General features: G+C 53.1%; 36 protein-coding genes (2 of these 36 cut by a window edge). 30 read left to right on the top strand and 6 right to left on the bottom strand.

Annotated features, from left to right (window positions below):
* Together M8Q36_RS02315 and M8Q36_RS02310 are read right to left on the bottom strand one after the other, a co-directional pair.
* Positions 1–1,109: the 5' portion of a TonB-dependent siderophore receptor gene (locus M8Q36_RS02315; protein ID WP_249879910.1), read on the bottom strand. The gene continues 1,081 nt to the left of window position 1, outside the view; 1,109 of the gene's 2,190 nt are visible here — the first part of the coding sequence; it begins with the start codon at positions 1,107–1,109; its stop codon lies beyond the left edge, outside the window.
* A gap of 312 nt (positions 1,110–1,421) precedes the next feature.
* Positions 1,422–1,649, bottom strand: coding sequence for a hypothetical protein (locus tag M8Q36_RS02310; RefSeq protein ID WP_020455240.1), 228 nt, complete (start codon positions 1,647–1,649; stop codon positions 1,422–1,424).
* 341 nt (positions 1,650–1,990) lie between these two features.
* On the opposite strand from M8Q36_RS02310, the gene M8Q36_RS02305 reads away from it, so the two are divergent.
* The 5 genes from M8Q36_RS02305 (at position 1,991) to M8Q36_RS02285 (ending at position 8,561) form a co-directional block, all read left to right on the top strand.
* On the top strand, positions 1,991–3,007 hold the full coding sequence (locus M8Q36_RS02305) for an iron ABC transporter substrate-binding protein (RefSeq protein WP_249879909.1): 1,017 nt from the start codon (positions 1,991–1,993) through the stop codon (positions 3,005–3,007).
* 21 nt (positions 3,008–3,028) lie between these two features.
* Complete coding sequence (locus M8Q36_RS02300; protein ID WP_249879908.1) at positions 3,029–4,603, top strand: ABC transporter permease; 1,575 nt, start codon at positions 3,029–3,031, stop codon at positions 4,601–4,603.
* A 1-nt stretch (position 4,604) separates the two neighbouring features.
* Complete coding sequence (locus M8Q36_RS02295; RefSeq protein ID WP_249879907.1) at positions 4,605–5,639, top strand: ABC transporter ATP-binding protein; 1,035 nt, start codon at positions 4,605–4,607, stop codon at positions 5,637–5,639.
* Positions 5,640–5,878: 239 nt separating this feature from the next.
* Positions 5,879–7,462, top strand: a complete 1,584-nt coding sequence (locus M8Q36_RS02290) for a GDSL-type esterase/lipase family protein (protein ID WP_249879906.1) — start codon at positions 5,879–5,881, stop codon at positions 7,460–7,462.
* Between the two features lie 10 nt (positions 7,463–7,472).
* Complete coding sequence (locus M8Q36_RS02285; protein WP_249879905.1) at positions 7,473–8,561, top strand: pectinesterase family protein; 1,089 nt, start codon at positions 7,473–7,475, stop codon at positions 8,559–8,561.
* Positions 8,562–8,599: 38 nt separating this feature from the next.
* Here M8Q36_RS02285 and M8Q36_RS02280 read toward each other — a convergent pair whose 3' ends face one another.
* A complete protein-coding gene (locus tag M8Q36_RS02280) occupies positions 8,600–9,187 on the bottom strand; it encodes a flavin reductase family protein (RefSeq protein ID WP_249879904.1) in 588 nt (195 codons plus the stop codon).
* 210 nt (positions 9,188–9,397) lie between these two features.
* Between M8Q36_RS02280 and M8Q36_RS02275 the strand changes: the two genes are divergently transcribed.
* From M8Q36_RS02275 to M8Q36_RS02265, 3 genes are read left to right on the top strand one after another with little or no spacing between them, the layout of a single operon-like run.
* Positions 9,398–9,730 (top strand): TehB family protein, encoded by a 333-nt coding sequence (locus M8Q36_RS02275; protein WP_249879903.1) that lies wholly within the window; start codon positions 9,398–9,400, stop codon positions 9,728–9,730.
* 10 nt (positions 9,731–9,740) lie between these two features.
* Positions 9,741–10,079 (top strand): DUF1869 domain-containing protein, encoded by a 339-nt coding sequence (locus M8Q36_RS02270; RefSeq protein WP_249879902.1) that lies wholly within the window; start codon positions 9,741–9,743, stop codon positions 10,077–10,079.
* Positions 10,080–10,102: 23 nt separating this feature from the next.
* A complete protein-coding gene (locus M8Q36_RS02265) occupies positions 10,103–10,459 on the top strand; it encodes a TehB family protein (RefSeq protein ID WP_020455230.1) in 357 nt (118 codons plus the stop codon).
* A gap of 31 nt (positions 10,460–10,490) precedes the next feature.
* Here the strand turns inward: M8Q36_RS02265 and M8Q36_RS02260 are convergent, their stop codons facing one another.
* Positions 10,491–11,363 (bottom strand): LysR family transcriptional regulator, encoded by an 873-nt coding sequence (locus M8Q36_RS02260; protein WP_249879901.1) that lies wholly within the window; start codon positions 11,361–11,363, stop codon positions 10,491–10,493.
* Between the two features lie 107 nt (positions 11,364–11,470).
* On the opposite strand from M8Q36_RS02260, the gene budA reads away from it, so the two are divergent.
* The 4 genes from budA (at position 11,471) to M8Q36_RS02240 (ending at position 15,637) form a co-directional block, all read left to right on the top strand.
* Positions 11,471–12,250, top strand: a complete 780-nt coding sequence (budA, locus tag M8Q36_RS02255; RefSeq protein WP_249879900.1) for an acetolactate decarboxylase — start codon at positions 11,471–11,473, stop codon at positions 12,248–12,250.
* A 22-nt stretch (positions 12,251–12,272) separates the two neighbouring features.
* Positions 12,273–13,952, top strand: coding sequence for an acetolactate synthase AlsS (gene alsS, locus M8Q36_RS02250; protein WP_249882712.1), 1,680 nt, complete (start codon positions 12,273–12,275; stop codon positions 13,950–13,952).
* Between the two features lie 16 nt (positions 13,953–13,968).
* Complete coding sequence (locus tag M8Q36_RS02245; protein WP_200552231.1) at positions 13,969–14,739, top strand: (S)-acetoin forming diacetyl reductase; 771 nt, start codon at positions 13,969–13,971, stop codon at positions 14,737–14,739.
* Between the two features lie 130 nt (positions 14,740–14,869).
* Entirely contained in the window at positions 14,870–15,637 is a 768-nt protein-coding gene (locus tag M8Q36_RS02240; RefSeq protein ID WP_249879899.1) for a class I SAM-dependent methyltransferase, read from the top strand.
* 4 nt (positions 15,638–15,641) lie between these two features.
* Here M8Q36_RS02240 and M8Q36_RS02235 read toward each other — a convergent pair whose 3' ends face one another.
* Entirely contained in the window at positions 15,642–16,334 is a 693-nt protein-coding gene (locus tag M8Q36_RS02235) for a class I SAM-dependent methyltransferase (protein ID WP_249879898.1), read from the bottom strand.
* Positions 16,335–16,499: 165 nt separating this feature from the next.
* Between M8Q36_RS02235 and M8Q36_RS02230 the strand changes: the two genes are divergently transcribed.
* The 4 genes from M8Q36_RS02230 to M8Q36_RS02215 all read left to right on the top strand — a co-directional run bounded on the left by M8Q36_RS02230 (position 16,500) and on the right by M8Q36_RS02215 (position 24,581).
* Complete coding sequence (locus M8Q36_RS02230) at positions 16,500–16,667, top strand: hypothetical protein (protein WP_017457522.1); 168 nt, start codon at positions 16,500–16,502, stop codon at positions 16,665–16,667.
* A 424-nt stretch (positions 16,668–17,091) separates the two neighbouring features.
* Positions 17,092–18,648 carry an MFS transporter gene (locus M8Q36_RS02225; protein ID WP_249879897.1) on the top strand — a complete coding sequence of 519 codons (1,557 nt, stop codon included), beginning with the start codon at positions 17,092–17,094 and terminating at the stop codon, positions 18,646–18,648.
* A gap of 450 nt (positions 18,649–19,098) precedes the next feature.
* Positions 19,099–20,130: a phosphate ABC transporter substrate-binding protein PstS gene (pstS, locus tag M8Q36_RS02220; protein ID WP_370568886.1), complete on the top strand. Its 1,032-nt coding sequence runs from the start codon at positions 19,099–19,101 to the stop codon at positions 20,128–20,130.
* A gap of 686 nt (positions 20,131–20,816) precedes the next feature.
* The gene (locus tag M8Q36_RS02215; RefSeq protein WP_249879896.1) at positions 20,817–24,581 is read left to right on the top strand and encodes a two-partner secretion domain-containing protein; all 3,765 of its coding nucleotides are present in this window, start codon (positions 20,817–20,819) and stop codon (positions 24,579–24,581) included.
* Between the two features lie 62 nt (positions 24,582–24,643).
* Here the strand turns inward: M8Q36_RS02215 and M8Q36_RS02210 are convergent, their stop codons facing one another.
* Positions 24,644–25,357, bottom strand: a complete 714-nt coding sequence (locus M8Q36_RS02210; RefSeq protein ID WP_249879895.1) for a 4'-phosphopantetheinyl transferase family protein — start codon at positions 25,355–25,357, stop codon at positions 24,644–24,646.
* Positions 25,358–26,164: 807 nt separating this feature from the next.
* Between M8Q36_RS02210 and M8Q36_RS02205 the strand changes: the two genes are divergently transcribed.
* From M8Q36_RS02205 to M8Q36_RS02140, 14 genes are all read left to right on the top strand, one after another.
* Positions 26,165–32,713 carry a non-ribosomal peptide synthetase gene (locus tag M8Q36_RS02205; protein ID WP_249879894.1) on the top strand — a complete coding sequence of 2,183 codons (6,549 nt, stop codon included), beginning with the start codon at positions 26,165–26,167 and terminating at the stop codon, positions 32,711–32,713.
* A complete protein-coding gene (locus M8Q36_RS02200; protein ID WP_249879893.1) occupies positions 32,710–40,824 on the top strand; it encodes a non-ribosomal peptide synthetase in 8,115 nt (2,704 codons plus the stop codon). The genes M8Q36_RS02205 and M8Q36_RS02200 overlap by 4 nt, the downstream gene beginning before the upstream one ends.
* Positions 40,825–40,985: 161 nt before the next feature.
* Complete coding sequence (locus M8Q36_RS02195; RefSeq protein ID WP_249879892.1) at positions 40,986–41,618, top strand: ECs1377 family protein; 633 nt, start codon at positions 40,986–40,988, stop codon at positions 41,616–41,618.
* A gap of 275 nt (positions 41,619–41,893) precedes the next feature.
* Positions 41,894–42,391, top strand: coding sequence for a type VI secretion system contractile sheath small subunit (gene tssB / locus M8Q36_RS02190; RefSeq protein ID WP_249879891.1), 498 nt, complete (start codon positions 41,894–41,896; stop codon positions 42,389–42,391).
* A gap of 32 nt (positions 42,392–42,423) precedes the next feature.
* Positions 42,424–43,971, top strand: a complete 1,548-nt coding sequence (gene tssC, locus M8Q36_RS02185) for a type VI secretion system contractile sheath large subunit (protein ID WP_249879890.1) — start codon at positions 42,424–42,426, stop codon at positions 43,969–43,971.
* A 14-nt stretch (positions 43,972–43,985) separates the two neighbouring features.
* Positions 43,986–45,329: a type VI secretion system baseplate subunit TssK gene (gene tssK, locus M8Q36_RS02180; protein ID WP_249882711.1), complete on the top strand. Its 1,344-nt coding sequence runs from the start codon at positions 43,986–43,988 to the stop codon at positions 45,327–45,329.
* Positions 45,326–46,015 carry a type VI secretion system protein TssL, short form gene (tssL, locus tag M8Q36_RS02175; RefSeq protein WP_249879889.1) on the top strand — a complete coding sequence of 230 codons (690 nt, stop codon included), beginning with the start codon at positions 45,326–45,328 and terminating at the stop codon, positions 46,013–46,015. The genes tssK and tssL overlap by 4 nt, the downstream gene beginning before the upstream one ends.
* Positions 46,012–47,724: an OmpA family protein gene (locus M8Q36_RS02170; RefSeq protein ID WP_249879888.1), complete on the top strand. Its 1,713-nt coding sequence runs from the start codon at positions 46,012–46,014 to the stop codon at positions 47,722–47,724. The genes tssL and M8Q36_RS02170 overlap by 4 nt, the downstream gene beginning before the upstream one ends.
* Positions 47,725–47,728: 4 nt before the next feature.
* Positions 47,729–48,220: a type VI secretion system effector Hcp gene (gene hcp, locus M8Q36_RS02165; protein WP_017457535.1), complete on the top strand. Its 492-nt coding sequence runs from the start codon at positions 47,729–47,731 to the stop codon at positions 48,218–48,220.
* Between the two features lie 176 nt (positions 48,221–48,396).
* A complete protein-coding gene (gene tssH / locus M8Q36_RS02160) occupies positions 48,397–51,051 on the top strand; it encodes a type VI secretion system ATPase TssH (RefSeq protein ID WP_249879886.1) in 2,655 nt (884 codons plus the stop codon).
* Positions 51,048–53,399: a type VI secretion system Vgr family protein gene (locus M8Q36_RS02155; RefSeq protein ID WP_249879884.1), complete on the top strand. Its 2,352-nt coding sequence runs from the start codon at positions 51,048–51,050 to the stop codon at positions 53,397–53,399. Before tssH ends, M8Q36_RS02155 begins: the two co-directional genes overlap by 4 nt.
* A 12-nt stretch (positions 53,400–53,411) precedes the next feature.
* Positions 53,412–55,487 (top strand): M23 family metallopeptidase, encoded by a 2,076-nt coding sequence (locus M8Q36_RS02150; RefSeq protein ID WP_249879883.1) that lies wholly within the window; start codon positions 53,412–53,414, stop codon positions 55,485–55,487.
* 3 nt (positions 55,488–55,490) lie between these two features.
* Positions 55,491–55,964, top strand: coding sequence for a hypothetical protein (locus M8Q36_RS02145; protein WP_249879882.1), 474 nt, complete (start codon positions 55,491–55,493; stop codon positions 55,962–55,964).
* Positions 55,965–56,591: 627 nt separating this feature from the next.
* A protein-coding gene (locus M8Q36_RS02140) for a KPHS_23130 family T6SS system protein (RefSeq protein WP_249879881.1) crosses the window boundary here: on the top strand, positions 56,592–57,671 show its 5' portion. Its footprint extends 129 nt past the window's final position; 1,080 of the gene's 1,209 nt are visible here — the first part of the coding sequence; the start codon lies at positions 56,592–56,594; the stop codon falls past the right edge of the window.

Here is a 57,671-nt window from a genome sequence, read left to right as displayed (position 1 = left end):
TCATGTTCGGCGTCCACACCCCAGGTCAATGTCAGATCTTCCAGCGGTTTGCTGTTAAGGGTGAGTTTGCCGCCGTAGAAATCGGTTTTTTGCTGCGATGCGCCAATGCTGGTCACCGAGCCGCCGGAAAGCGTCGGGAAGGGATAATAGGTCAGGCTTTCGTCACGGTAGTAAATCTGCGCCAGTAAATCCTGGCCCCAGAAATCGCTGTTGGCGTATTGCAGGTTAATTAAGTGGCGTTCGGTGCCGGGGATGCGGTCGGAATCAAGATTACTTTTGTTGTAAGCGTCGCCGGAACCGCGCACCGCCGAGAAGTTTTCGCCAAGGAAAAGGCCGTGCTTACCGTCAGACTGGCTTTTGTAATACTGCGTTGTGAGCTGCAACTGCTGATGATCGTCGATATTCAGCGTGCCGGTACCCATTACATCCAGGCGGTCTGAGTATTGCAAACCGGTTTGCGTGTTATCAATGATCACTTCATTGCCTTTGCCGTCGTACCAGCCGCCATAGCGCTGGTACGCCACCGAGAGGCGACCTGAAGCGTTATCGTTACCGCCGCTGACCGCAGCCGCGATGTTCTCGTCGTGATCGTTATGGCTGTTAAAACCGCTTTTCGTGCCGGTCTGGAACTCAACCTCGGTTTCCGGCTGGCCTTTTTTGGTGACAATATTGATTAAACCGCCGGTACTGCCGCCGCCGTACAGCGATGTCGCGCCGGAGATAACTTCGATGCGCGCAATGTTAAACGGATCAATAGCATCGAGCTGGCGGCTATCGCTGCGGGACGAGTTCAGACGTACACCATCTACCATCACCATCATTGAACGGCCGCGCAAATTCATGCCGTAATTGGTGCGTCCCTGGCTGCTGACGTCCATGCCGGGAATTAACTGCGCCAGTACCTCTTTTAACTCTTTTCCACCCTGAACCTGCTGCTCAATTTCAGCCTGTTCAATGACCCAGGTGGTTTGCGCCATATCCGTAACGCTGTGGTTTGCGCGGCTGGCGGCAACCACCAGCGTCTCTTCTTTTTGACCTTCCGCCGAGGCGTGAGCGGAAAACATCATCAATAAACAAGGATTTAATGCCCAAAGATAACGAGATTTCATTGTTATGGTGATCCTGATTTAACAGAAGTACGGCGGCGCTGATCCTCCCGGGCCGCAAGCAATATAGCTATTTGTTGATAGCGATTATCAAGATGATATGAATTATCGTTACCATGTAAACGCTTTATGTAAAAAAATATTGGATTAACCCGGTGATTTCCATGATATTTTTAGGGTTTTTGACCGGGGATCTGAACAGGGAAAGGGCGAGGAGGGCACCGGGTTCGATAATAATACCGCCCGGTATAATAAGCTTGCGGCTATTTATTGGTTGAAGCGTTAACGGTAAATGAAAAGGTATTTTAGCGTGGTTTAGCGCTTCGTTTTGTTATGTTTTTCTTTAAAATCCGCAATCGCCTGATTGATGTTATCTGTTTCGATAGCGTCCACTTTTTCGCCTTCGAAAAAGATTTCATAGTGGCCAGAAACATATTTAAAGGTAAATATCTTACCCTGATAACGCACGCGCTTTTCTTTTACAGACAATCCCCTGCTGCGCATAGCCACTTTTGCCATTGTATCTATCTTTTTATTTTTCATAATAATTTGTCTTACCTGTGCAGGTTGTTTTGCGATGTTTGGTATTAAACCCACTCAATCTGATGTTAATTTGTTATTCACGGAAAAGATAGCCACGGTTGTCTGATTCGCTGGATTGATAATATATGAAACATTTAACCTGATGTTAAGGTTGCCTTAATCTTTGGAGTATCTCGCCATTGTGGGCTGGTGGATTAATTCATTTTTTAATTTTTGATGATATTTAATTTCAAACTCATTCTTCTGATAATAGTTTTGATTCTCATTTCATTTCCACTGCGATTAAAATCCAGCCCGGCTCGTATGTGCTGACTGTTACACATAATTTAAAAGGAATGATGATGAAGAACCGCTTTTTGCCGCTCTGTTCACTTGCACTGGTCATCTCTTCAGTTTTTGCTGCTCCTGCGGCGCTCGCCGCCGATAACGATGACGGTATCGTGGTCTATAACGCGCAGCACGAAAACCTGACAAAATCCTGGGTCGACGAATTCACCAAAGAAACCGGCATCAAAGTCACGTTGCGTAACGGCGGCGACACGGAGCTGGGTAATCAACTGGTGCAGGAAGGCAACGTTTCGCCAGCGGATGTGTTTCTGACGGAAAACTCCCCGGCGATGACGCTGGTCGACAACGCCGGGCTTTTTGCGCCGCTCAATGCGGATACGCTGAAACAAGTTCCGGCTCAGTTCCGCCCGGCGCATGGCCGCTGGATTGGTATTGCCGCGCGCAGCACCGTTTTTGTCTATAACCCGACGAAACTTTCTGCTTCGCAGTTACCTGCATCGATCATGGATTTAGCCAAACCGGAATGGAAAGGCCGCTGGGCGGCGTCGCCTTCAGGCGCTGATTTCCAGGCCATTGTCAGCGCGATGCTGACACTGAAAGGCGAAAAAGCCACGCTGGACTGGCTGAAAGCGATGAAAACTAACTTTGTGCCTTACAAAGGCAACAGCACGGTGATGAAAGCGGTCAATGCCGGACAAATCGACGGCGGCGTGATTTATCACTACTACTACTTTGTCGATCAGGCGAAAACCGGCGAGAACAGCAAAAACACTCAGCTTCACTACTTTAAACATCAGGATCCGGGCGCGTTCGTCAGCGTCTCTGGCGGCGGCGTTTTAGCGTCCAGCAAACACCAGAAACAGGCGCAGGCGTTTATCAAATGGATAACCGGCAAGCAGGGCCAGGAGATGTTGCGTACCAATACGGCGTTTGAATACGCAGTAGGAGAAGGCGCGGCTTCCAATGAAAAACTGGTTCCGCTGGCGCAATTAGACGCACCGAAAGTGGAACCCTCTGCGCTTAACAGCAAAAAAGTCAGCGAGTTAATGACCGAAGCCGGTCTGTTGTAATCACGCAGGAAAGAGTGCCTGATGTCCAGTTTAAGTCTCCCGGCGGCTAGCAATGCGGTCAGTCATGCCGCCCGGCACCGCCCTTCGCGGGTGCTGGTGGTATTTGCCCTTTTTGTCGCGGCACTGGCCTTACTGCCCGTTGGTTTTGTCATCGGTGTCGGTATTGATACCGGCTGGGCGACGGTGCGGGCGCTCATTTTTCGCCCGCGTGTGGGTGAGTTGCTCGTCAACACCTTCTGGCTTATTGCACTTGCGGTACCCGCCAGCGTCGCGCTTGGCACGTCGCTGGCGTGGCTCACCGAACGGACGTCGCTGCCTGGCCGGCGCATATGGGCCGTGCTGGCGGTTGCGCCACTGGCGATCCCGGCGTTTGTACAAAGCTATGCCTGGGTGAGCGTTTTGCCTGGGTTTAATGGATTACCTGCGGCGGTGTTTATCGCCGTGCTGGCCTATTTTCCGTTTATTTATATGCCGGTCGCGGCGGTATTGCGCCGCCTCGATCCCAGCCTTGAGGATGTTGCGGCATCGCTTGGCACTCCGCCGTGGCGGATCTTTTTTCGCGTGATCTTACCCCAGCTCCGGCTGGCGCTTTGTGGCGGTGCGCTGCTGGTGGCGCTGCACTTACTGGCGGAATATGGCCTGTTTGTAATGATCCGCTTCGATACCTTCACCACCGCGATTTACGATCAGTTCCAGTCAACGTTCAGCGGCCCGGCCGCCAATATGCTCGCCGGTGTGCTGGCGCTCTGCTGCCTGGCGTTGCTGCTGTTGGAGACGGCGGCGCGTGGCAAAGCGCGCTATGCGCGAGTGGGCTCAGGTTCAGCGCGTAAGCAGCAGCGCCGCGCGCTTGGGCGCTGGAGCTGCGGGTTGGGGTTATTGCTGGCGGCATGTACGGTGGCGCTGTCATTCGGTACGCCGATTGCGGTGCTTGGCCGCTGGTTGTGGCTCGGTGGGTTCGATAACTGGCACCGCGCGGATCTCTGGCTTTCACTGCGCCAGACTCTTTTTCTGGCCGTTTGCGGGGCGCTGATCACCACCGCGTTCGCCATTCCGACGGCGTGGCTCTCGGTCCGCCATCCGCGCCGCGTATTCCGCTTGCTTGAAGGCTGTAATTACATCACCAGCGCATTGCCGGGTATTGTGGTGGCGCTGGCGTTGGTTACCGTGACCATTCATTACGCGCGCCCGATTTATCAGACTGAAGTGACGCTGTTTCTCGCCTGGCTGTTGATGTTTATGCCCAGAGCGTTAATCAACTTACGCGCCGGGATTGCGCAAGCGCCGGTCGAGCTTGAGCAGGTGGCGCAAAGCCTTGGCACCTCGCCTGGCAGAGCGCTGGTGAGCGTCACGCTGCGGCTGGCTGCACCGGGCGCCTCTACCGCTGCGGCATTAGTCTTTCTGGGCGTGAGCACCGAACTGACCGCCACGCTGCTGCTTTCCCCGCTCGGCACGCGCACGCTGGCGACAGGGTTCTGGGCGCTGACCAGCGAGATCGACTACGTGGCGGCTGCGCCTTATGCGTTGCTGATGATTTTGATCTCCTTGCCGTTGACCGGCCTGCTGTATAAGCAATCACAAAAACTTTCGGGTCTTTAAGATGTTAGAACTGGCAACAATTTCGAAAAGCTTTGCCGCCGCGCGCGTGTTGGATGATGTCAATCTGGTGATCCCTGCGGGTAGTCGCACGGCGATTGTCGGCCCGTCCGGGTCGGGAAAAACCACGTTACTGCGTTTGATCGCCGGGTTTGAAATGCCGGACAGCGGGCGTATTGAGTTGCAAGGAAAAACCTTGTTTGGCGATGGTCAGTTTGTCCCGGCCCACCAACGCAACATTGGCTTTGTACCGCAAGAAGGCGCGCTGTTTCCGCACCTTCGCGTCGGCGAAAATATTGCCTGGGGGCTTAAAGGTTCGCGCCATGAGAAGCAACGCCGTGTTGACGAGTTAATGGCGATGGTGTCGCTGGACAGCAAGCTGGCGGCACGCTGGCCGCATGAGATCTCTGGTGGGCAGCAGCAACGTGTGGCGCTGGCCAGAGCGCTGGCGCAGAAACCGGCGCTGATGTTGCTCGACGAACCGTTTTCGGCGCTGGACACTGGCCTGCGCGCCGCCACGCGTAAAGCCATGGCGGATTTGCTGACTGAAGCCGGCGTTGCATCCATTCTGGTTACTCACGATCAGAAAGAAGCACTCTCCTTCGCCAGCCAGATTGTGGTGATCCGCCACGGTCGCTTTGCGCAGGTGGGATCGCCGTTCGCGGTCTATTCGCAACCGGTTGATGAGGAGACGGCGCTGTTTTTGGGCGATGCACTGATTTTATCTGCCGATGTGGCGCAAGGGCGTGCGCACTGCCTGCTTGGTGATGTGGTGGTGGATAACCCCGCGCTTTCTGGCGTTCATCGCATCATGTTGCGCCCGGAGCAGGTGAGTGTGGTGCCGTGCGATGAGCATCAAACCTACCCGCAGGCACAAATTATCGATATGGATTTTGCCGGATACCTTTCGTCATTGACGCTGCTGTTTTCGCAAACCGGCGAACGCCTGACATTACAAGCCATCACCCGCCCGGATTGGCGACCCGGCATGAAAGTGAATCTGCAGGTTAACGGTAGCGCCCGCGTATTCCCCCGCTGAATGTGATGCCCGGTTAACGCCGGGTTTGTTTATCAATTGTCATATTCTTGAGACCGATCTCAAAACGATGTTTTCACATGTGTAAAACTTCGTTTCGTTTTGTATCGACATAAAAATAAAAGCCTTTGTTGACCCGTAATGCCTGATGGCGTTCACTCTTGGCCACATTTTCCAGAAACAGAAACGCGCGATTACACCGGTGCAGCCTGCCGGGAGAACCTGTTTCAGGAGAATGATCCATGCAATACCCTCTGGGACTTAGTGTGCTGTTTTGTTGCCTGCCTGCGATGGCGAATGCGGCAACGATACTTGAAGGCGCGGTTTTCGCCGACGCGCCGCTGGCGGGTGCATCGGTGACGGTGACCGACAGTTCAGGCAAGCGCCTTACCACCAAAACGCGCAGCGATGGACGCTATTCGCTGGCGGTTGATGCCCTCACACCACCGTTAACCCTTTCCACCACTCAGAGCACGGGCGGCGCTGAGTCGTGTTTGCGAAGCGATGAGCCGCGTGCGCGCTGTATGGCCTCGCTGCTGATTACGCTGCAAAAAGAGCGCCGCAATACCGCTAATATCACCCCCTTTACCGACAGGCTGGTCTCCGAAGTGGCCGGTCAGTTGGGCTATATCGGCCCGCAGCAATGGGTTGAGCGCGGTGATAACAGCAAGCTGAATGCTGGTTTGCTGACCGAACCACTGGCTAACTTTCGTCAAGGTATGGCCGACGCGTTGCGTTTATCTGGCCTGAATGCGCAAACTGCCGATCCGGTGCAGACGCCGATTCGCACCGGCAACGGTATGGCGCGGATTTTGTCGGTGATTAACCACAATCGTAACTATGACAACAACAGCGGCGAGGCGGGCGCGGCAGTGCTGACCGACAGCGCCTTTCGTCCGATTGTCGGTTTACAGAACAGCGGGCCGTGGGAACCGTTAGATTTGCCGCGTGCGCTGCGCGATCGGCAGGCTATCAGCAGCGCGAAAACGCGGATTTTGCTGGTCAGCGACTCCACCGCCGCCACCTATGAAGTCGCCCGTTTACCGCGCATGGGCTGGGGGCAAGTTTTCCAGCACGCTTTTCGCGCTGATAGCGGTGTCGTGGTGCTTAATGGCGCGCGTTCCGGGCGCTCCAGCCGCGATTTCTACAATGAAGGCTGGTACCAGCAAATGGCGCGCGATTTGCGCCCCGGCGACTATGTCTTTATCGCCCACGGTCATAACGATCAAAACTGCGATAGCGATAAAGCGGTGCGCGGTGCGGCTGATGTGAAAAACCTCTGCACCTATCCCAATGATGCCAGCGGCAATCCGCAGTTTCCGCCGGGGGAACCATTGTTGTCGTTCCAGCACTCGCTGGAGCGCTATATCACGCTGGCGCGTGCAGCGGGCGCGACGCCGGTGCTGTTGACCCCGACCACGCGGGTAAAAAACCGCGCCGGGAAAACAGCCTTTCAGCAGGGCGTCGACGATGTGGTGGTCAGCAGCCATTACACGGTGAAAAAGCCGGGTTACCGCTTTGCCGGAAACTACATCGACACCATCAAACAGACCGCCCAACGCAACCACGTGCCGCTTATTGATCTGGAAAAAGCGACCATCGATTTCGCCAATGCGCACGCCAGTGACTGGATGGATTACTGGCTGGCTGTGGATGTGAACGACCCGCGCTACCCCTGGTATAAAACGCAAACTTCCGGGATTCGCAGCAATCCTGATACCACCCATTTCCAGCAACAAGGTGCAGAAGCTATCGCATCGATGGTAGCTGATCTAATCCGAACGACCCCTGAATTGAGCTCGCTTGCCGACACATTAAAACCCTAAGGAGAGACCGATGAAAACACTGCACTGTTCACTGCACTATTCCGCGCTGTTGCTGACTTGTATCAGCGTTTCCGCTCAGGCGAGCGAGTGGAACGCCATTGTCTCCACCGCGCCGCAAGCCGGTGAGTTCGCCACCATCAGCCAGGCGCTGGCCGCCGCGCCTGACAGCGGCACGCCGTGGCGGATCCTGGTCAAAGAGGGGCGCTGGAACGAACGGCTGGTGATTGAAAAACCGGTCACGCTGGTGGGGCAATCCAAAGAGCAAACGCAGATTGAGGCAAATACGCCCGCCGGTGCATTAGGCAGTGACGGGCAGAAGCTCGGCACCGGGCGTACCAGCACGGTGGAAGTGCGCGCATCGGGCGTGACTATTGAGAACCTGACCATTCGCAATAGCTTTGACTTCCCGGCCAATGCCGCGCTGCCGGATGGCGATGCGAAGAAACTGAAAGACACGCAGGCGGTGGCGCTGATGGTGTCGGAAAATGTCGATAAAGCGCGTTTCCGCCATGTCCGGCTCGAAGGTTACCAGGACACCTTTTACAGCAAGAGCGGGAGCCGCAGCTATTTCACCGAATGTGAAGTGAGCGGGCACGTTGATTTTATCTTTGGCCCCGGCATTGCGGTGTTTGACCGCTGCGAGATTATCGCCCGTAACCGCAATGATATTGCCCCGCCGTATGGCTATATCACCGCCCCGGCGACGCAGGCGGATGAGAAGTTTGGCTTGTTGATCATCAACAGCAAGCTCAGCAAAGAAGCGGGTGTTCCGGCGAAAAGCTTCGCGCTGGGTCGCCCGTGGCATCCGACAACACAATTCAGCGACGGGCGCTATGCCGATCCGAACGCCATTGGCCTGGCGGCGTTTATCAACTGCGAAATCGACGACCATATTTACGGCTGGGATAAAATGTCCGGCAAAGATAAAGCCGGGGAGAAAATCTGGTTTTATCCGGAGGACAGCCGTTTTTATGAGTTTGATAACCGTGGTCCGGGCGCCGGGCAGGGCGGTACGAAATACCAGTTAAGCAAGGCGGACGCCGCGCAATATAATCTGGCGGCGATTTTCAGCGGCTGGGATAAAGCGTTGCTGGAGTGAAGGATTATGCCCCCGTGAGCGGGGGCAATTTATCAGGATCAGTTGCCGTATTTCACGTTAAACCCGAGCGTATCGCCAACGGTAGTGTATTCACGGAAATTGAAAATCAGCGGTTTCCATTTGCCTGAATCAACAATGCCATTTTCATTTAACAGCGTGTTTTCAACCCATAAGTTCACGATATCCAGCTCAGCCAACATAAAACGGCCTTTATCGCTGGTAGAGACTAAGCGGCATTCCGCCTGGATTGGGCACTCGGCAACGCGCGGCGGCGCGACATCGACAGAGGCTTCTGTGTGTAACCCGGCTTTGGCGAATTTATCGTGGCAAATTTCAACCCCCCACTTGGTCTGGTTTTCCGACAGGCTATCGCCGCCGGTAAGTTTGCCGATTTGCTCCACTTTTTCCCAAAGCGTGTGATCGGGAATATTGATCACGGCGTCTGAACCGGCCAATAAATTATTGTAGGTTTTACCGCCTTTGCTGATGCCAATAATCAGTTTCTCGCCCAGAGAAATAGAGGAGGATGCCGCTGAAATATTTGTGTTGCCATCTTTATCTTGCGTGGTGATTAAAAAAACGGGAAAGCCATAATAAAAAGAATTGAGTTTTGATTTGTTTTTCATTGCGCGTTGATTCCTGCTTATAAATAATTATCTGTCATTTTTCCCCCGTCATGGTGTATTTATCAATAACCCTTTCTGAGTAACAAAATTCAGCGAAAATAACCCCTAAAAAAAGTAGTCCACAAATTATAAAACAGGTATATCATATGCAACAAATTCTTTTCCCCCTCCCGGCAAACCTGCTTTGCTGAGACACAAAGAGGATGAAACATGCAACGAATTGCGATACCCGCGAACTATGTCCACACCCGCTCAACGCCGTTCTGGACCAAAGAAACCGCTCCGGCGTCCATCTGGAAACGCCATCTCGACGCCGGAACACGCCAGGGTGTCTACCCGCGTTTGAGTGTGCTGCAAGGGGCGATCCGCTATTACGGTTACGCCGATGAAACCAGCCCGCAACCGGTAGAGACATTAACGATTAATGCCGGTGAATTTGGCGTTTTCCCGCCGGAAAAATGGCACAACATTGAAGTATTAAGCGACGATACGATATTTAGCGTCGATTTCTATGTTGACCCGAAAATTTTGATTGAAGGCTGAGGTAATTCTGATGACAACTGAAAACAAAGGTTATTCTTTAGCAGTTTCTAACCGTGCGAACAATGAAACGCAGGAAAAGATCTATCTCAAGCCAATGTCGTTATATGTCCCTGATGTTGCAGTACAGGCGGTATCGGAGCTGATTGCTGGCCTTGCGGGCGCGAAAGATAATTCCAGTGAGTTTATCCTGACGGTGACCAACAATAATAACGGGGTTTCAGTGGATAAAGAGTTTTCCAGTCTTAATGAGCTGAAAGATCCGCTTAATGCCGCAGACGCGGTGAAAGAGTTGATTAATATCGTTCGCGGCTATGAATCGGACGAAGAAACTAACGTGTGTGGCTGGTAATCGAAGCGGCCTCAGGAGGTATTATGGCGCATCAAATTCCTGTTCATTTCCGTCATACCCGCTCAACGCCTTTCTGGACGAAAGAGACGGTTCCACAGGCGCTGCTCACCCATCACAACACCAAAAAAGGGGTCTATGGTCGTTTGTCGGTGATGCAGGGGGCCGTGAAATATTTTGGTTTTGCCAGTGAGCATGACACCACGCCGGAAGTGGAAGTGGTGATTGAAGCCGGGCATTTTGGCATTAGCCCGCCGCAATACTGGCACCATATTGAACTGTTAACCGATGACACCTACTTCAATATCGATTTCTTTGCCGACCCCAACGAAGCGCTGGAAGGGAAGGGGATTGGCCAGGTTGTGAATACCCATCGCAGCTAAACAGTTCACGCCCGCTTTACGGCGGGCGTTTTTAAAAGTTCTCAATAAACCGTTTTACGGCGGGTGAACGCTCGAACTTGCGCCACGCCAGCGCTACATCCGTTTTTAATGTCTGTTCCGGCATCCGGTGAAATGTCACTTGCGGGTGGCTGAAACAGGCCATGGATTGCGGAACGATGGCGAAGCCGAAACCGGCGGCCACCATGCTCAGCGAAGAGGAGAACTGCGACGCTTGTTGCTGGTTTTCCATATCAATACCCGCGCGCAGGCAAGCGTTGAAAACCAGTTCATACAGCCCCGGCGCGACCTGCTGAGGGAAGATAATCAGCGGTGTTTGCTGCAATTCGTTAAGCGAGATATCTGCTTTCGCGGCAAGCGGATGCGAGCGGTGTAACGCCAGTACCATCGGCTCTTCGTCGATCAATTTCAGGTTGAACATTTTGCTGTTTTCACACGGCAGGCGCACAAAGGCCACGTCAATCAGCCCCTCTTCCAGCTCCTGCATCAGCGTCGCCATATTGTCCTCTTTTTGATACAGCGCCACCTGCGGATAGCTTTGCTGAAACTGGCGAAGCGCGGAAAAAATTTGCGTGTGAAACGCATTGGAGCTGGTCACGCCAAGGTACAATTTTCCATTAATCCCCCGCGCAATCCCTTTCGCTTTTTCCATTGCCGCATCGCTCAACGCGATGATTTGGCAGGCATCTTCATAAAACGCTTCACCCGCTTCGGTGAGCTCAACACCGCGAGTTTGCCGGTAAAAAAGCGGCGTACCCACTTCTTGCTCAAGACGGCGAATTTGCTGGCTTAACGGCGGTTGCGACATGCCCAGCATTTCTGCGGCACGGGTGAAATGTTGCGTCTGCGCAACGGCGACGAAATAGCGTAGATAACGGAGTTCCATATTAAAAACATCTCAAACCCTGATGCTTTGTATATTGGAATCTCTCGCTGAAACGAGTCAATAATTTATCAGCTTTTCTAAACGACTGCTCAGCGAGGTAAAGGATAATGAGTCATGTAACCGGTTGTTCTTGCGAGGAAAGTCTTCGGGAAACATTTCGTGCCTTTTCAGAAACGCGCCCAGAATGTGTGATATATCAAACATCGCTAATGAGTGCGTTATTAAGCGGTGTTTACGAAGGAAATACCACGATTGAGGATTTACTCAATCACGGCGACTTTGGGCTCGGCACATTTAACGAACTGGATGGCGAATTAATTGCGTTCAACAGTGAGGTTTACCAGTTGCGTGCTGACGGTAGCGCACGGGAAGCCAGCCGACAGCAAAAAACACCTTTCGCGGTAATGACCTGGTTTAAACCAGAGCATGAATTTCACCTGGATAAACCGGTCAGTCGCCAGCAACTGCACGACATTATCGATAAGACGATCCCCTCCGATAATGTCTTTTGCGCCTTGCGTATTGATGGTCATTTTCGCCATGCGCACACCCGCACCGTTCCGCGCCAGACGCCACCTTATCGCGCCATGACTGACGTGCTTGACGATCAACCCGTGTTTCGTTTCAACGGGCGTGATGGCGTGCTGGTTGGGTTCCGCACACCGCAGCATATGCAGGGGATTAACGTGGCGGGCTACCACGAGCACTTTATTACGGATGACCGTCATGGCGGCGGACATTTGCTGGATTACCAGCTCGAAAGCGGCACGCTGACGTTTGGCGAAATCCACCATTTGCTGATTGACCTGCCTGCGGATAAGGCGTTTCTCAACGCCGATTTACACCCGGACAACCTGGACGCTGCCATTCGTTCCGTCGAGAACTGATAAACATTTAAAGGAGTAAATGATGAGTAAAGAGAGCCGTACACACCAGTGGGCGCATGGCGCCGATATGGTGGTGGCACAACTGGAAGCGCAGGGCGTGAAACATGTGTTTGGCATTCCCGGTGCCAAAATCGACAAAGTGTTTGATTCGCTTATTGATTCAACCATTCAAACTATTCCGGTGCGCCACGAAGCGAACGCGGCATTTATGGCGGCGGCAGTCGGGCGTATCACCGGTAAAGCTGGCGTCGCGCTGGTCACGTCCGGTCCCGGCTGTTCTAACTTGATTACCGGTATGGCGACCGCCAACAGCGAAGGCGACCCGGTGGTGGCGCTGGGCGGCGCGGTGAAACGGGCGGATAAAGCCAAGCTGGTGCACCAGAGCATGGACACGGTGGCGATGTTCAACCCCGTCACGAAATACGCAGTAGAGATAACCTCCTCCGACGCGATTGCCGAAGTGGTCTCCAATGCATTTCGCGCCGCCGAGCAGGGTCGGCCGGGCAGCGCCTTTGTCAGTCTGCCTCAGGATATTGCCGACCAACCGGCGAGCGGCACTATCTTGCCCGCCAGCGGTGTTCCGCAGTTAGGTGCCGCACCGGATGCGGCGATTGACGAGGTGGCGAAACTTATCGCTCAGGCGCAAAACCCGGTGTTTTTACTCGGGCTGATGGCAAGCCGTGAGGAAAATATTTCGGCGCTGCATCAGTTGCTGGAAAAAAGCCATATTCCGGTCACCAGCACGTATCAGGCGGCGGGCGCGGTTAATCAGCAGCATTTCACCCGCTTTGCCGGACGCGTGGGGTTATTTAATAACCAGGCCGGAGATCGGCTGCTGCACCTGGCAGATTTAGTTATCTGTATTGGTTACAGCCCGGTGGAATATGAACCATCGATGTGGAACACCGGTGACGCGAAACTGGTCCATATCGACGTGCTTCCCGCTTATGAAGAACGTAATTACGTGCCGGATTGCGAACTGGTTGGCGACATTGCCAGCACACTCGACAAACTGGCCGCGAAAATCGAAAAACCGCTGATCCTCACGCCGCGCGCCTCAGAGATCCTGATTGAGCGCCGCAACCAGCGGGAACTGCTCAGTCGTAAGGGTGCACAGCTCTGCCAGTTCGCTATTCATCCGCTGCGCATTGTGCGGGCGATGCAGGACATCGTGAATAACGACGTCACGCTGACCGTCGATATGGGCAGTTTTCATATCTGGATTGCCCGCTATCTCTATAGCTTCCGCGCCCGCCAGGTGATGATTTCCAACGGTCAGCAAACCATGGGCGTTGCGTTGCCGTGGGCGATTGGTGCCTGGCTGGTCAACCCTGGCCGCAAAGTGGTGTCGGTTTCCGGCGATGGCGGTTTTTTGCAATCAAGCATGGAGCTGGAAACCGCTGTGCGCCTCGGGGCAAATGTGTTGCATATCATCTGGGTCGATAACGCCTACAACATGGTGGCCATTCAGGAAGAGAAAAAATACCAGCGCCTTTCCGGCGTTAATTTTGGCCCGGTCGATTTTAAAGCCTATGCCGAAGCGTTTGGCGCTAAAGGGTTCGCGGTCGAAAGCACGGCAGAACTGGAACCCACGCTGCGTGCGGCAATGGATACGGACGGCCCGGCGGTGGTCGCCATCCCGGTTGATTACAGTGATAACCCTCTGCTGATGGGCCAGCTCAACCTTAACCAGATTCTTTGAAAACCAAGGAGATATGATGAAAAAAGTTGCATTCGTGACCGGTGCGGGTCAGGGCATTGGTAAAGCCATTGCGTTGCGTCTGGCGAAAGATGGCTTTGCCGTCGCTGTTGCCGATTACAACGCCGCAACGGCAAAAGCGGTAGCTGACGAAATTAATAACAACAATGGCAGCGCGATTGCGGTGACGGTGGATGTTTCTGACCGCGACAAAGTGTTTGCGGCGGTAGAGGAGGCCAGAACCAAACTGAACGGGTTTGACGTGATTGTGAATAACGCCGGTGTTGCGCCTTCGACGCCGATTGAGTCCATCACGCCGGAAGTGGTGGATAAGGTTTATAACATCAACGTAAAAGGCGTGATTTGGGGTATCCAGGCGGCGGTAAAAGCCTTCAAAGCGGAAAAACACGGCGGCAAAATTATCAACGCCTGTTCACAAGCCGGGCATGTCGGCAACCCGGAACTGGCCGTGTACAGTTCCAGCAAGTTCGCCGTACGGGGACTCACGCAAACCGCCGCGCGGGATCTCGCGCCGCTTGGTATTACCGTTAATGGCTACTGCCCGGGGATTGTGAAAACACCGATGTGGGCGGAGATTGACCGTCAGGTCTCGGAAGCGGCCGGTAAACCGTTGGGGTATGGCACGGAGCAGTTTGCTAAACGCATTACGCTTGGGCGTCTTTCGGAACCAGAAGACGTTGCCGCCTGCGTCTCTTACCTTGCAGGGCCGGATTCCGACTATATGACCGGCCAATCATTGCTGATCGATGGTGGGATGGTCTTTAACTAATTTTTATGGCTCGGACACAGCCTTGCCCTTGCGAAAACGCAGGGGCCTTTTTGTTGATGAAAGCCATTCTCATCTCCACACCGTTGTGTTAAGTTGCATATAAAATATATGTTATGGTGGGGAGAGTCCGATGGCCGACAGTGATAAAGCAGGGCATACCTTTTTGGCGAGCCTCGGGAAAACGCGTTTGCGCCCCGGCGGGGTGGAAGCGACCGAATGGTTGTTTAGCCAGGTACCGCTAAATGAGCAGAGCCGGGTGCTGGAAGTCGCCTGCAATATGGGCACCACCTCGATTGAACTGGTGCAGCGTTTTGGCTGTACGGTCGATGCCATCGACATGGATAAAAATGCGCTCGCGCAGGCGCGACAGAATGTGATTTCTGCCGGTCTCGACAGCAACATTTATCTTAGTGAAGCCAATGCGAATAAGCTGCCGTTCGACGATAACACTTTTGATGTGGTGATTAACGAAGCGATGCTGACCATGTATGTGGACAAAGCGAAAGCGAAGCTAATCAGCGAATATTACCGCGTACTGAAACCCGGCGGCCGTTTACTGACGCACGACATTATGTTTATGCGCAGCGGGCTGGCGACAGATAACCAGTCAAAACTGGAGCAGGTGGTGAAATCGAATGTCAGCCCGATGACAGAAGCAGCGTGGAGAACATTGTTTATCGACAATGGCTTTGCCGCGGTAGAAACGCGCCACGGGGCAATGTCGCTGATGTCGCCCGTTGGGCTGATCCGTGATGAAGGTTTCGCGCGTGCGTTGCGCATTGTTTTTAATGGCTTGCGCACCCGTGATAACCGGACGCGTTTTCTCGGCATGTTCCGCTTTTTCCGCGCAAATCGCCGCCAGTTAAACTACATTGCCTGCTGTTCGCGCAAGGCGTAACACCTCAGATTTTGCGTGCTGTCCAACCGTGAATCAACAGCGACTGGAAAAAGCGCTGCGGTGGGGTAAAACCAGCCTGTTCAATCAGCGCTTCTGTGGCTTCTGCGGGCAACAGCAGCAGGCGCTGCGACAGTTGCGCTTTGATTTCAGCCATATCGCGCGGTGCCTGGCTGGCGGTTTCGTGCATGGTTGTCCACACTTCAAGCTGTTCATCAAACGCCGGGCTGTGCATATCCCCGGCGATCTCCGCTGTGATCACACGTCCACCATGTTTTAACTGGCTCGCCATTTGTGAATAGATGCCATCGCGCTGCGGATGCAGAATAAAGTGCGTCACCAGCAGGCAGAGCACCCCATCAAAATCGCCGCTGGCGGGAAGCGCACTAAGGTAGCCTTCATGCAATGTGCAGCGGTTGGCAATGCCCGCCTGGTCGAGCTTTTGCTGGCAAACTGCCAGCATATCCGGCGAGGGATCAACGCCGGCAAAATGCCAGTGCGGATGGTGCTGCGCAAGGCGAATGATTTCGCTGCCGGTGCCGACACCAACGCAGAGAATTCGCGCCTGTTGCGGCATTTTTTTCAGCAACAATGAGATAAGCAGGTGCAGATTATTGGCAATTTCGCCCAGTCGCTCGTTGTAAGCATCGTACTGGCGGGAGAATTCGCTGTTAAAAATGTCGTTCGTATTCTGCGCCACGTTATCTCCGGGATGGTTGTCAGTAATGTAACTTAAAATATTACATGATAATAGGCAGCGCAAGGCATATGCATATTTCGGCAAACCAGTGCAAAAATGATCGTTTTGGTTATGGCGCGCTTTGCGTTTAACTGAGCGCGTCAACCTTTGCTGGAGAACGTGCTGATGAAGACATTGCTGCAACAGTGGCTTAATCGCCTTACCCCGACGCTGCCATTACAGACGGACGCGGGGGAATATGATTCGGGGCGCCATGTTGCGCTGCTGATCCCGTTCGGCCTGCTTTATGGTCTTGATTATCATCCTTCTGTATGGATTTACGATGAAAAATGAGCGCTTTCACCTGGTGATGCGCTATAGCTACTGGAATGAACTGTGCGCTGAAAAGTTAAAACCCGTCTGATAGCTGGCGGGTTTTTTGTTTGTGCTGCGCAGGGTTTTCGTGAATTCACAACTGCCGCTTTTTAACTGTTCTTTCGATCCCATTTCTCACTTTTTTAGAATTTGCGAAGGCGATTTTTTCTGGCTTATGCCTGAGGTCACATTTTCGACAACTTAACTTGTATGGTAGTAGACATAAATTCCCGAAGGGAGATAACGTGAAGACTGTGATGTTTTCCGGTGGCAACAGGCGTTCGTTATTAACGGCACCGTTCTGGCACAAATAATTCTCTTATGGAGTTTTTATGTCCATGATAAATAAAGAAAATTTACGGATTCAGAGATTTGTAAAGCTGAGCAATTGCGGGGGCTGGTTATGACCCGTAAAAACCGAAAAGTGACGATTCCTGTCAGCATTGGTTACGGCATGACAGACATAATGGGCGGTGGCGCTTTTACGGTAATTGGCGCCTGGCTGCTGTTTTATTACACCACGTTTGTCGGTTTATCGCCGATTCAGGCGGCGTCCATTGTCGCGATTGCAAGGATTGTTGATGCTATCGTGAGCCTGTTTATGGGCAGTTTTACTGATCATTTTTATAAGAATTTTTTAGGCAAGAAATTTGGCCGACGTCGTTTCTTTTTACTTATCGGCGCGCCGCTGATGCTGGTTTATATTCTGTTATGGCTGAATGGCATGAATTTTTGGTTTTATCTTGCCGTTTACCTGGCGTTTGAAATTATTGCCGCCATGGTCTTAATCCCGTGGGAAACATTGCCCTCGGAAATGACCAAAGATTTTAACGATCGCACCAAGCTTTCCACTTGCCGCATGTTTCTTTCTGCTTCCGGCACGTTTCTCGCGACCTTTATCCCCGGTGTGCTAATTGGCTGGCTAGGTGAAAAAAACGCCGATGCTTATTTAATTAACGGTGTGGTCTTTGCTGTGTTGTTTATGGTCTGTGTATTTATTTCCTGGAAAGTAAGCTGGGAGAGAGAAATAACACCAGAAATGATGCAGGAGATGGAGAAAAAACGTCAAACTGGCAATGCGGCGCAAACACTCACCGGCGTGATTAAGTTATTTAAAGATTATGCCTCGACGCTGAAAATTCGTGCGTTCCGCAAGCATCTGGCTATTTATCTTTTCTCTTTCACGGCGAAAGATATTTATAACACGGTATTTGTATTTTTCTGTGTTTATTGCTTGCATGTCTCATCTTCGCTGGCGGGAACTTTGCTGTCGATGAGCATCGTCGGGCTGCCGGTAACGCTCGCCGCGGGCTTCGCCATTATTAAATATGGTCCATCCCGGCTTTATGTTTTTGCTTACAGCATGATGCTGCTGTGCCTGGGCGGTTTCTTTCTGGTGTACCAATTCCCCACGGAAAACAAAGTGATGCTGCTGGTGATCCTCGCCGGGTTTTACCAGGTTGGGCGCTGCGTTCTGGAATTCACGCCGTGGAACGTGTTCCCGTTTATTCCGGACATTGACGAAATGGTCACGCGCCAGCGCCGCGAAGGGCTATTTGCTGCCGTGATGACGTTTTCACGTAAAACTACGGTAGCCATTGCGACCTTTGCCGTGGGGTTGCTATTGCAGAGCGGCGGTTTTGTGAAAGGCAGCCTGCAACAGCCTCAGGAAGCAATCACTACCATTGTGATGCTGCTGTTTATCGGCACCGCCGGGCTTCTGCTGGTGGCAATGTGGCAAGCGCTGACCTTCCATCTCAATAAGCGCACGCACCGTATTTTTGTCGATGAACTTGACCGCCTGAAAGCTAACGGAAATAAACAGAGTGTGACGCCTGAAGCACGTAAAGTCGTCGAAGATTTGACAGGTTACCGTTACGACACGCTTTGGACTGATGCAACAGTAGACGGTGTGGTGATATCCACTGCCGAATTAAGTAAAAGTTATATGCCGAAATAAGATTAATTTTTCGCTATATATCGTGCTGATGTCTTTATAAACGGATTGGCTATTTTTCAACGTCATTCATTGATGAAGTAATATCGTTTTGAGTCCGCGGAAAATTCTCGGTGCGGGTAATTTAGTGGGCGGAAAAAATAACTTACAGAATGTTGCATATCTGTCATATGAGGGCTGCGGTTTTCGTGTTTAATAGCCGTGGCTACTGTAACTCAGTGCGTTCCTTCAGAGCGCGCAGAGTTGCAAATTTTAACCGTTAGGTTAATTCATCTTTTTTAAGGTTTGCTTAGACCTCCCGATTGCGATCCGGAGGTCTTTTTTTGCGTGTTGTGCCGCTTTTTTTATTTTTCACCGTTGACACAAAATTGTCATAAATTCGCTCTATGCTGCCCTCGCTCTTAATATTATTCAAAAATTTAATCACTATTTCGATTCGGAGAGACTATGGCAATGCTTAATGCGTCAGTTCGCCTGATGGCTGCTGCTCTTGCACTTTCTACGACTACTGTTTTCGCGGCAACGAATGTGACGGGTGCTGGTGGTACTTTCCCGGCGCCTGTGTATGCAAAATGGGCAGCTGAATACCAGAAACAGACAGGATCTCAGGTGAACTACCAGGGGATCGGTTCTTCCGGTGGCATCAAACAGATTATTGCGAAAACCGTGGATTTCGGCGCATCCGATGCCCCGATGAGTGATGACGATCTGGCGAAAAACGGCCTGTTTCAGTTCCCGACCGTCATTGGCGGTGTGGTGCTGGCGGTTAATATCCCTGGCGTAAAATCCGGCGAACTGACGTTGGACGGCAAAACGCTGGGTGATATCTACCTGGGAACCGTTAAAAAGTGGAACGACCCGGAAATCACCAAGCTGAACCCGAAAGTCAAACTTCCGGACACGAATATTAACGTGGTGCGCCGCGCGGATGGCTCTGGCACCTCTTTTGTTTTCACCAGCTACTTGTCCAAAGTGAATGCTGACTGGGCAAGTAAAGTGGGTAAAGGCTCAACGGTGAACTGGCCGGTTGGCTTAGGCGGTAAAGGCAACGATGGCGTTGCCGCGTTTGTGCAGCGTCTGCCGGGCTCCATTGGCTATGTGGAATACGCCTACGCTAAACAGAACAACCTGACCTGGACAAAACTGTTTGACGCTGATGGTAAAGTGGTTGAGCCGTCGCAGCAGAGTTTCAGCAACAGCGCCAAAGGGGCTGACTGGAGTAAATCTTTCGCTCAGGATCTGACTTTCCAGAAAGGCAAAGATGCATGGCCGATTTCGTCCACCACCTTTATCCTGGTGTATAAAAAACAGGATGACGCGGCGAAAGGCGCCGAAGTGCTTAAATTCTTCGACTGGTCTTACAAAAATGGCAGCACCATCGCCAGCGATCTGGATTACGCGCCGCTGCCGGATTCCGTTACCGCTCAGGTTCGCGCAGCATGGAAAGCCAACGTACAGGACGCTTCTGGTAAGCCGTTGTTCTAATCTCGCTTATTTCCAAAAAAATAAACCCGGTGCGCTACCGGGTTTTTTGTTATTAGCCCAAAGCTAATTTCCGACGCAACGTATTTTTATTTTATTAAGTTGAGTGGTGAATAATTATTTACCAGGTTAATAACATTGAAGCTTGTTATATTGCCTTAAAAGATAATTCTGCAACAATATTTTTATTGTCTTAATACTTCTAAGTTATATTTTAAATAATGTGCTTAGATTGTCTGTTTTTCATTCACCAAGCCAAATGAATCATCTGATTTTGAAGAGTGGCATATTGTTCTATTACTAAACCCCTGTTAGTTTTTAGCCCGGTCTTGATTTATTCCCCGCTCGCGGGGCACTGCGATGTTCAATCCTGATGTTAATTCTTCACAGGCTTTGTAAAAAAATCAGCCGTCTCGCGAGGTGCCAGGTTTCATTTTTTTATTCTGATTCGGTATGCCTGGTGAGGTTTACCAATAAATTCATTCGAATAAACAAAATCGATTCCAGGCTCAGGAAACAAGACTGAGAACGTTTTATTTCAAATTGGTTCTGAAGGTTAATTAAAGGGAAGCAAAAGCGTGATTAATTCGGAAAAGAAAGTCCAACGCCTTGTGAGAACTCAGCTGGCTCCGTTGACGGTTGCAATGATATTCGCATTACCTGCTGTTGCGCATTCCGCTGGTTTAAGTATGAAAAATGGCACGCTATATAATGCGAATGGCGTGCCGGTCGTAGATATTAATAAACCTAACAGCAATGGCTTGTCACATAACGTCTGGGACAACCTGAACGTCGATAAAAATGGTGTTATTTTTAATAACAGCGGCTCAGCATCCAATACGGTATTGGGCGGCACCATCCAGGGTAACAGCAATCTCACATCCGGGTCGGCAAAAGTTATTCTCAACGAAGTTACCTCCAAAAATGCGTCGACGATCAACGGCATGATGGAAGTCGCCGGTGATAAAGCCGCGTTGATTATCGCCAACCCCAATGGCATTACGGTAAATGGTGGCGGTACGATTAATACCGATAAACTCACGCTGACCACCGGTACACCAGATATTCAGAACGACAAACTCGCTGGTTATTCCGTCAACGGCGGTACCATTACAATCAGCAAACTGGATAACGCCAGCCCAACTGAAATTTTGTCACGCAACGTAGTGCTCAGCGGGAAAGTTACCGCTGACGAACTGAATATTGTTGCGGGTAATAACTACGTTAATACAGACGGCCAGGTGACCGGCACTGTCACTGCGTCAGGCTCGCGTAATAGCTATAGCGTTGACGTTGCGCAAGTTGGCGGCATGTACGCGAATAAAATTAATCTTATCAGTACCGAAAGCGGCATCGGTGTGCGTAACCAGGGGGTTATTGCCGGTGGTACTGGCGGCATCAGCATTGATGCTAATGGTCAGTTACTGAACAGTAATGCGCAGATTCAATCGACCGGTTCGACAAAGATTAATACCAACGGCAAATTGGACAATACAACGGGTCTTATTACTTCTGCTGGTGCGATTTATCTCGATACCAATAAGAACGCTATTGTTAATGCCCGTTCAGGTACGATTTCGACGACGGCAGATATCTACGTTAATAGCGGCGCAGTTGATAATACCAACGGCAAAATTGCCGCCAGCGGTATGCTGGCTGTCGATACCAATAACAATACTTTTACCAACGCCGGTAAAGGGAACGATGTCGGTATCGAAGCGGGTATTGTCACTTTAAAAACCGGTACGCTAAATAACAGTAACGGCCAGATCCACGGCGGCTATCTGGGGCTTGAATCCGGCGCGATTAACAACAACAGCGGTATTCTGGAAACGTCAGGCGACATGGACATTGTCAGCCTTGGCAATGTCGACAATAACAAGGGCCTGATCCGCTCTGCCAGCGGCCATATCAACATCCTGTCTGGCGGCACTATCAACAACGGCAGTACCAAAACAGCGGATACTGTCAGTTCCGATTCCTTAGGTATCGCAGCCGATACCGGTGTAGTAATCAACGCAAACAGCATCAATAACAGCGGTGGTCAGATCGCATCGAACGGCGATGTGTCGCTAAACAGTAAGGGCCTGGTCAATAACGATTCCGGCAATCTTCTTTCCAATAGCAAAGTGATTGTGAAGGGTGATTCTTATCGTAATGACTACGGTGGCATCGGCGGCAAGAAGGGGGTGGAGGTGGCTGTTAACGGCGACCTGAGCAACTATATCGGCGTTGTGAGTGCGGAAGAAGGTGATATCTCACTGAGTGCGAATGCAGTGGATACCCACGGCGGTTTCATGATGGGGCAAAATATCTCCATCGACGCGAAAGCCGGCGTAAACACCACCAGATCGCTGGTATTAGCCAGTGAAAAGCTGACTATCCATGCGGGCGGAAATGTTGATAACCGTGATGGTAATCGCTTTGGCAATGACTTTGGCCTCTATTTCGGCATGCCGCAACAGACCGGTGGCTTGATCGGTAAAGGTGGCGTTGAGATTTCCGGGCAGAATATTTACAACAACAACAGCCGCATCATTGCAGAAAATGGGCCAATGAGCCTGCAAGCGAAAGGGAACATTGATAACACGCGTGCGCTGATGGTCAGCGGGGCCGATACCGCAATCAAAACTGGCGGGGCTTTCTACAATAACTACGCAACGATTTCCAGCGGAGGCAACCTCACGCTCGATACCGTTTCCCTGGAAAACTACAGCAGCGGCACGCTTATCGATAATAACGCCACAGGTTTTATCAGCTCAGATAAAGATCTTACGCTGAATGTGGACAACAATTTCACGAACTACGGCTGGATCAGTGGTAAAGGCGCAGTAGCGCTGAATGTTGCGAAAGGAGCGTTTTATAACCGTAATACCATTGCAGCTGATAAGGCGCTTGCGATCAATGCCCTGAACGGCATTGAGAACTTTAAAGATATCTCTGCAGGCGGCAGCCTGACGCTGGATACGCAACGTCATGTGACAAACAACAGCAACAGCAATATGGTCGGTAACGGGATTACTATTAACGCGGTAAATGACATTAATAACCGCGGCAATATTGTCAGTGATGGCGATATGAGTGTTGTGACCAAAGGTAATCTGTATAACTACCTCTATATGCTGGGCGCTGGTGATGTCGCGATTACCGCAAACAACGTCAACAACAATAATTCCCTTATTGAGGCTGGTGGTGATCTGACAATTACCTCTACTGGCAATGTGGGCAATAACCGTGGCACGCTGCGCTCCCTGACGGGCGATGTAAATGTGGCGGCAAAAGGAACGGTTGATAACTATAGCGGTAAGATTACCTCTGCTGGCGATGTCGGAATCAGCGGGAACTGGTTGCTCAATGACTATGGTCAGATTGCTGGCTTAAGCGATATTAACCTGATTCTGACGGGCAACTACGACAGTTACAAAGGTTCTGTGACCTCTCAAATGGGCGATATCAAGCTGATTGCCAACTCGGTGGATAACAACAACGGGTTAATCGCAGGTGAAAATATCTCCATTGATTCCAAATCAGGTATCTATAACAACACGGCGCTGATTGCCGCGAATAAAACGCTTACCGTAAATGCTGTCGGCAATATTGAAAACAGAGACGGTAATAACTTCAGTTATTACAACGGCGCGTATTTTGGTGTCGCAGGCGATGTGGGTGGCATGGTGGGTAAAGCGGGCGTCTCGCTTTCCGCACAGAATATCTACAGCACTAACAGCCGCATTCTGGCAGAAAACGGTCCGCTTAACGTGCTGTCCCGGGGCGTTTTCGATAACACTCGCAGCATGCTGATGAGCGGTGCCAACGCCATTATTAAAGCGGCCGGTGTTTTCTATAATAACTATGCGATGACATATAGCGCAGGTAACCTCGACATCACCTCTGCTTACCTTGAGAACTACAGCAACGGTAAGCTGGAAGATGGAACGGCAACAGGCGTTATCGCTTCGGATAAGAACCTGAACCTGACCGTAGATAACAGCACCACCAACTACGGCTGGATCAGCGGTAAGGGCGATGTGAATTTCAGCGTGTTAAAAGGTGTGCTGTATAACCGCAACACCATCGCCGCTAATAACGCACTGGCGATTAATGCCCTGAACGGTATCGAGAACTTTAAAGATATCCTGGCGGGAACCAGCCTTACCCTTACCACCCAACGGCACGTTACCAACAACAGCAACAGTAATATGCTTGGGCAAAGCATTAAGATTGATGCGGTAAAGGATATTAATAACCGAGGCAATATTGTCAGTGATTATGCATTAGCCGTGAAAACGGACGGTAACGTGTATAACTATCTCAATATGCTGAGTTATGGCACCGTGAAAGTGACCGCGAATAAAGTTACGAATAGCGGCAAGGACGCGGTTCTGGGCGGTTTTTACGGCCTCGACCTTGAATCGAATGCGATCACAAATACCGGCACCATTGTAGGTCTGTAAATCGCAACAAAAGGCGGCGGCAATCGCTGCTGCCTTTCCTGATTTGTTATCCGACTACAGCCTTACGCGATCAGCGTAATCACGCGGTTTTCCTCGATGAGATACTGGCCATTAAACTGGCATCCTTGTTTGCGCTCTGGCGTCAGCAACTGTGTTAGTTCAAGGGTAAAACTTTGTGCCGCCGTATCGATGCGACGGATTCGTGCCGCTTCAAAACCGAAAAAACATTTCACCTCAGGATAGAGCGCTTTGAACAGACTCTCTTTGGCGGAAAAAACGATCAGTAACGCCGTTTCATACGCTAAGCCGCAGGCGGCAAGTAATCGCCGTTCCTCAGGGCTGGTGAACATCTCCGCTGTCTCTCTCATGGCCTTTGCGTCGAACATTTCAATATCAATGCCTGGCGTTAACCCTGCGTTACGCGGCGCAATAATCGCAATAGCGTGACCACGGGTATGAGAAAGGCTGCCGCACCAGCCCGCAGGCCAGACGGGTTCCCGGCCGGGAGACGTACCCACGTGACCATCGCAGCCTGCGGTTTTTAATAATTGTCTGGCGGCATAGCGAACTGCAAGGTACTCCGCGCGCCGTTTTACTACTGCTTTATCAAGCGCCGTGGGAAAAGGGATGGCATATTCGCTAAAAAGCGCATCCCGGTAAGAGGCTGTGTCGAATGCGAGCTTGCAATAGGCTATTGCAGGGAATGGCGTGATGAATCCCGTTTCCGACCGCACCACGAAGTCAGAGGAGGAATGGCTTAGTTGTGACGTAAACATATTTATCTATCATCGATTTAATGGGTAAGTGCATCGGTAAACGTGAAATCAGCAAACGCAATCAGTGTACCGCAGGCGGTGTTGTCATCGCGCATTTCTTTCTCAATCCGAGTGTGGTTGTGGTGAATTATCTTGTGGAAATCACACTGTTGTCATTCATCGATGCGAAGGTTTTCTTTTATGTTGTCGTATATCTATCGATTGCATGAATAATTGCGCAGAATAATAAAATAAACGCCTATCGGAGTTTTTCGTTGCAGCGATAAATGTAAGAATATTTTTTGTCAAATTAAAAATAATAACGTCTTTATTATCAAGCGTATGGTGCTATATATATCACTGAAGTGTTGTTAAGGTGATATATTTTCTTGCTATCAAGACGCAAAGAGTATTTATTATTGTTAACTTGCAAGGGTTATTACTTGCTACGTATCATTTAATGTGTAGTGAATAACGTTATGAGTGAGTGGATGGGACTGATTCACCATGTGTTTTATATAATGTGAATCTTATGTAATAATTTCCCACGGTATTATTACGTGCTTTTTTAAAATGGCTATATCCGGTGTTAAGAGTGGATGGTTGCACTAATTGACAGGTTTATCGTTAAGACATATTCAGTTTTACCTTATACGGTTCGCGACGTTAACGACAAGGTATCCAACGGTTGCAGTGGATAATTAGTTGTTCACTTAAGGATAAAAAACATTCATCAGGAATATTATTTGATGGCGCGCTGCTGGCTGTAAATACGTGTGCTGTCAATTAATTATAACGATTTGGTTTTAATTCATTAGGTTGGAATATATGGACATATCTCCCAATAATAGATTTTTAGACAGTGCATTAGTGGCGAAAGAATGTACAGCGCTCCCAACATCTCCGTTTCCATTGAGTTCAGATCAGCAGGCAATTTGGTTTGCACAGACACTCAATCCTGAATTAACAAATTACAATATCGGGAGCGTAATGATCATCGATGGCAATATCGTTCCCGATATCATGGTTAAAGCGTTTGATTTCGTCATTAAGCGGCATGATGCATTTCATTTGCGAATGGTTGCCGGTACGTCGCCAGCACAATATTTTGATCCTTCCGCGTTGCCATTAATGGAATTTAAAGACTTTGCGGCAACGGATAACCCATTAAATGAAGCTGAGCAGTATGTGAATTTAAACTTTACCCAGCCATTTAATTTGGCTGAAAGGTTATGGCGCAGCGCGTTAATCTACGCCGGTAATAATCGTTGGTATTGGCAACTGTGCTGCCATCATATTATCGCCGACGGAACGAGTCTGAGTCTGCTTAATGCAGAGTTAAGTGAAAACTATAGTCGCCTTATTCGTGGAGAGCATTTATCTGAAAGCGCATCGTTATCCTATGCTGATTTTGTTACCAGTGATGCGGCTTATTTGAGTGCGAAGCAGTGCACCAAAGATCAGGCTTTTTGGCTTGCGCGATATACGACATTGCCACCACAGTTATTTCCTCCTTTGGTGACAGCCCGGACTCCGGCAACATCTCTGCCTGAACCTGTTACCTGGATGCTTGAGGAAAACCTTTTTCAGCGTATTGAACAGATAGCTTCTTTATATGGGTTGTCTGTATTGCATTTTATGTATGCCCTTTTCGCCTGTTATTTTAAAAGAATTAAAAACGTTGATGATATTTGTTTCGGTATACCGCTTCATAATCGAAGAAATGCGCAACAAAAAGCGGCGGTGGGAATGTATGCTTCGGTTATCCCGGTTCGCATTAGATTAACGGATGAAGATTCTTTTTCTGATGTGATGCAAAAAGCTGCCGATGAATTACGTATCTGCTACAAACACCAGCGGTTACCTATTACGGAAATCAACCGCAGAATAAAAAAACAGCAAAATACCGACAGAGCGAATGTGTTTGATATGTCGTTATCCTATGAACCTTACGACGCTAACATTCATCTGGAAGGGGCGATAATTCATACCATCGAACCTCATCACCGGGCACAATATCCTTTAGCGATAACGATTAATCAGTACGCCATTACCAGCAATAATAAAAAGAGCCAATCGGTCTGCGTTGAATTTAATTATTCCCTCGACTATTTCACTCCTGAAGATATTCAGGTTATGCAATCTCGCCTTGCTGTATTACTGGAAGGCGCGTTGCAGAATATTGATACCCCAGTGTCTCAGTTACCGATTTTATCGCCACATGAACGCCAGCAACTGCTTCGGCCTGTTCACGCTACAGAAAGTGACACTTCTAATCTATTAGTCCACGAAATGTTTGAAGCCCAAGTCCGTCGCTCGCCCCAGGCTGTCGCTGCCGTTTTCGAGGGGAGTTCATTAACCTATGACGCGCTAAACCGCCGGGCAAATACGCTGGCCCATCGGCTCATCAGACTGGGTGTTCATCCGAATGATCGCGTGGCTATTTGCCTGGAACGCGGCCTCGACATGGTGATCGGTATTCTCGGTATCCTCAAGGCGGGCGGAGCCTATGTTCCTCTGGATCCGGTCTATCCGGGCGAGCGACTGAATTACATGCTGGAAGATTCCGCCCCCACCGCACTGGTAACCCATACTGCTCTTGCGCAGGTGTTGAACAGCGCTATTCCTGTCGTGTTAATGGATGCGCCGTTTCCAGCCGTTGCTGACGAAGATGATGAGCACAACCCTGTGCCATTATCTCTCGGCCTGGCGGCGCACCATCTGGCCTACGTTATTTATACGTCCGGCTCTACTGGTCAGCCGAAAGGCGTGATGGTTGAACACCGGAATATCACCCGACTTTTAACCGTCTGCCAGCCTGGTTTTAGCTTTAATAGCAACGATACCTGGTCGCTATGCCACTCTTTCGCTTTTGATTTTTCCGTCTGGGAGTTATTCGGCGCGTTATGTTCGGGTGGACGGTTGATTATTGTATCAACCGCATGCGCCCGCTCACCCCAAACGCTTTATGCGCTGCTATGCCGTGAACAGGTTACGGTGCTCAATCAAACCCCCAGCGCATTCCGCCAGTTGATTGCTGCCCAGGACGCAACTTCCCACTCCCTGCGTTGCATTATCTTTGGCGGCGAAGCGCTTGAAATGCGCTCTCTGGTGCCGTGGATCAACAACGCATCAAACCGTAATACGCGTCTTATCAATATGTATGGCATCACGGAAATCACCGTCCATGCCACCTGGTATGAAATAGCGCCTTCAGATATCACCTCGCATGGCGCCAGTTTAATTGGCGGTCCGCTCGCCGATCTGCGGATCTACATTCTGGACAGTCACCGTCAACTGGTGCCGTTTGGCGTGACCGGAGAACTCTATGTCGCTGGCAATGGCGTGGCGCGCGGTTACCTGAACCGCCCGGCACTGACGGCAGAGCGTTTTCTGCCGGATCCCTTCACACCCGGCCAGCGGATGTACCGAACCGGCGATCTCGGGCGCTGGCTGCCGGACGGCAACATTGAGTTCCTCGGGCGCAACGATTTTCAGGTCAAACTGCGCGGGTTCCGTATTGAGCTCGGGGAAATCAGCGCCTGCCTGACAGAGTGCGACGGCGTGCGTGACGCGGTGGTAATAGCGCGGGAAGACACACCGGGCGATAAGCGGCTGGTCGCGTATCTTCTGGCGCAGCCCGGTCACACGCCGGAGCCTGCAATGCTGCGTCAGCAACTGGCGCAGTCGCTGGCGGAGTACATGCTGCCCGCCGCGTTCGTCACGCTGGAGCGCTTTCCGCTCACGGCGAACGGCAAGCTGGACAGGCAGGCGTTGCCTGCTCCGGATCGCACCGCAGCGGTGACCCGCGGGGATGAGCCCCCGGCCGGTGAGGTGGAAACCGCGCTGGCTGCCGTCTGGTGTGAGCTGCTGGGGCTGTCGCAGGTCGGGCGGCAGGACAACTTTTTTGAGCTCGGCGGTCACTCGCTGATGGTGGTCAGCCTGCTGGAGCGGCTGCGCGGGCAGGGGATGACGCTGGATATCCGCGGGGCGTTCTCCGCCCCGGTGCTGGCCGATATGGCGCAGCGCATCACTGTCCGTGACGCAGGTGGGGATACGCCGGTTCCGCCGTCGCGTATCCCGGCGCACTGTCAGGCCATCACGCCCGGTATGCTGCCGCTGGTCAGCCTGTCGCAGCCGGAGCTTGATGCGGTGGTGGCCACGGTGGATGGTGGCGCGGCGAACGTGCAGGACATCTACCCGCTGTCGCCGCTGCAGGAGGGGATCCTGTTCCACCATCTGCTGCAGGCGCAGGGGGATGCCTACCTGCTCAACAGCCTGCTGGCCTTTGACTCCCGCGCGCTGATGGAGGCGTTCCTGGCGGCGCTGCAGCAGGTGATTGACCGCCACGACATCCTGCGCAGCGCGGTGTGCTGGCAGGGCGTGTCCCGCCCGGTGCAGGTGGTCTGGCGTCGGGCCGCTCTGCCGGTGACGGCGTTTGTGCCGCAGACCGGGCAGGATGTTGCCGCACAGCTGCGGGCGCAGGCCAGCCCGCACCGGCGGCGTATGGACGTCAGCCGCGCCCCGCTGTTCAGCGCGCAGACGGTGTACGACCCGGCACAGCAGCAGTGGCTGCTGGCGCTTAACTTTCATCACCTGGTCTGCGACCACATCTCGATGGCGCTGGTCTGCGATGAAATCACGCAGATTCTGGACGGCAACAGCGCCGCGCTGGCGGCGCCGGTGCCCTACCGCAACTTTATCGCCCGCACGCTGCGCGTGCCGGAGCGTGAACATGAGGCGTGGTTCCGCGCCCGGCTGGCGGATATCAGCACCCCGACCGCACCGTATGACATTACTGACACGCGGGAAAGCGGCGGGGCATGCGGGGAAGCCCGGCAGACGCTGGATAACACGCTGGCGGGGCACATCCGCGCGCAGGCGCGGCGGCTCGGCGTCAGCCCCGGCGTGCTGTTCCACACCGCGCAGGCCCGCCTGCTGGCGCAGCTGTGCGGCCGGGATGACGTGGTGTTCGGCACCGTGCTGATGGGCCGCCTGCAGGCCGGTGACAGCGGTGAATCCGGCCCCGGCATGTTCATCAACACGCTGCCGCTGCGGGTGTCGCTGGACGGGCAGAGCGCACAGGACGCGGTCATGACCACGCGGGATGCGCTGGCGGCGCTGCTTGAGCATGAACAGGCGCCGCTGGCGCTGGCGCTGCGCTGCAGCGGGGTACCGCAGCCGCTGCCGCTGTTCAGCACGCTGCTGAACTATCGTCACAGCCCGGCGCGCAGCAATCTTGTGCGTGAGGGCATCCGGCTGCTGGACGCGGAAGAGCGGACCAACTACCCGATAGCGTTCTCGGTGGATGACACCGGGGAGGGGTTCATCCTGACGGCGCAGACGGCGGCTGGCATCGACCCGCAGCGCCAGCTCGGTTACCTGCTGACCACGCTGACATCGCTGAGCACGGCGCTGGCACATGAGCCGCAGCGCCCGGTGCTGAGCCTCCCCGTGCTGCCCGAAGGGGAGCGCAACCAGGTGCTGGTGGCGTTTAACGCCACGCGGGTGGACGTCCCGGCTGAGGGACTGATACACCGGCTGTTTGAGGCGCAGGTGGTGCGCACCCCGGAGGCGGAGGCGGTGGTCTGCGGGGATATCACCCTCAGTTACGCTGCGCTGAATCGCCGGGCCAACCGGCTGGCGCACCGGCTGCTGGCGCTGGGGGTGCGCCCGGACGACCGGGTGGCGGTGTGCCTGCCCCGCAGTGCGGATGTGCTGGTGGCGATACTGGGTATCCTGAAAGCGGGTGGCGCGTATGTGCCGCTGGACCCGGCGTACCCGGCGGAACGGCTGCATTACATGCTGGCGGATGCCGCCCCGGTGGTGCTGGTGACGCAGCGTGCGCTGGCGCAGACGCTGAATACCGCGCTGCCGGTGGTGCTGACGGATGCGGAGCCGGAGACCGGTGCGGCAGAGCACAACCCTGAACCGCAGGGGCTGACGCCGGCGCATCTGGCGTATGTGATTTACACCTCCGGCTCGACCGGGAAACCCAAGGGGGTGATGGTCGAGCACCGCAATGTCAGCCAGTTTATCCTCACTAATCAGGCGGCTGATATCAGCGCGCAGGACTCTATTGCGCACTGCGCCAACATTGCCTTTGACGCTTCAGTCTGGGAAATCTGGTCAGCGCTGCTGAACGGTGCGCGGCTGTGCGTTATCACGCCGTCGACACTGCGGGATCCACATCAGTTTCGTGACGTACTGCTGCGGGAAAAGGTCAGCGTAATGTGGCTCACCGTCGGGCTGTTCAATGAATATCTTGAGGTGCTGAAACCCGTATTCGGGCAACTGCGCTATCTGCTGACCGGCGGGGATGTGCTTGATCCAGTGAAAATCAGCCACCTGCAGCAGTCGGCACAGCAGCCGGAACGGCTGATAAACGGCTACGGTCCGACCGAAGCCACCACCTTTGTCACCACTTACACCATTGATTCAGCGGTGAGCAGCACCCGGTCAATTCCCATCGGCAAGCCTATCGCCAACACGCAGATCTATTTCCTTGATGAGCACGGTCAGCCAGTACCGCTGGGGATCTGCGGCGAGCTTTATATCGCTGGCAGCGGCGTGGCACGTGGTTACCTGAACCGCCCGGAACTGACGGCTGAGCGTTTTCTGCCGGACCCTTTCACGCCCGGTCAGCGGATGTACAGAACCGGTGACCTGGGGCGCTGGCTGCCGGACGGCAACATTGAGTTCCTCGGGCGCAATGATTTTCAGGTCAAACTGCGCGGCTTTCGCATCGAACTCGGGGAAATCGAGGCCTGCCTGACAGCGTGCGCTGGCGTGCGTGAAGCGGTGGTGATTGCGCGGGAAGAGACGCCGGGCGACAAACGGCTGGTTGCCTACCTGCTGGCAGAACCCGGTCACACGCCGGAGCCTGCAAGGCTTCGTCAGCAACTGGCGCAGTCACTGGCTGAGTACATGCTGCCTGCCGCCTTCGTCACGCTGGAAAGCTTCCCGCTCACGCCGAACGGCAAGCTGGACAGGCAGGCGTTGCCTGCTCCGGATCGTGCAGCAGCGGTCACTCGTGGGGATGACGTACCCGTCGGCGAAGTGGAAACCGCGCTGGCCGCTATCTGGTGTGAGTTGCTGGGGCTGTCGCAGGTCGGGCGGCATGACAACTTTTTTGAGCTCGGCGGTCACTCGCTGATGGCGGTACAGCTAATCAGCCGGATCCAGAGTGAGTTTTTCATCGAGGTATCCATTTCCACACTCTTTCTGTCTCCCACCTTACTGGCGCAAGCGGAAGCGATTTTTTCTGCACAACTAGACACCCTGGCAGGGGATGAAATAGCCGCCATACAACACGAACTTGACGAGATGTTACCGGAAGAGTTAGCGAAGATGATCAGTGAAGGACACAACGAATGACGAAAAATACAGGGAATGTAGACGCGCTAAAACGTGCCGTTCTGGAACAAAAAATGAAAGCGCTGTTGCAGGCGCGTAAAGCGGCTCAACCTCATCAGGCAAGCGCAATACCACTGGCCGATCGGCGAGCACCGCTGCCGCTCTCCTTCGCCCAGCAGCGTTTATGGTTTTTAAGCCAGCTTGATCCTGCCGCCAGCCTGGCATACCACATTCCGGCGACCTTACATCTCAAAGGGTTGCTTAATCATCAGGCACTTGATGATGCCTTTAACCAGCTTATTGCCCGGCAAGAGAGTTTGCGTACGCGTTTTGTGATGGCGGATGGCAAGCCCTGGCAACAGATTGATCCCCCTGATACGGGCTTTGCTTTGGCGCGCCACGACCTGCGTAATCTGAGTGAAACGGCGCGTTGCCAGCGGATTGCCGCGCTGCACGAAGAGGATCGGAGAACCCCGTTTGATTTGAGCCATGACCGCCTTATTCGCGGGGCGTTGTTACAGCTCGGCGATGAGGAACACATTCTGCTGCTCACCCAGCATCACATCATTTCTGATGGCTGGTCGATTGGCGTATTAGTTCGCGAACTGAGTCATCTTTATCAGGCGGCCTGCGGCGAGCATGCTTATCCTCTGAACGCCTTGCCTGTTCAGTATGCTGACTACGCAAGCTGGCAGCAGCGCCATTTTCAGGAAGGAGGCCTGGCGAAAGAACTCGATTTCTGGAAACAGTATCTACAAGGTGCGCCAGCGCTACTGGCACTTCCCACCGATCGCCCGCGACCAAACGTACAAAGCTTTACGGGGAATAATGTTCCACTGCACCTTAGTGAGCCTCTGGTGGCTTCGCTTAAAGCATTGAGCCAGCGTCATGGCGCCACGCTTTTTATGACGCTGCTCGCCGGTTGGTCAATTGTGCTGAGCCGGTTAAGTGGCCAGCATGACCTGGTGATTGGCAGCCCGGTAGCTAACCGTTCTCACCAACAGCTGGAGGGGTTAATTGGCTTTTTTGTTAACACGCTCGCTTTACGCATTAATCTCGCCGATTGCCCGACAATCAGCCACTTACTGGCGCATGTTCGCCAACAAACACTTGCGGCTTATGAACATCAAACACTGCCCTTTGATAAGGTTGTCGAAGCGATACAACCTACGCGCAGTTTGAGCCACAGCCCGCTCTTTCAGGTGATGTTAGCGCTCAATAACACGCCTGCTGAGCAGTTAGAACTCGCAGGTGTGAGCCTCTCGTTCATCGAGCAACAGCACCATGCTGCCCATTTTGATCTGACACTTGCACTCGCTGAAACATCCGGTGCGTTGACAGGCGATCTGGAATACGCCTCTGACCTGTTCGATCGCGCAACGGCAGAGCGTCTTGTTGGCTACTTTGTTAAGGTGCTGACGGAGATGGCTAACGATGAAACCCACTCTCCGCACACGCTGCCTATGCTCTCAGCAGCCGAGTATCAGCAACTGATTGTCAGTTTTAACACTACTCAGACGGCTTTACCGCACGAGCATCTGCTGCACAGCCTGTTTGAAGCGCAGGTACAGCGCACCCCGGATGCGGTGGCGGTGGTCTGCGAAGATATTACGCTCAGTTACGATGCGTTGAACCGCCGGGCCAACCGGCTGGCGCACCGGTTGATGGCGCAGGGCGTGTGCCCGGATGATCGGGTGGCGGTGTGCCTGGCGCGTAGCGTCGATGCGATAGTGGCGATGCTGGGCATTCTGAAAGCGGGCGGTGCGTATGTGCCGATGGATCCAACGTATCCGGTGGGACGGCTGAACTATATGCTGGCGGATTCAGCCCCGGTGGCGCTGGTGACGCAGCGGGCGCTGGCGCAGATGCTGGATACTGCGTTGCCGGTGGTGCTGACAGATGCGGAGCCGGAGGACGATGCGGCGGAACACAACCCGGATCCGCAGGGGCTGACGCCGGAACATCTGGCGTATGTGATTTACACCTCCGGCTCGACCGGGAAACCCAAAGGGGTGATGGTCGAACATCGCAATGTCAGCCAGTTTATCCTCAATAATCAGGCCGCCGGGATCAGTGCGCAGGATTGCCTTTCACACAGCGCCAATATTGCCTTTGACGCCTCAGTCTGGGAGATCTGGTCAGCGCTGCTGAACGGTGCGCGGCTGTGCATTATTACGCCATCGACACTGCAGGATCCGCACCAGTTGCGCGACGTGCTGCTGAGGGAAAACGTCAGCATATTGTGGATTACCGTCGGGCTGTTTAACGAATACCTTGAGGTGCTGAAACCCGTATTCGGGCAACTGCGTTATCTGCTGACCGGCGGGGATGTGCTTGATCCGGTGAAGATCAGCCGCCTGCAGCAGTCGGAACAGCAGCCGGAGCGGTTGATAAGCTGTTATGGTCCGACCGAAGCCACGACGTTTATCACCACCTATGCCATTTCCGGCGCAGTGAACCGCAACCGCTCAATCCCCATCGGCAAGCCTATCGCCAACACGCAGATTTATCTGCTGGATGAGTACGGTCAGCCAGTACCGCTGGGGATCTGTGGTGAGATCCATATCGCCGGTGACAGCGTGGCGCGCGGTTACCTGAACCGCCCGGAACTGACGGCAGAGCGTTTTCTGCCGGATCCCTTCACGCCCGGCCAGCGGATGTACCGAACCGGCGATCTCGGGCGCTGGCTGCCGGACGGCAACATTGAGTTCCTCGGGCGCAACGATTTTCAGGTCAAACTGCGCGGGTTCCGTATTGAACTCGGGGAAATCAGCGCCTGTCTGACGCAATGCGACGGCGTGCGTGACGCGGTGGTGATGGCGCGGGAAGACACACCGGGCGATAAGCGGCTGGTCGCGTATCTTCTGGCGCAGCCCGGTCACACGCCGGAGCCTGCAATGCTGCGTCAGCAACTGGCGCAGTCGCTGGCGGAGTACATGCTGCCCGCCGCGTTCGTCACGCTGGGGAGCTTTCCGCTCACGGCGAACGGCAAGCTGGACAGACAGGCGTTGCCCGCCCCGGATCGCACGTCGGTGGTCACCCGCGGGGATGAGCCCCCGGCCGGTGAGGTGGAAACCGCGCTGGCTGCCGTCTGGTGTGAGCTGCTGGGGCTGTCGCAGGTCGGGCGGCAGGACAACTTTTTTGAGCTCGGCGGTCACTCGCTGATGGTGGTCAGCCTGCTGGAGCGGCTGCGCGGGCAGGGGATGACGCTGGATATCCGCGGGGCGTTCTCCGCCCCGGTGCTGGCCGATATGGCGCAGCGCATCACTGTCCGTGACGCAGGTGGGGATACGCCGGTTCCGCCGTCGCGTATCCCGGCGCACTGTCAGGCCATCACGCCCGGTATGCTGCCGCTGGTCAGCCTGTCGCAGCCGGAGCTTGATGCGGTGGTGGCCACGGTGGATGGTGGCGCGGCGAACGTGCAGGACATCTACCCGCTGTCGCCGCTGCAGGAGGGGATCCTGTTCCACCATCTGCTGCAGGCGCAGGGGGATGCCTACCTGCTCAACAGCCTGCTGGCCTTTGACTCCCGCGCGCTGATGGAGGCGTTCCTGGCGGCGCTGCAGCAGGTGATTGACCGCCACGACATCCTGCGCAGCGCGGTGTGCTGGCAGGGCGTGTCCCGCCCGGTGCAGGTGGTCTGGCGTCGGGCCGCTCTGCCGGTGACGGCGTTTGTGCCGCAGACCGGGCAGGATGTTGCCGCACAGCTGCGGGCGCAGGCCAGCCCGCACCGGCGGCGTATGGACGTCAGCCGCGCCCCGCTGTTCAGCGCGCAGACGGTGTACGACCCGGCACAGCAGCAGTGGCTGCTGGCGCTTAACTTTCATCACCTGGTCTGCGACCACATCTCGATGGCGCTGGTCTGCGATGAAATCACGCAGATTCTGGACGGCAACAGCGCCGCGCTGGCGGCGCCGGTGCCCTACCGCAACTTTATCGCCCGCACGCTGCGCGTGCCGGAGCGTGAACATGAGGCGTGGTTCCGCGCCCGGCTGGCGGATATCAGCACCCCGACCGCACCGTATGACATTACTGACACGCGGGAAAGCGGCGGGGCGTGCGGGGAAGCCCGGCAGGCGCTGGATACCACGCTGGCGGGGCACATCCGCGCGCAGGCGCGGCGGCTCGGCGTCAGCCCCGGCGTGCTGTTCCACACCGCGCAGGCCCGCCTGCTGGCGCAGCTGTGCGGCCGGGATGACGTGGTGTTCGGTACCGTGCTGATGGGCCGCCTGCAGGCCGGTGACAGCGGTGAATCCGGCCCCGGCATGTTCATCAACACGCTGCCGCTGCGGGTGTCGCTGGACGGGCAGAGCGCACAGGACGCGGTCATGACCACGCGGGATGCGCTGGCGGCGCTGCTTGAGCATGAACAGGCGCCGCTGGCGCTGGCGCTGCGCTGCAGCGGGGTACCGCAGCCGCTGCCGCTGTTCAGCACGCTGCTGAACTATCGTCACAGCCCGGCGCGCAGCAATCTTGTGCGTGAGGGCATCCGGCTGCTGGACGCGGAAGAGCGGACCAACTACCCGATAGCGTTCTCGGTGGATGACACCGGGGAGGGGTTCATCCTGACGGTGCAGACGGCGGCGGGCATCGACCCGCAGCGCCAGCTCGGTTACCTGCTGACCACGCTGACATCGCTGAGCACGGCGCTGGCACATGAGCCGCAGCGCCCGGTGCTGAGCCTCCCCGTGCTGCCCGAAGGGGAGCGCAACCAGGTGCTGGTGGCGTTTAACGCCACGCGGGTGGACGTCCCGGCTGAGGGACTGATACACCGGCTGTTTGAGGCGCAGGTGGTGCGCACCCCGGAGGCGGAGGCGGTGGTCTGCGGGGATATCACCCTCAGTTACGCTGCGCTGAATCGCCGGGCCAACCGGCTGGCGCACCGGCTGCTGGCGCTGGGGGTGCGCCCGGACGACCGGGTGGCGGTGTGCCTGCCCCGCAGTGCGGATGTGCTGGTGGCGATACTGGGTATCCTGAAAGCGGGTGGCGCGTATGTGCCGCTGGACCCGGCGTACCCGGCGGAACGGCTGCATTACATGCTGGCGGATGCCGCCCCGGTGGTGCTGGTGACGCAGCGTGCGCTGGCGCAGACGCTGAATACCGCGCTGCCGGTGGTGCTGACGGATGCGGAGCCGGAGACCGGTGCGGCAGAGCACAACCCTGAACCGCAGGGGCTGACGCCGGCGCATCTGGCGTATGTGATTTACACCTCCGGCTCGACCGGGAAACCCAAGGGGGTGATGGTTGAGCACCGCAATGTTGTCAACATGCAGAGGGCCATACAGGCGAAGCTAGATATACAACAGCCCTCGCGCGTGAGCATGAATGCCAGCATCGTGTTTGATGCGTCGGTGCAGAGCTGGGTGCACTTACTGCTGGGGCATACGATGGTCATCGTCCCGGAAGAGGTCCGTAAAGAGGGCGGAGCGCTGTTAGCATTCTTACGCCGTCAACGTGTTGATGTGATTGATTGCACGCCCCTTCAGTTACAAGGAATGATTGCCGCAGGGTTACAGAAAGCGTATGAGGGATATCCCTGTACTGTCATTATCGGTGGCGATGCGATCCCTTTATCGGCATGGTCGGCCATGCAAAACATTGAGCAGATCCGTTTTGTTAATGCTTATGGGCCAACGGAGTGTGCCGTCAATGCCAGTATGTGCGTGGTTGATAAAACGCTGGCGACGCCAGTCATTGGCAAACCGATCGCCAACACGCAGATCTATTTCCTGGATAATCACGGTCAGCCAGTACCGCTGGGGATCTGCGGCGAGCTTTATATCGCTGGCAACGGCGTGGCGCGCGGTTACCTGAACCGCCCGGAACTGACGGCAGAGCGTTTTCTGCCGGACCCTTTCACGCCCGGCCAGCGGATGTACAGAACCGGTGACCTGGGGCGCTGGCTACCGGACGGCAACATTGAGTTCCTCGGGCGTAATGATTTCCAGATCAAACTGCGCGGATTCCGCATTGAGCTGGGGGAAATCGAGGCCTGCCTGACGGCGTGCGCGGGCGTGCGTGACGCGGTGGTGATTGCGCGGGAAGAGACGCCGGGCGACAAACGGCTGGTTGCCTACCTGCTGGCAGAACCCGGTCACACGCCGGAGCCTGCACGGCTACGCCAGCAACTGGCGCAGTCGCTGGCTGAGTATATGCTGCCCGCCGCCTTCGTCACGCTGGAGCGTTTTCCACATACCCCGAACGGCAAGCTGGATCGTCAGGCGCTGCCCGCGCCTGATCGCGCTGCGCTGGTCACCCGCGGGGATGAAGCCCCGGCAGGTGAGGTGGAAAAGACGCTTGCGGCTATCTGGTGTGAGCTGCTGGGGCTGTCGCAGGTTGGGCGGCATGACAACTTTTTTGAGCTCGGTGGTCATTCTTTACTGGCGGTTCAGCTGTTAAACCGCATGGCAAAAACAGGACTCGCTATCTCGCTGGCGACACTCTTTGCTAATCCATCCCTGGCGCAGCTTGCTGGGGTCATTCAGGACAGGGAAAAATCACTCACTTCACCTTTTGCCGATAATCCCGTCGTGCTGCGGAGCGAAGGTGCGCAGCCGCCGCTCTTTCTGGTGCACGAGCCTTCAGGCGATCCGCTGGTCTATTCGCCTCTGGCTACGATGTTGCGAGATGATCGCCCCGTCTATGCACTTTCAGCACTTGGTCTGCATACCGCAGACAATCCGCCGACATCGCTGGAAGCACTGGCCGCCTGTCATGTTGAAGCCATCCGTCGCGTACAGCCGCACGGGCCTTACCATCTTGCTGGCTGGTCTTTGGGTGGGGTTATCAGTTATGAAATTGCGCTGCAGTTGCAACAAAGCGGGGAAGAGATCGCCTTTATCGGCATGATTGATAGCTATCATCCGGCTGCGCATCAAACGCGTGATTTCAGCGCGAGCAGCGAACGGGCACTGCGTGACGAAATGATCGTAAATTTCTTATCCCTGCATGTGCCGGAGAGCGAAAGAAAGATGCTGGCACAACTGCAAAGCCCCATTGATATACAAGCCGTTTTTGATCTTTGTCGCGAACATAACTGGTTGCCGAAGGATATTGGTTATGAGGATCTGTTGCTACGTCTGGAAACGGTGTTGTATATCAGGCCGCTGGGGCTTCGGTATCGGCCGACACCTGCGGATCTCACCATTAATCTTTATACGGCAAAGTCGGATGAAAGCGACGACATCTGGCGCGGCTGGCACGGCACAGTAAGCAGCGATTCGTCGCTGCATGTTATTGGTGGGACGCATTTATCAATTATGCAACCGCCGTTGCTGGCGCAACTGGCGAGGCAAATGACGGCAGACCTGCTTCCCCGATCTTCCTGTCATTCGGTGGTTGTTATGCAGGAGGGGGCAGATTGCGAAACGCCACTCTTTTGCATCCCTGGCGCTGGTGCATCCGCATTCACTTTTCTCGAACTTGTGGGACTCTTGCCTGCAAAACTTCCTGTTTATGCGCTGCAGGCACGCGGGCTCACCGATGTGAAAACCATGCCGCATCTGACAATTGAAGAAACGGCTCGTGATTACATCTGCGCAATGCGTGAACGTCAGCCTTTGGGGCCCTATCACCTGATTGGGCACTCCTTTGGCGGCTGGATAGCCTTTGAAATTGCGCTGCAATTACAGGCGCAAGGGGAGACGGTTGCCAATCTGATTATCATTGATAGCCGCTCACCCGGCATTAAACCGCCGGTCAGCCACCTCGGGGCAGTGATGAAATTAATCAGCATTTATAATTTGATGCTGAACCGGGAACTGCCCATTACGGAGGACGCGCTATTGGGAATGGCGCCACAGCAGCGGCTTATCTGTTTGCATCAACTTTTGATTGAGGCGGGGGTTTACACCCGCAACACGCCGCTTTCGTTGCTCGCTGGTGTTTTCCATGTGTTGTACGCAAACCTCAATACCTCCTATATTCCCCGCGCGCGTTACCGGGGGGTGTTGCATAGCATTAATGCACAAGAGGCTAATCGGGCAGAACGGGAACAGCGCGAAGCGGTGTGGCGTGAATACGCGACACAATTCTCCACCCTGCTGAGCCCCGGAAATCATATGACTATGCTGACCATGCCTCATGTGGGCGCGCTTGCCAGTCATATTACGACCGTGATGAGTCAGATCTAGCCGGACTCATTTCTCATAACACACCTGAACCACCTCTGATGAGGTGGTTTTTTATTTGTGTGTATAAAAGCACAGATCAGGGCTGCCTCCTGCTTCCGGTTATATTGGCTCGCTGGTAAAGTGATTCGCGGGTAAAGGCGAGGGAACAGAGGCAGACGAAGATGAGTGGGCGCATCGACTATCAGATTGAAAAATATAGTTTCACCGCAGTTGATGAAACGCCGCGTCTGGCGCGTCAGTGGGCAGATGTCATGGACGAGTGCCGCCAGACGCAGGCCGGGGCGCAGGAACGTTTACGCATTGCATTGTTGAATGTGGATTACGTTACCAGCCTGGAGTTACCTTTTCGTTTGTTGCTGGTTCGTGCACCGCAGCTTATTGACAGCCTGCGCGACGAGCTGCAAATCAGCCGCAAACCCGCCGTTATCAGCGGCAGCCGCTGGGGATGTACTTACAGTCTGAAAAGCGATTTAAGCGCTATCCCGGATGCCTTTAGCTACCGCTTTTCCAATCGTATTCGTCGCCTTGATCCCACCAACGTTACGGCTGCGCCGTACCAGCAAATCGCCAAAGAGGTTAAAGCCCCGCGCGAACGCCTGAAGCTGGCGCTGGAGACGGGTCTCCAGGTCACGGCGCTTGATGCGTTATTCTGGTTTGGCATTCAGCGGCTGGCCGCCGATGTGGCGAGACTCAGAAAGAAAGGGATGAGGATCAGCACCGCAGAAACGGATGTATTCGATAGCCTGACGGGCACAACGCGACGGGTACCGTATTATCAACTTGAACGGCGTTAAAGAAACTTTAGCGATAAATTAAAATACATTCAGGAATGCTTTCTGAAAATATTACGCGTCTTTATTACCGGCAATAATATTATCTGGAAAGTGTTATGTGCTAATTAGCTCATCAATTAATAACTTTGCGTATTAATGATTAATCAAAGTCCTTTATTTATTCCTAATCTTTAATATTCGATGTAAAAAGTGAAACGTTTTGGTTTATTGTTTCCGTGTTATGCGCAGGGAAAATTACGCGCAAATATCACAGAGCAATAAACAGAGAGGGAACGATGAGCGATAGCTTCCAGCGGGAGATACCGAAAGCGCGTATCAACCTGAAACTCGACCTGCATACGGGCGGAGCACAGAAAAAAACAGAATTACCTTTGAAATTACTGGTTACGGGTGATTTTAGTAACGGCAAGGAAACTGCATCTTTAAGCGAACGCGTTAAGGTTAATATTAATAAGGATAACTTTAATAGTGTTCTTTCTGATTATTCCCCAAAAGTTAACCTTGTGGTCGAAAATACACTGGTGGGTAATGGTAGCGAAGAGAATATCGGCTTGACGTTTCGCGATATGAAAGATTTCACGCCAGAAGAGGTTGCCCGCCAAATTCCCCAGCTCAAAGCTATGCTGTCAATGCGCAATCTGCTTCGCGATCTGAAAGCGAACTTACTCGATAATCAGACTTTCCGAAAGGAATTAGAAAAAATTCTTCTTAACCCCTCTCTCAGCGCAGAACTGCGTGATGAGCTCTCCTCTCTTGCGCCCAAACAGCCATAAATGCTGGCGAAGTTTTAACAGATGAATAAGGAATGTTGATGTCTGTACAAAATGAAAGTGTCGCCACAGGCGAAAGCGTTGTTTTACAAGGCACGCAAGCGGGAGGTGTCTACGCCTCTTTATTCGAAAAGATCAATCTGAACCCGGTAACAACGCTAAGCGCGCTGGATATCTGGCAGGATGCGCAGGCGATGTCAGATGCAACAGCCGATGAGCGTCTGACCGCAGGGATGCAGGTGTTCCTGGAATGCCTGACAAAATCCGGTTCGAAAATTGAAAAACTTGACCGCAATTTAATTGATCACCATATCGCAGAGCTGGATTACCAGATTAGCCGTCAACTGGATGCGGTGATGCACCATGAGGCCTTTCAGGCAGTAGAAAGTCTGTGGTGTGGGCTGAAATCACTGGTGGATAAAACCGATTTTCGCCAGAACGTCAAAATCGAACTGCTCGATCTCTCCAAAGACGATCTGCGCCAGGATTTTGAAGATAGCCCCGAAATTATCCAGAGCGGTTTATACAAACACACTTATATCGATGAATATGACACGCCGGGTGGCGAGCCCATTGCCGCGCTGATTTCCGCTTACGAGTTTGATGCTTCGGCGCAGGATGTCGCTTTGCTGCGCAACATTTCGAAAGTGTCTGCCGCAGCCCATATGCCGTTTATCGGCTCTGCGGGCCCGAAATTCTTCCTCAAGGATGCGATGGAGGACGTGGCGGCGATTAAAGATATTGGCAACTACTTTGACCGCGCGGAGTACATCAAGTGGAAATCCTTTCGCGAGACGGACGACGCCCGCTATATCGGTCTGGTGATGCCACGCGTACTTGGCCGCCTGCCATATGGACCGGACACCGTACCGGTACGAAGCTTTAACTATGTGGAGGAAGTGAAAGGTCCGGATCACGATAAATACCTGTGGACCAACGCCTCGTTCGCCTTTGCCGCCAATATGGTACGCAGCTTTATCAATAACGGTTGGTGTGTACAAATTCGTGGACCGCAGGCGGGTGGTGCAGTTCAGGATCTGCCTATTCACCTTTATGATCTCGGCACGGGCAACCAGGTAAAAATCCCCTCTGAAGTGATGATCCCGGAAACGCGTGAGTTCGAGTTCGCAAATCTCGGCTTTATCCCACTGTCGTATTACAAAAACCGTGATTACGCCTGCTTCTTCTCCGCAAACTCCACGCAGAAACCGGCGCTGTACGATACCACTGACGCAACCGCCAATAGCCGTATCAATGCGCGCCTGCCGTATATCTTCCTGCTCTCGCGTATTGCGCATTATCTGAAGCTTATTCAGCGTGAAAACATCGGTACGACCAAAGATCGCCGATTACTGGAACTGGAGCTGAACACCTGGGTGCGCAGCCTGGTCACCGAGATGACCGATCCGGGCGACGAGCTACAGGCTTCCCACCCGCTGCGTGATGCCAAAGTCGTGGTGGAAGATATTGACGACAACCCGGGATTTTTCCGCGTCAAACTCTATGCCATCCCGCATTTCCAGGTCGAAGGCATGGACGTCAATCTGTCACTGGTTTCCCAGATGCCGAAAGCCAAGTCATAAGGTAAGCCAGGAAGCTGATGAAAACGGAACAACCGTTATGGGGCAGGGGCATTATGGTTTCTCCCCAGCACTTCCAGCAACAGGCCGCGTATACGGCCTGGGCTGCGGAATGTATCGCCCAACTCGGCCTCGCTCACCCCTGGGGGGTGATTGATGCCACTTTTGAACTGGAAGCACTAAAGCTGGGTCGTCTGCAGAGCCGCCATCTGCATGTCCGCTTTCAGGACGGTACGCTGATTGATACAAACAATGCTGACGCTCTGCCATCTGCGCTGTCGCTTGAGGGCGAATCACATGAGGTCGTGGTGGTGCTGGCACTCCCGTTGTTGCGGGCCAATGGCGGCAATTGCCTGAAACCTGATGGTGTGGCAGAGCGCCCGGTGCGCTATCGCCAGCGTTGGCGAGATGTCCGCAATACTTTCGGGGACGACACTCGTCAGATTGCGGTGATGCAGCCAGAACTGACGCTGCGTTTTGACCATCAGAACAACAGCGATTACCTAACCTGCCCGGTCGTGCGTCTTCGGCTGGATTCTCAGGGCGTCTGGGTACTGGACGAAACCTTTCTCCCCCCACTCCTGGCCATTCAGGGCAGCCGCTGGCTGTTGAATCAGCTGGAACAGTTGATGACCCAGTTGCGTGCTCGTCTGAGCCGTCTGATGGCCATGCGTCGTGAAAGTAATGAACGGATGGCTGATTTCGCGGTGGCCGACGTATCTCTATTCTGGTTGCTCAATGCACTGAACAGTGCCGAGCCCGTGCTGGGACAGTTTCAGCGCAACCCGCAAAGCCCACCTGAGCGTCTGTATCCGGAGCTTACCCGCCTGGCAGGAAGCTTGTTGACGTTCTCGCTGGAGCATCAGGTGAGCGCTATTCCAGTCTGGCAGCACGAGCAACTGAATACGGTTTTCCCGCCGCTGTTTGACTTATTGAGTGATCTGCTGGAAGCCAGTCTGCCCTCGCGGGTGGTCTCGCTTGAATTTGAGTATGACGCACGTCTGCGCTTCTGGCAGGCCCGTCTGCATGACCCACGTCTGCGCGAAGGTGCTGATTACTACCTCTCTGTGCGTTCACCGATGCCGGTGGCGCAATTGCAGGAGCAGTTCCCGCGTCAGTGCAAAGTGGGCAGCCCGGATCATGTCCGGGGCATTGTTAACTCATCCCGGATAGGGGTTCCTCTGACGCCTTTGCGTCATGTTCCTGCTGCCATACCGCTGCGCCTGGAAAATCAGTATTTCAGCCTTGATATCTCTCATCCTCTGGCTGTGGAAATGCTCCAGAGTGGCTGCTGCATGTTTTATGTCCCGGGAATGCTCGGCGAACCTGAACTTGAACTCTTTGCGGTACTGAGAACATGAATGAGCGTAAACGCGGTGGCGCCGCGTCCATTGATATTGATGAGCTGCTGCAGGACACCTGGCTGCAAGTCATTAGCCTGCGTTACGGCCCGCAGTTTCAGGAAGGCGAAGGCCGGATGCTGTGGGAGCGCTGTATCGCTGATGTGGAGCGCGTACAGCGTCAGCTTAAAGCGAGCGAACTTGATGAGGCCAGCTGTCTGCATATTCTCACTGCGCAATGTGCGCTGCTTGATGAGGCAGTCAAAAGCCGCGGTGTGGATGATGACGCTTGCGTGCAGTGGTATGACATTCCTCTGCAGGGGTATTTTCTCGGCACCATGGATGCTGGCGACACGCTGTGTGACCGGATGCGCGATGTGCTGCATGAACAGACACCCAACCATGCCGTCGTGACCTGCTTCCAGCGGGTAATGATGCTGGGATTCCTCGGCAGTTTTCGCTCACTAAATGATCCGGAGCGTCAGAAGCTCGTCAGCGCACTCAGCAAACTTGTCACGCCCTTCAGCAATCCACCAACCCATCCTGTATTGGCGGAAAGTTTTGCTGGCTGGAGGAGGGGCGGCTGGCTGGCTTCGTGGCCTGTGTACATTTGCCTGAGTGTGATTGTGGTCGTGGCCATGTGGTGGGGGCTGAACCACTGGCTCGATCAACTGCTGATCTCCCTGTTGCCGGGGGGCGATAAATGAGTCCTGCTCAACGGTGCGGGCTCGCACTGTGGGCCGCCCTGCTAAGCGTCGTGGTCTGCCTGGTTTTTTTACCGGTGTCCAGGATGGTTGCTGTACTCGCTCTGCTGGCGATTCTGGGGGGGATTGCGGCGTTCTGGTTCGTCGCCAGCCGTCGTGCTGAATATGACGTCACCTCGTATCTGGATAACCTGCCGGACGCTACATACCGCCAGCCTGTGGTACTGGTTTGTGGCGATCTACCGCTGGCCTGGCCACAGCAGTCACAGGTACTAACCGTAACGCAGGGCTGCTGGATCCGCGTGGAGGATGACCAGGAGTTGGGACAGATGGTCCGCCAGGTACTATGGCAGCGCCCGACCTGGGGGCGCAAACTTTCGGTGATGGTCTGTGTCTGCCCGCAGAAGCATGCTGACAGCGAAGTGCTGACCAGTCGTCTGCTTGCCCTGCGCTGGCAAATCAGCCAATTGCGTAAGGAGACCGGGCATTCTGTACCGCTGGTGCTGAATGGCCAGATTGGCAGCGCGATCATGAGTGACACGCTGTGGCAGCTGGCGATTGCGGGTGAAGATGTTAGGGTCTGGCACGAGTCCTCCGGGCCCCGTTCGATTGCCGCATGGGTCAGCACCTGCGGCGCGCCTGCGATGCAGCAACAGGTGTTGATGAACAGCCTGATGAGCTGGTTTCATCAGCACGTTAGTGCAGTATTTATGGATGAGAACCCCGATGTCTCGCCCATTTCGCCCACTGCTGTTTTATGGGGCATGGGGCCCGTTCTTACCGGGAACCTGGCCTCTTCAGCCTGGACCGTGTGGTTATCTCGTCATACCGCCATGCAGCAAGTGGCTGGCTGGCAGCCGGTGGAGGCTGACAGTACGGAGACAACGCGGTTCCCGGATTTCGTTCTGCCGCTGTTACCTGAAGGGTGTGGATTAACCTCGCGGGACAAGGCCTTGCGGTGCGCGCTGAACCTTTTCACTCTTGCGGCTATTGCCGCCCTGCTCAGCAGCGGCTGGAATAATTGTCAGTTGCTCCACCACGTGAGCTTCGATATAGCCCATTACAACCAACTCTCCATGGTTGATTACGGCCCGAAAGCTGATGCCGTTGCGGTCCTGCTTGACGACGCGGCCCAACTGGATGGCTGGGCGCGTAATGGCGTACCAGCCCGGATGAGCCTTGGTTTGTATCAGGGGGAGCTGCTGCGTATTACGCTGCTGGAGGCAATTCGCTCGTATGTCCTGCCGCCATCACCCCCTGAATCTCAACCGAAAGCAGAACCGGTACCGAAAATTATCCGCCTCGACAGCATGTCGCTGTTCGACTCGGGTCAGTCTGACCTCAAGCCGGGCTCTACCAAACTGCTGGTCAACTCCCTGGTCGAAATCAAGGCCAAACCGGGCTGGCTGATTGTCGTGGCAGGGCATACCGATTACACCGGCAATCCTGGGCTTAACCAGACGCTCTCGATGAAACGTGCCGAAGCGGTACGTGACTGGATGCGTGACACCGGTGACGTACCGGAAAGCTGTTTTGCGGTGCAGGGTTATGGCGCAAGTCGCCCGATCGCAACCAACGACACCCCGGAAGGCCGCGCGCTCAACCGCCGTGTCGAAATCAGTCTGGTACCGCAGGTCGATGCCTGCCAGTTACCGGGCAAACCCTCAGCGTCATCACAGGATGATGGCGAATCACAACACAATGGAGAGTAATTCCATGGCAATTCCTGTTTATCTTTGGCTGAAAGACGACGGCGGTGCGGACATCAAAGGGTCTGTGGACGTCCAGGATCGCGAAGGCAGCATTGAAGTCGTTGCACAGCAGCACAACCTGTACATCCCGACTGACAACAACACCGGCAAGCTGACTGGTACCCGTATCCACACCCCATTCCTGTTCACTAAGGAAATCGATTCTTCCAGCCCGTACCTGTACAAGGCGGTGACGACCGGCCAGACCCTGAAGTCTGCGGAATTCAAGTGGTACAAAATCAACGACGCGGGCCAGGAAGTGGAGTACTTCAACACCAAACTGGAAAACGTGAAAGTGGTGAAAGTGAATCCGGTGATGCACGACATCAAAGACCCTTCTTACGAGAAGCACAACCACCTCGAGCAGATCGAACTGCGCTACGAAAAAATCACCTGGACCTACAAAGACGGCAACATCATTCATTCCGATTCCTGGAACGAACGCGCCACCGCGTAAGTCGCATGCGGACAGTCCCCCCTGTCCGCTTTTTCTTTTTTGCTGAATGTCTGCCGCCTCGGGCTTTCAGCAAAGAATCGCACAATTTGCCTGCCTGACCTGATGCGCTTTGGGTTCCTTGTCAAAAGGGAAAGCGATGGGCGGTAGCGTACCCGGCACAACCTAAGAGAGAAAAAATGGAAAACTCAGCCGCCCTGTTACGTCGCCTTAATCCTTACTGTGCCCGTGCGCTGGAAGGGGCGGCCTCCCTGTGTCAGACCCGCGCCCATGCGGAAATTTTGCCGGAACACTGGTTGCTGAAACTGCTGGAGCAGGGCGAAGGTGATCTCACAGTACTGGCGCGTCGCTACGAGTGGGATATGGACAGCATGTGGCAGGCGCTGCTGGGCTGGCTGGACAGGCTTCCGCGCTCGGTACGCAGCCGGCCACAGCTGGCGAACTCTCTCAACGCGTTGCTGAAACAGGCATGGATAATAGCATCGTTGCAGGGTGCAGAAAAAATCCGCAGCCTGCACCTGCTGATTGCGCTGGTTGAAAGCCCGACGCTGATTCATTGCGATGGTCTGTGGCCCCTGCTAACGCTGGGCCAGAACCAGCTTGTGCGTTTGCACCCGCTGCTGGATGCACAGTCTGACGAACGCCCGGAAGTGCAGCAGGAAGCAGAACTGGCCCAGATCCATGGCGGCGATGTGGAGTTTGTCGGGCGTCCTGTCGGCGCAGAAGCAAAAGAAGGTGAACTGAGCGCGGCGTTGCAGAACGCGCTGGATAAATTCACCCTTGATGTCACCGCCAAAGCGAAAGCGGGCAAAATCGACCCGGTGTTTGGTCGTGATACTGAAATCCGCCAGATGGTGGATATCCTCTCCCGACGTCGTAAAAACAACCCGATTCTGGTCGGCGAGCCCGGAGTCGGAAAAACTGCACTGGTCGAAGGCCTCGCGCTGCGCATTGCCGAAGGCAACGTGCCTGAATCGCTCAAACCTGTCGTTTTGCGTTCCCTCGATCTTGGGTTGTTGCAGGCGGGCGCAGGCGTGAAGGGCGAATTTGAACAGCGCCTGAAAAATGTTATCGACGCCGTGCAGCAGTCGCCGGTGCCAATTCTGCTGTTTATCGACGAGGCACATACCATCATTGGCGCAGGCAACCAGGCGGGTGGCGCGGATGCGGCCAACCTGCTGAAGCCGGCACTGGCGCGTGGCGAATTGCGTACTATCGCCGCCACTACCTGGTCTGAATACAAACAATACTTCGAGCGCGATGCCGCACTGGAACGCCGTTTCCAGATGGTAAAAGTGGACGAACCGGACGACGACACGGCCTGTCTGATGTTGCGCGGCCTGAAATCCCGCTACGCCGAACACCATAACGTGCATATCACTGACGATGCCGTGCGCGCCGCCGTCACGTTGTCGCGTCGCTATCTGACGGGTCGTCAACTGCCGGACAAAGCCGTTGACCTGCTCGATACCGCTAGCGCCCGCGTACGCATGAGCCTCGACACTGTGCCGGAACAACTGATTCACCTCCGCTCGCAAATTACAGCGCTGGAAATGGAGAAGCAGGCGCTACTGGAAGACATCGCCATCGGGAATCAGAACCTCGGTGAACGCCTGACGGCGATTGAGCAGGAAGACGTACATCTGACTGCTGAACTCGACGAACTGGAGACCCGGTACGATCAGGCGCTGAAACTCACCGAACAACTGCTGGCGAGCCGCCAGGATATCGCCCGTCAGAGTGAAACTCACATGCTGCAACAGGAACTGAGCGGCATGCAGCACAACAATCCGCTGCTCTCGGTTGATGTGGATGTACGTACCGTTGCTAACGTGATTGCTGACTGGACAGGTGTGCCACTCTCTTCGCTGATGAAAGACGAGCAGACCGAACTGCTGAACCTGGAAGATGAAATCGGCAAACGAGTGGTCGGGCAGGATGTGGCGCTCACTGCCATCGCGCAACGCCTGCGTGCGGCGAAAACAGGCCTTACTTCTGAAAACGGTCCGCAGGGCGTGTTCCTGCTGGTTGGCCCGAGCGGCGTGGGGAAAACCGAAACGGCGCTGGCGCTCGCCGATGTACTTTACGGCGGCGAAAGATCGCTGATTACCATTAACCTGTCCGAATACCAGGAGCCACACACGGTCTCTCAACTGAAAGGTTCGCCTCCGGGCTACGTCGGTTACGGTCAGGGCGGCATTCTGACCGAAGCGGTGCGTAAGCGCCCATATAGCGTGGTGCTGCTGGATGAAGTGGAGAAAGCCCACCGTGACGTGATGAACCTGTTCTACCAGGTGTTCGACCGTGGGTTTATGCGCGACGGCGAAGGCCGCGAAATCGACTTTCGCAACACCGTCATTCTGATGACCTCGAACCTCGGCAGCGACAATCTGACACAACTGCTGGACGAACAGCCGGAAGCCAGCGAAGGCGATCTGCATGAGTTGTTGCGCCCGACCCTGCGCGCCCATTTCCAGTCTGCGCTGCTCGCCCGCTTCCAGACGGTGATTTACCGTCCGCTGGCGCCAGCCGCGATGCGCACCATTGTCGAAATGAAACTCATCCAGGTGAGCAAACGCCTGCACCGCCATTACGGCCTGACCACACATATCGACGAGAGCCTGTATGACGCTCTGACATCCGCCTGCTTGCTACCTGATACCGGAGCGCGAAACGTCGACAGCTTACTCAACCAGCAAATTCTGCCGGTGCTGAGTCAGCAGTTGCTTACCCATATAGCCGCGAAGCAGAAGCCGCAGTCGTTACGCCTTAGCTGGAGTGAAGAAGAGGGGGTTGGAATGGAATTTGACCGACCACAAGGAGTGAACATATGAGTGCTAACCTTCCGTTAAGATTCAGTCATAACCACCACCTGTTGGCGGTGAAAGGATGTGAATCTGAGCTCGACGTACTGGCTTTTGAGGGCGACGAAGCCTTGAGCAAACCGTTCAGTTACCGCATCGAGTTCACCAGCGCCGACCACGCCATCAGCAAAGAGACGATGCTGATGAAAGCCAGCTCTCTGACGCTGCAGGCACCGGTTGATCAGGGCTATGGTATTAAAATACAGCAGCCGGTGCGGGTGATTCAGGGGGTGATCAGTGGCTTTGAACGCCTCAGCTCCTCGAAAGATGAAACCCACTATGCCGTGACACTCCAGCCGCGCCTGGCGCTGCTTGATCGCTCGCATCAGAATGCCATCTATCAGGACATGTCCGTCCCGCAAATCGTCGAAAAAATTCTGCGAGAACGCCACAACATGCGTGGGCAGGATTTTCTGTTCTCACTGAGCCAGGAGTACCCACGTCGTGAGCAGGTGATGCAGTACGGTGAGGACGACCTGCGCTTTATCAGCCGCCTTCTGGGCGAGGTTGGCATCTGGTTTCGTTTCACCACCGATACCCGTCTTAATATTGATGTGGTGGAGTTTTACGACAGCCAGCAGGGGTATGAGAAAGTCCTGTCCCTGCCATCGGTTCCTCCGTCAGGGCAACATTCGGAAGGCGTGGACTCGGTCTGGGGGATGGAGAGTCATCACAACGTAGTGCAAAAGCAGGTCAGTACCCGTGACTACAACTACCGTCAGGCCACGCAGGAGATGAACACACAAGTCGATGTGACCCGCAGGGATTCCACGACCTACGGCGATGCTTACCATTATGCCGATAACTATCTGACGCCCGGCGATAATTATGACCGCAACCCGGCACCGGAGTCCGGCACGTTCTATGCCCATCTGCGCCATGAGCGCTACCTGAATGGACAGACACAGACCCATGCTATCACCAGTTGTCCGACGCTTTCTCCGGGGCAGGTGCTGAAAGTCACCGGGGGCTATGAAGTGGCAGAGGTATTCAGCTTGGGCGTGGTCGTGACGGCAATGCACTGCCATGCTCGTCGTGATGAAGATTTTTGTATCCACTTTAGCGGCATTCCGGCTAGCACCGATTTTGGCTTCCGCCCTGAGCCCGGAGATCGTCCGCTAATGGCCGGTACGCTGCCGGCACGCATTACCAGTACCACTGACAATGATACTTACAGCCATATCGATAAAGATGGTCGCTACCGTGTCAACATGCTGTTTGACCGTGATAACTGGGAAACTGGGTTCGAGAGCTTGTGGGTACGTCTGGCCCGCCCGTATGCCGGGGATACCTACGGTCTGCACCTGCCCCTACTGGCTGGCACCGAAGTAGCAATTGGTTTTGAGGGGGGTAACCCGGACAGACCGTACATTGCAGGTGCGCTGCATGACTCCGCGCATCCGGACCACGTCACTATCCGCAACTACAAACGCAATGTTCTGCGCACACCGGCAAATAACAAAATTCGCCTCGACGATGAGCGCGGGAAAGAGCACATCAAGGTCAGCACGGAGTTCGGCGGTAAGAGTCAACTGAATCTCGGTCACCTTGTTGATAGCGAGAAACAGAAACGCGGAGAGGGTTTTGAACTCAGAACAGACCGCTGGGGAGCCATCCGCGCACAGAAAGGGATGTTTATCAGCGCTGATGGCCAGACGAAAGCACAAGGCCAGCAACTGGAGATGCGGTCGGCAGTCAGCAATCTGGGCGATGCCCGGGAGCAAATGACATCCATCTCCGATGACGCGCAGAAGGCGACCGCGAATCCGGCCGATCTCCAGGCGCAAATCAAACTGCTGGAACAGCAACTGACGGATCTCAAAAAATCGGTGCTACTGCTCAGTGCGCCGGATGGTATTGCTTTGACCAGTGGACAGCACTTGCAGGTGTCAGCCGGCCAGAACCTGATTGTCACGGCTGGTAAAAATGCAGACATCAGCGTGGTGAAAAATCTGTTCATCGGGGTTGGCAATGCCCTGAGCGTGTTTGTCCGTAAGTTGGGGATCAGGCTCATCGCGAACCAGGGGCCGGTGCAGCTACAGGTGCAGAACGACCTAATGGCTCTGCTTGCTCGTAAGGAAATTAGTATCGTCAGTACTGAAGATGAAATCAAAATCATTGCGAAGAAAAAGCTGACCCTGAATGGCGGTGGCAGTTACATCACTTTGGACGGTAATGCTATTGAATCTGCCACGTTGGGTGAGTACAGAACAAAAGCAGGACATTATGGCCGAAAGGCTAAAGCGAATAATAAAGAAGCTGTTCCTGCTTTAACTCCTGAGCAAAATACTCCATCTGGCAAGTTTACATTTTCATAGAGGGTTTAAAACATGATTATTAGTCCTCCATATTTAAGGCCTCATTCAAAAAATGAAAGTGATGATGGATGGGTGAGCAAAATGATACCCGTTGATGTTAGTCGTGGATTTCCGATTAACGGAAAGAAATCATGGCACGGCGGTGTGCATATAAAACATAATGATTCGAGTCATCCACCAGAGATGTTACGTGCGATAGCTGATGGAACTATAGTATTCATTAGAGAACCAGCCGAAAAAGAAAAAACCAAGAAAGAACCATTGAATTATAATGGTTACACAGACAATGGTTGCATTATTATAAAGCATGAAACTGAAATCGGTTCTGGAGAAAATTGTAAAGTCATGTTTTACTCAATGTATATGCATTTGAATTTCATATCGAATGCTCTTTTCGTTGGGAAAAATATTGGACGAAAAGATTCATTAGGTACAACCGGCATGGTCGATGGAGTGAATGCTACACATATGCAAATATATTGCGAAGACCAGTATATAGAAAAAATCACAGGGAGATCACAACCGCACCTTGATACATCAAAAAATGGAAGAGTTGATGTATGTTTTGGTGATATTCATTTTTACATCCCATCAGGAACCCCTTTCTATAATGGCAAAAGTATAGATGGTGTGACTGTTGTTGAAGAAAATACACCAACATACACTAATAACCGTGAGTTATTTTTAACAATTGAAACTAAAGGCGAGAAACGTACAATAACCACCAGGCAGAATGGGAAAGAAGATGGTCAGTTTGATATCGTTGGTGAACCTATTAATGATGCTAGTGGTTTGAATGAAAACAATATGTATGAATATGCCCTTAAAGGATATCCAGACTCCATTTCATCAGGGTATGAATTGCTCAGATTCGGCCGTGTTTTAAATTGTGAAAGCAAGCCCTTATCTGATAAAAGCAATAACTATTGGCTTGAGGTGAGTTATCCTGGCGGGCGTGGTTTCATAAATATCGCATCAGAATCCGTAAAAAAATATAGCGATGCAGATTTTCCTCATTGGATTGGGTGGGTTTTAGTAACTGATGATTCAGATATAGATAGTCAGTGTAATTCAAATGTTGTGATAAATTCAAAAGATGAATGCAGAAGCCGATTAATATGTAGATTCCCTTTTGAATGGGATCAAAATACGCTAGAACAGCGACTTGGTTGGTTGCAGGAGAAAAATGAAACTGTTGATCCTCCATTGGATAAAGACTCATGGGAGAAATTACTAGACCATGCTCGAGCTCTATGCATAAGTGGAGATGTCCCTAAAAATAGGGTATGGCATTTTGACCCCAGATCGTTTATTGCATTGTTTCGGAAATGTAATTGGCTTTCCGCAGAAGAGTTAGAAAAAGTCTATCCAGATAACCTCTATCCTCTTAAGGCGTTGGAAAAAATAGGTACGTCTCCAAAGGATATTAGAGAAAAATATAGAGAAATCATCAATCGCTGCCTTGAAAAATATTTCATAACAACTCCAACAAGAAAATCACATTTTTTTGGGCAAGGTGCAATTGAGTCAGGGATGTTATCACTAATGATTGAAGGGGCTGCCAGTTTTTCACGAAACCCTACCCATTCAAGTTTTTCTTCAGAAAAAAATGGATACTATAACCCTCTTCCTGGTGGCTATCTTGATTATCTGAATGGGCGACTTGGAAATATTGAGCCAGGAGATGGTCCGAAATTTAGAGGCAGAGGGATGAAACAGCTTACAGGCCGCGAAAACTACAGTAAATACTGGGGGTATAGGGGATGGATTGACTTAGAAAAATACCCTATGAACTACAAGGGGTTTATAAATGGATGGTGGAGGCCCGTTAATTTAATTAAAGCTCCTGCCATAGCTGACCCACAGCTTCTATCAATTTCTCCATATAACTGTATTGACGCTGGTGCTTGGTACTGGATTGCCGGTGCTCGCACCGCTGGATTTCGCCCAATAAATGCGAAAATAGTGGAGTTGGATGTTTCACACGAACATTCTAAAATTGTAACCAAAGCTATTAATGGTGCGTATACCGACGAAGAACGCAGATGGAAAGAAACAATTAGAATCTCTCATATATTGATGGACTAATAAATGAATCTGAGTATTGCAACAATTGCCGGTTTTTTTATTTCATTTAATGCATATGCATCAGGCGTTACATTAAATGGAAATGATTCTGTAAGTATTGACATTAACAATCACACAAAAAATTTAACGTTTGACACTGTTATAAATGGCTATAGTGTTAATTGTAGTGGTGATGAATTAATTCTTTGGGGTAAGCCGAAAGTAATTAATGAGGGAAACCCCCAAGATACAAATGTGATTCTAGTAGATTTACAACAAGGGTACAAAAAGATTGAAAAAGTTGTGAGTGAAGGTGTCTTTGACGTTGATTTTATAAAAGGAAAGGATTACGCCTATATCGGAACCAATCAGGGTTTACTTTTTAATCTTACAAGTGGAAAGCTAAAACCAGTAGGGCCAAGATTTGATCCTGCGGATGATAAGAATTTTGAAGCGTGTAAGAAAAATAGTTCGTGGGAATTTAATAGATACCCTTAGGGTTAGCATAGCTAATAGGTTGAGAGAAATTATGATTATGTCATCAAGGAGTTAGCTTGAGGATTGTTAAATTGCTGATAATATTGATAGCGTCGCCGTTTTACTCAGTTTTTTCAGTGTATTCTTTTGTAAAAGGTATTCCCCAGAAAACGGATATGGATTTCATACGACATTATGAAGTGTGGAATGAAGTAGCCACTCGGAATTTAAGTGAAGATACTGGGTTCCATGCAAAAGATGAATGCGTTAAATTGCTTAAAAATATTGTACTTAATCTTCTGATAGAGTCTGCTCTGATATGTTTGGGGAAAATTCTCAATAACTTCAGAGTAGTGCAATAATTATTGGCTCTAAGAATAGCGTGCGGGGAGTAGTGATAAAGAACGAAATACCTTCAAGGTATCGGTGATACAGGCACCAACATTGACCCTTTTGAATATCATTTTGTATTTGTAGGGGGTAACTATTTAATAGGCGAGGTATATCAATTGTCTAAGTCTAAAACTAAAGTGAAAGCCTTATAGTTACAAGAATCTCAATTCGAAGAATTCACTTTTTTGAAAGGCAACATTAGCGTTTACATATTTAATTTTCTGATTTTTATCATAATTAGCTGACTGGATAATTATGTTTTATTCCCTTAAGCATCTTCCTGAATGTTATCCGCGACCAGTTCCACCCAAAATATCACGTTGGTTTGCTGTCCTGGCGGCAATGTTGATTATTAGCGTGATCTTCATGCGTATATTCGGACGCTACATTGATACCAGGCACTTTGGGTTAATTACCATTGGCTCGCCTGTCGTTGTATGGATTGTGAGTTTCAGTATTCGCGCGTGGGCCTGGTCATTACAGGACAGTAAAGCGAATGGTTTTGACCGGCGTCGGGAGCAATGGATCTTAAGTGAGACCCGTAGGGCACGCCGTGCGCTTCAGGTGTTGAATACGACATTTATTACTGCCCATCAGGAAGATGAACAAGCTTCTGTTGCCGTTGAAATGCTCAATAATCAGAGCATTATCATTGCTCAGTCGGACTGGAAAGAAGAGAAAAGCAAGCGGCTGAGCCGTATTACGACTGATCCAGACGATACCCCTGAATTGGTCGCCTTACGTCTGTTCTCAGAACTTATTGCTGATCTGCCAGTTGGCCAGTTCCCAGAAAATACCTCGCTGGTAGTCATTCTTGATATCTCGTCATCTCTCTCATTCTCTGCGGTTAAAAATATTTGGCAGAAAGCCTGGCTAGAGAGTGGCATAACCTGGGCTGTTGAGTATGTAGACAGCACTGGGCCGGAGGTCGTCAGCCTCTGGCTGGATCACCGCATTAAAGATGAGGCGATGTTATTAATTGTTGGTCTCCAGATTGATCCGGTTGTTTCAAACAATACTGCTGAAGCAGTCGTTGCTCTGCTTCTTGGCAACCGCCTGACACAAGATGCACTCGAACCTCTCGCTTGGCTGCATCGGCCAGATGCCGCCCCAGCAGGTGAACTGAGCGAGGGGATGTACATGGCTGCTTATAACGTCCCGCTCAAAGAAAATAGCGTGAAAAATTTATGGCTTGCCGGTCTGACTGGTGAGCAGCGCGCAGAAGTGATCGTGTGTCAGAATGCACATCCTGCGCAGTCTGTAGAGGACGAAGGCGTCATTTCACTCGATACATCCATGGGACATGCCGGAGCTGCAGCTCCCTGGCTGGCCATC

Origin of the sequence: Kosakonia sp. R1.Fl, assembly GCF_023516815.1 — a bacterium.
Taxonomy (GTDB): Bacteria; Pseudomonadota; Gammaproteobacteria; order Enterobacterales; family Enterobacteriaceae; genus Kosakonia.
This window is presented reverse-complemented; position numbering and strand designations above follow the sequence as displayed.

Excerpts from the sequence above, each read along its gene's own strand:
- M8Q36_RS02260 (WP_249879901.1), bottom strand. The coding sequence starts at position 11,363 with ATGGAACTCCGTTATCTACGCTATTTCGTCGCCGTTGCGCAGACGCAA.
- M8Q36_RS02200 (WP_249879893.1), top strand. The coding sequence starts at position 32,710 with ATGACGAAAAATACAGGGAATGTAGACGCGCTAAAACGTGCCGTTCTG.
- M8Q36_RS02240 (WP_249879899.1), top strand. The coding sequence starts at position 14,870 with ATGGCCGACAGTGATAAAGCAGGGCATACCTTTTTGGCGAGCCTCGGG.
- M8Q36_RS02285 (WP_249879905.1), top strand. The coding sequence starts at position 7,473 with ATGAAAACACTGCACTGTTCACTGCACTATTCCGCGCTGTTGCTGACT.
- M8Q36_RS02280 (WP_249879904.1), bottom strand. The coding sequence starts at position 9,187 with ATGAAAAACAAATCAAAACTCAATTCTTTTTATTATGGCTTTCCCGTT.
- M8Q36_RS02155 (WP_249879884.1), top strand. The coding sequence starts at position 51,048 with ATGAGTGCTAACCTTCCGTTAAGATTCAGTCATAACCACCACCTGTTG.
- M8Q36_RS02270 (WP_249879902.1), top strand. The coding sequence starts at position 9,741 with ATGACAACTGAAAACAAAGGTTATTCTTTAGCAGTTTCTAACCGTGCG.
- tssC (WP_249879890.1), top strand. The coding sequence starts at position 42,424 with ATGTTGATGTCTGTACAAAATGAAAGTGTCGCCACAGGCGAAAGCGTT.
- M8Q36_RS02310 (WP_020455240.1), bottom strand. The coding sequence starts at position 1,649 with ATGAAAAATAAAAAGATAGATACAATGGCAAAAGTGGCTATGCGCAGC.
- M8Q36_RS02170 (WP_249879888.1), top strand. The coding sequence starts at position 46,012 with ATGAGTCCTGCTCAACGGTGCGGGCTCGCACTGTGGGCCGCCCTGCTA.
- M8Q36_RS02195 (WP_249879892.1), top strand. The coding sequence starts at position 40,986 with ATGAGTGGGCGCATCGACTATCAGATTGAAAAATATAGTTTCACCGCA.
- tssB (WP_249879891.1), top strand. The coding sequence starts at position 41,894 with ATGAGCGATAGCTTCCAGCGGGAGATACCGAAAGCGCGTATCAACCTG.
- M8Q36_RS02225 (WP_249879897.1), top strand. The coding sequence starts at position 17,092 with ATGACCCGTAAAAACCGAAAAGTGACGATTCCTGTCAGCATTGGTTAC.
- M8Q36_RS02295 (WP_249879907.1), top strand. The coding sequence starts at position 4,605 with ATGTTAGAACTGGCAACAATTTCGAAAAGCTTTGCCGCCGCGCGCGTG.
- M8Q36_RS02265 (WP_020455230.1), top strand. The coding sequence starts at position 10,103 with ATGGCGCATCAAATTCCTGTTCATTTCCGTCATACCCGCTCAACGCCT.
- pstS (WP_370568886.1), top strand. The coding sequence starts at position 19,099 with ATGCTTAATGCGTCAGTTCGCCTGATGGCTGCTGCTCTTGCACTTTCT.
- budA (WP_249879900.1), top strand. The coding sequence starts at position 11,471 with ATGAGTCATGTAACCGGTTGTTCTTGCGAGGAAAGTCTTCGGGAAACA.
- M8Q36_RS02230 (WP_017457522.1), top strand. The coding sequence starts at position 16,500 with ATGAAGACATTGCTGCAACAGTGGCTTAATCGCCTTACCCCGACGCTG.
- M8Q36_RS02145 (WP_249879882.1), top strand. The coding sequence starts at position 55,491 with ATGAATCTGAGTATTGCAACAATTGCCGGTTTTTTTATTTCATTTAAT.
- M8Q36_RS02210 (WP_249879895.1), bottom strand. The coding sequence starts at position 25,357 with ATGTTTACGTCACAACTAAGCCATTCCTCCTCTGACTTCGTGGTGCGG.
- hcp (WP_017457535.1), top strand. The coding sequence starts at position 47,729 with ATGGCAATTCCTGTTTATCTTTGGCTGAAAGACGACGGCGGTGCGGAC.
- alsS (WP_249882712.1), top strand. The coding sequence starts at position 12,273 with ATGAGTAAAGAGAGCCGTACACACCAGTGGGCGCATGGCGCCGATATG.
- tssL (WP_249879889.1), top strand. The coding sequence starts at position 45,326 with ATGAATGAGCGTAAACGCGGTGGCGCCGCGTCCATTGATATTGATGAG.
- M8Q36_RS02215 (WP_249879896.1), top strand. The coding sequence starts at position 20,817 with ATGAAAAATGGCACGCTATATAATGCGAATGGCGTGCCGGTCGTAGAT.
- M8Q36_RS02205 (WP_249879894.1), top strand. The coding sequence starts at position 26,165 with ATGGACATATCTCCCAATAATAGATTTTTAGACAGTGCATTAGTGGCG.
- M8Q36_RS02290 (WP_249879906.1), top strand. The coding sequence starts at position 5,879 with ATGCAATACCCTCTGGGACTTAGTGTGCTGTTTTGTTGCCTGCCTGCG.
- M8Q36_RS02150 (WP_249879883.1), top strand. The coding sequence starts at position 53,412 with ATGATTATTAGTCCTCCATATTTAAGGCCTCATTCAAAAAATGAAAGT.
- tssH (WP_249879886.1), top strand. The coding sequence starts at position 48,397 with ATGGAAAACTCAGCCGCCCTGTTACGTCGCCTTAATCCTTACTGTGCC.
- M8Q36_RS02300 (WP_249879908.1), top strand. The coding sequence starts at position 3,029 with ATGTCCAGTTTAAGTCTCCCGGCGGCTAGCAATGCGGTCAGTCATGCC.
- M8Q36_RS02275 (WP_249879903.1), top strand. The coding sequence starts at position 9,398 with ATGCAACGAATTGCGATACCCGCGAACTATGTCCACACCCGCTCAACG.
- M8Q36_RS02305 (WP_249879909.1), top strand. The coding sequence starts at position 1,991 with ATGAAGAACCGCTTTTTGCCGCTCTGTTCACTTGCACTGGTCATCTCT.
- M8Q36_RS02245 (WP_200552231.1), top strand. The coding sequence starts at position 13,969 with ATGAAAAAAGTTGCATTCGTGACCGGTGCGGGTCAGGGCATTGGTAAA.